Annotated in this window: 42 protein-coding genes, 1 pseudogene and 1 riboswitch; of the genes and pseudogenes, 11 read left to right on the top strand and 32 right to left on the bottom strand. The window is 40.3% G+C overall.

Going from position 1 to position 43,329, the window contains the following annotated elements; all coding sequences use genetic code 11:
* Positions 1 to 18 precede the first annotated feature (18 nt).
* Positions 19 to 720, bottom strand: a complete 702-nt coding sequence (locus tag ACTHOQ_RS01825) for a tetratricopeptide repeat protein (protein WP_440493959.1) — start codon at positions 718 to 720, stop codon at positions 19 to 21.
* 149 nt (positions 721 to 869) lie between these two features.
* Positions 870 to 1,193 carry a heme oxygenase gene (locus ACTHOQ_RS01830; RefSeq protein ID WP_440493960.1) on the bottom strand — a complete coding sequence of 108 codons (324 nt, stop codon included), beginning with the start codon at positions 1,191 to 1,193 and terminating at the stop codon, positions 870 to 872.
* Positions 1,194 to 1,313: 120 nt separating this feature from the next.
* Here ACTHOQ_RS01830 and ACTHOQ_RS01835 point away from each other — a divergent pair, with 120 nt between their 5' ends.
* Positions 1,314 to 2,756 (top strand): bifunctional metallophosphatase/5'-nucleotidase, encoded by a 1,443-nt coding sequence (locus ACTHOQ_RS01835; RefSeq protein ID WP_440493961.1) that lies wholly within the window; start codon positions 1,314 to 1,316, stop codon positions 2,754 to 2,756.
* 64 nt (positions 2,757 to 2,820) lie between these two features.
* Here the strand turns inward: ACTHOQ_RS01835 and ACTHOQ_RS01840 are convergent, their stop codons facing one another.
* Both ACTHOQ_RS01840 and ACTHOQ_RS01845 read right to left on the bottom strand, forming a co-directional pair.
* A complete protein-coding gene (locus ACTHOQ_RS01840) occupies positions 2,821 to 4,038 on the bottom strand; it encodes a hypothetical protein (RefSeq protein WP_440493962.1) in 1,218 nt (405 codons plus the stop codon).
* Positions 4,025 to 4,555, bottom strand: a complete 531-nt coding sequence (locus tag ACTHOQ_RS01845; protein WP_440493963.1) for a sigma-70 family RNA polymerase sigma factor — start codon at positions 4,553 to 4,555, stop codon at positions 4,025 to 4,027. The genes ACTHOQ_RS01840 and ACTHOQ_RS01845 overlap by 14 nt, the downstream gene beginning before the upstream one ends.
* A gap of 176 nt (positions 4,556 to 4,731) precedes the next feature.
* Between ACTHOQ_RS01845 and ACTHOQ_RS01850 the strand changes: the two genes are divergently transcribed.
* Positions 4,732 to 5,262: an NfeD family membrane protein gene (locus ACTHOQ_RS01850; RefSeq protein ID WP_440493964.1), complete on the top strand. Its 531-nt coding sequence runs from the start codon at positions 4,732 to 4,734 to the stop codon at positions 5,260 to 5,262.
* Between the two features lie 18 nt (positions 5,263 to 5,280).
* Entirely contained in the window at positions 5,281 to 6,831 is a 1,551-nt protein-coding gene (gene floT / locus ACTHOQ_RS01855; protein ID WP_440493965.1) for a flotillin lipid rafts scaffold protein FloT, read from the top strand.
* Between the two features lie 233 nt (positions 6,832 to 7,064).
* Here floT and ACTHOQ_RS01860 read toward each other — a convergent pair whose 3' ends face one another.
* From ACTHOQ_RS01860 to ACTHOQ_RS01895, 8 genes are all read right to left on the bottom strand, one after another.
* A complete protein-coding gene (locus tag ACTHOQ_RS01860; protein ID WP_440493966.1) occupies positions 7,065 to 8,135 on the bottom strand; it encodes a branched-chain amino acid aminotransferase in 1,071 nt (356 codons plus the stop codon).
* 147 nt (positions 8,136 to 8,282) lie between these two features.
* Positions 8,283 to 8,951, bottom strand: a complete 669-nt coding sequence (locus ACTHOQ_RS01865; RefSeq protein WP_440493967.1) for a hypothetical protein — start codon at positions 8,949 to 8,951, stop codon at positions 8,283 to 8,285.
* On the bottom strand, positions 8,948 to 9,442 hold the full coding sequence (locus ACTHOQ_RS01870) for an ECF transporter S component (RefSeq protein ID WP_440493968.1): 495 nt from the start codon (positions 9,440 to 9,442) through the stop codon (positions 8,948 to 8,950). Before ACTHOQ_RS01870 ends, ACTHOQ_RS01865 begins: the two co-directional genes overlap by 4 nt.
* On the bottom strand, positions 9,429 to 9,857 hold the full coding sequence (locus ACTHOQ_RS01875) for a bifunctional adenosylcobinamide kinase/adenosylcobinamide-phosphate guanylyltransferase (RefSeq protein WP_440493969.1): 429 nt from the start codon (positions 9,855 to 9,857) through the stop codon (positions 9,429 to 9,431). Before ACTHOQ_RS01875 ends, ACTHOQ_RS01870 begins: the two co-directional genes overlap by 14 nt.
* On the bottom strand, positions 9,809 to 10,405 hold the full coding sequence (locus ACTHOQ_RS01880; RefSeq protein WP_440493970.1) for a histidine phosphatase family protein: 597 nt from the start codon (positions 10,403 to 10,405) through the stop codon (positions 9,809 to 9,811). The genes ACTHOQ_RS01875 and ACTHOQ_RS01880 overlap by 49 nt, the downstream gene beginning before the upstream one ends.
* Entirely contained in the window at positions 10,378 to 11,151 is a 774-nt protein-coding gene (gene cobS, locus ACTHOQ_RS01885) for an adenosylcobinamide-GDP ribazoletransferase (RefSeq protein ID WP_440493971.1), read from the bottom strand. The genes ACTHOQ_RS01880 and cobS overlap by 28 nt, the downstream gene beginning before the upstream one ends.
* 12 nt (positions 11,152 to 11,163) lie before the next feature.
* Positions 11,164 to 11,706: a bifunctional adenosylcobinamide kinase/adenosylcobinamide-phosphate guanylyltransferase gene (locus ACTHOQ_RS01890; RefSeq protein ID WP_440493972.1), complete on the bottom strand. Its 543-nt coding sequence runs from the start codon at positions 11,704 to 11,706 to the stop codon at positions 11,164 to 11,166.
* A 58-nt stretch (positions 11,707 to 11,764) separates the two neighbouring features.
* Positions 11,765 to 12,301 (bottom strand): cobalamin adenosyltransferase family protein, encoded by a 537-nt coding sequence (locus ACTHOQ_RS01895; RefSeq protein WP_440493973.1) that lies wholly within the window; start codon positions 12,299 to 12,301, stop codon positions 11,765 to 11,767.
* 270 nt (positions 12,302 to 12,571) lie between these two features.
* Positions 12,572 to 12,752, bottom strand: a riboswitch (cobalamin riboswitch).
* Between the two features lie 289 nt (positions 12,753 to 13,041).
* Here ACTHOQ_RS01895 and ACTHOQ_RS01900 point away from each other — a divergent pair.
* Positions 13,042 to 14,751, top strand: coding sequence for an FAD-dependent oxidoreductase (locus ACTHOQ_RS01900; protein ID WP_440493974.1), 1,710 nt, complete (start codon positions 13,042 to 13,044; stop codon positions 14,749 to 14,751).
* Between the two features lie 86 nt (positions 14,752 to 14,837).
* Here ACTHOQ_RS01900 and ACTHOQ_RS01905 read toward each other — a convergent pair whose 3' ends face one another.
* The 3 genes from ACTHOQ_RS01905 to ACTHOQ_RS01915 are packed head-to-tail and all read right to left on the bottom strand — an operon-like array spanning position 14,838 to position 16,873.
* On the bottom strand, positions 14,838 to 15,248 hold the full coding sequence (locus ACTHOQ_RS01905; protein WP_440493975.1) for a Fur family transcriptional regulator: 411 nt from the start codon (positions 15,246 to 15,248) through the stop codon (positions 14,838 to 14,840).
* The gene (locus ACTHOQ_RS01910) at positions 15,245 to 16,111 is read right to left on the bottom strand and encodes a metal ABC transporter permease (protein ID WP_440493976.1); all 867 of its coding nucleotides are present in this window, start codon (positions 16,109 to 16,111) and stop codon (positions 15,245 to 15,247) included. The genes ACTHOQ_RS01905 and ACTHOQ_RS01910 overlap by 4 nt, the downstream gene beginning before the upstream one ends.
* Before the next feature lie 15 nt (positions 16,112 to 16,126).
* Complete coding sequence (locus tag ACTHOQ_RS01915) at positions 16,127 to 16,873, bottom strand: metal ABC transporter ATP-binding protein (protein ID WP_440493977.1); 747 nt, start codon at positions 16,871 to 16,873, stop codon at positions 16,127 to 16,129.
* 95 nt (positions 16,874 to 16,968) lie between these two features.
* Here ACTHOQ_RS01915 and ACTHOQ_RS01920 point away from each other — a divergent pair, with 95 nt between their 5' ends.
* On the top strand, positions 16,969 to 17,217 hold the full coding sequence (locus tag ACTHOQ_RS01920; RefSeq protein WP_440493978.1) for an isopropylmalate synthase: 249 nt from the start codon (positions 16,969 to 16,971) through the stop codon (positions 17,215 to 17,217).
* An 89-nt stretch (positions 17,218 to 17,306) separates the two neighbouring features.
* Here ACTHOQ_RS01920 and ACTHOQ_RS01925 read toward each other — a convergent pair whose 3' ends face one another.
* The 4 genes from ACTHOQ_RS01925 to ACTHOQ_RS01940 form a co-directional block, all read right to left on the bottom strand.
* Entirely contained in the window at positions 17,307 to 17,921 is a 615-nt protein-coding gene (locus ACTHOQ_RS01925) for a pyroglutamyl-peptidase I (protein WP_440493979.1), read from the bottom strand.
* Positions 17,922 to 17,934: 13 nt separating this feature from the next.
* Positions 17,935 to 19,353, bottom strand: coding sequence for a D-alanyl-D-alanine carboxypeptidase/D-alanyl-D-alanine endopeptidase (dacB, locus tag ACTHOQ_RS01930; RefSeq protein WP_440493980.1), 1,419 nt, complete (start codon positions 19,351 to 19,353; stop codon positions 17,935 to 17,937).
* A 116-nt stretch (positions 19,354 to 19,469) separates the two neighbouring features.
* Complete coding sequence (locus ACTHOQ_RS01935; protein WP_440493981.1) at positions 19,470 to 20,360, bottom strand: deoxyribonuclease IV; 891 nt, start codon at positions 20,358 to 20,360, stop codon at positions 19,470 to 19,472.
* Positions 20,361 to 20,430: 70 nt separating this feature from the next.
* Positions 20,431 to 21,741 carry a DEAD/DEAH box helicase gene (locus ACTHOQ_RS01940; RefSeq protein ID WP_440493982.1) on the bottom strand — a complete coding sequence of 437 codons (1,311 nt, stop codon included), beginning with the start codon at positions 21,739 to 21,741 and terminating at the stop codon, positions 20,431 to 20,433.
* Positions 21,742 to 21,900: 159 nt separating this feature from the next.
* On the opposite strand from ACTHOQ_RS01940, the gene vrrA reads away from it, so the two are divergent.
* Positions 21,901 to 22,344 carry a VrrA/YqfQ family protein gene (gene vrrA, locus ACTHOQ_RS01945; RefSeq protein ID WP_440493983.1) on the top strand — a complete coding sequence of 148 codons (444 nt, stop codon included), beginning with the start codon at positions 21,901 to 21,903 and terminating at the stop codon, positions 22,342 to 22,344.
* A 143-nt stretch (positions 22,345 to 22,487) separates the two neighbouring features.
* On the opposite strand, the pseudogene ACTHOQ_RS01950 reads toward vrrA, so the two are convergent.
* Both ACTHOQ_RS01950 and ACTHOQ_RS01955 read right to left on the bottom strand, forming a co-directional pair.
* Positions 22,488 to 22,583: pseudogene (locus ACTHOQ_RS01950) on the bottom strand (NAD(P)-dependent oxidoreductase); the annotation flags it as partial.
* Between the two features lie 21 nt (positions 22,584 to 22,604).
* Positions 22,605 to 22,883, bottom strand: a complete 279-nt coding sequence (locus ACTHOQ_RS01955; RefSeq protein ID WP_440493984.1) for a YuzB family protein — start codon at positions 22,881 to 22,883, stop codon at positions 22,605 to 22,607.
* A 220-nt stretch (positions 22,884 to 23,103) separates the two neighbouring features.
* On the opposite strand from ACTHOQ_RS01955, the gene ACTHOQ_RS01960 reads away from it, so the two are divergent.
* Entirely contained in the window at positions 23,104 to 24,072 is a 969-nt protein-coding gene (locus ACTHOQ_RS01960; protein WP_440493985.1) for a 4-hydroxy-3-methylbut-2-enyl diphosphate reductase, read from the top strand.
* Positions 24,073 to 24,702: 630 nt separating this feature from the next.
* Here ACTHOQ_RS01960 and ACTHOQ_RS01965 read toward each other — a convergent pair.
* The gene (locus tag ACTHOQ_RS01965) at positions 24,703 to 25,410 is read right to left on the bottom strand and encodes a response regulator (RefSeq protein ID WP_440493986.1); all 708 of its coding nucleotides are present in this window, start codon (positions 25,408 to 25,410) and stop codon (positions 24,703 to 24,705) included.
* Between the two features lie 15 nt (positions 25,411 to 25,425).
* Positions 25,426 to 27,024, bottom strand: a complete 1,599-nt coding sequence (locus ACTHOQ_RS01970) for an ATP-binding protein (protein ID WP_440493987.1) — start codon at positions 27,022 to 27,024, stop codon at positions 25,426 to 25,428.
* A gap of 101 nt (positions 27,025 to 27,125) precedes the next feature.
* Between ACTHOQ_RS01970 and ACTHOQ_RS01975 the strand changes: the two genes are divergently transcribed.
* The 3 genes from ACTHOQ_RS01975 (at position 27,126) to ACTHOQ_RS01985 (ending at position 31,720) form a co-directional block, all read left to right on the top strand.
* Positions 27,126 to 28,178, top strand: coding sequence for a DctP family TRAP transporter solute-binding subunit (locus tag ACTHOQ_RS01975; protein ID WP_440493988.1), 1,053 nt, complete (start codon positions 27,126 to 27,128; stop codon positions 28,176 to 28,178).
* 257 nt (positions 28,179 to 28,435) lie between these two features.
* A complete protein-coding gene (gene dctA / locus ACTHOQ_RS01980; RefSeq protein ID WP_440493989.1) occupies positions 28,436 to 29,689 on the top strand; it encodes a C4-dicarboxylate transporter DctA in 1,254 nt (417 codons plus the stop codon).
* 219 nt (positions 29,690 to 29,908) lie between these two features.
* On the top strand, positions 29,909 to 31,720 hold the full coding sequence (locus ACTHOQ_RS01985; RefSeq protein ID WP_440493990.1) for a beta/alpha barrel domain-containing protein: 1,812 nt from the start codon (positions 29,909 to 29,911) through the stop codon (positions 31,718 to 31,720).
* Between the two features lie 75 nt (positions 31,721 to 31,795).
* Here the strand turns inward: ACTHOQ_RS01985 and ACTHOQ_RS01990 are convergent, their stop codons facing one another.
* From ACTHOQ_RS01990 to ccpN, 9 genes are all read right to left on the bottom strand, one after another.
* Positions 31,796 to 32,917 carry a Nif3-like dinuclear metal center hexameric protein gene (locus ACTHOQ_RS01990; RefSeq protein ID WP_440493991.1) on the bottom strand — a complete coding sequence of 374 codons (1,122 nt, stop codon included), beginning with the start codon at positions 32,915 to 32,917 and terminating at the stop codon, positions 31,796 to 31,798.
* Positions 32,914 to 33,609, bottom strand: a complete 696-nt coding sequence (locus ACTHOQ_RS01995) for a tRNA (adenine(22)-N(1))-methyltransferase (protein ID WP_440493992.1) — start codon at positions 33,607 to 33,609, stop codon at positions 32,914 to 32,916. Before ACTHOQ_RS01995 ends, ACTHOQ_RS01990 begins: the two co-directional genes overlap by 4 nt.
* A gap of 205 nt (positions 33,610 to 33,814) precedes the next feature.
* Positions 33,815 to 34,153, bottom strand: a complete 339-nt coding sequence (locus ACTHOQ_RS02000) for a c-type cytochrome (RefSeq protein ID WP_440493993.1) — start codon at positions 34,151 to 34,153, stop codon at positions 33,815 to 33,817.
* Positions 34,154 to 34,300: 147 nt separating this feature from the next.
* Positions 34,301 to 35,440, bottom strand: coding sequence for an acyl-CoA dehydrogenase family protein (locus ACTHOQ_RS02005; RefSeq protein ID WP_440493994.1), 1,140 nt, complete (start codon positions 35,438 to 35,440; stop codon positions 34,301 to 34,303).
* 222 nt (positions 35,441 to 35,662) lie between these two features.
* The gene (locus tag ACTHOQ_RS02010; RefSeq protein WP_440493995.1) at positions 35,663 to 36,217 is read right to left on the bottom strand and encodes a hypothetical protein; all 555 of its coding nucleotides are present in this window, start codon (positions 36,215 to 36,217) and stop codon (positions 35,663 to 35,665) included.
* Positions 36,218 to 36,568: 351 nt separating this feature from the next.
* Positions 36,569 to 37,696, bottom strand: coding sequence for an RNA polymerase sigma factor RpoD (gene rpoD / locus ACTHOQ_RS02015; protein WP_191702496.1), 1,128 nt, complete (start codon positions 37,694 to 37,696; stop codon positions 36,569 to 36,571).
* 30 nt (positions 37,697 to 37,726) lie between these two features.
* Entirely contained in the window at positions 37,727 to 39,556 is a 1,830-nt protein-coding gene (gene dnaG / locus ACTHOQ_RS02020; RefSeq protein ID WP_440493996.1) for a DNA primase, read from the bottom strand.
* 316 nt (positions 39,557 to 39,872) lie between these two features.
* Positions 39,873 to 40,688 carry a pyruvate, water dikinase regulatory protein gene (locus ACTHOQ_RS02025; RefSeq protein ID WP_440493997.1) on the bottom strand — a complete coding sequence of 272 codons (816 nt, stop codon included), beginning with the start codon at positions 40,686 to 40,688 and terminating at the stop codon, positions 39,873 to 39,875.
* Positions 40,689 to 40,696: 8 nt separating this feature from the next.
* A complete protein-coding gene (gene ccpN, locus ACTHOQ_RS02030; protein WP_440493998.1) occupies positions 40,697 to 41,335 on the bottom strand; it encodes a transcriptional regulator CcpN in 639 nt (212 codons plus the stop codon).
* A 376-nt stretch (positions 41,336 to 41,711) separates the two neighbouring features.
* Here ccpN and ACTHOQ_RS02035 point away from each other — a divergent pair, with 376 nt between their 5' ends.
* Positions 41,712 to 43,100 (top strand): glycine--tRNA ligase, encoded by a 1,389-nt coding sequence (locus tag ACTHOQ_RS02035; protein WP_440493999.1) that lies wholly within the window; start codon positions 41,712 to 41,714, stop codon positions 43,098 to 43,100.
* Positions 43,101 to 43,329 lie beyond the last annotated feature (229 nt).

The raw sequence follows: 43,329 nt of genomic DNA on the forward strand, positions 1-43,329 counted from the left end.
CATCAATATTGCGCTTCTTTAATTGAAAAGATATTCTTTTAAATTTTCCAGTGTGGAATCGATGCCATTACGTAATGACACCTGATCTCCGCGACAAGTTTCGCTTGCTTTTTCTATGGCGATCAATGCATTTCCCAAAAATGGTTCTTCCTGCAAATCTTTGTAAAGCTGTGTCAAAACGAGCGCCTTATTCCAGTGCCATCGCGGATTTTCCGGATCCAGATCAATCGCACGTTCAATATAGGCCATCACCTCAAATGGAGACCAATTGAAGCGGTTCATAGTCTGTCCCGCTATCCCGTAAAACAGCGCTTTGTTCGAATTATGCTTCACTGCCTCCATAAAGCAATGCACGCTTTCGTCATAATGATGCGCCATGAGGAACAAATGACCTTGTATGTAAAATGACTGGGCTTTCCGCTCATCACCGGCTGATCGCACATCATGCTCAAGCTGCCTTACCTTTGCCGCGAACTGCTGCTCATCTCTAATCGCACGAAGCTGCTCGACTTCATCATTTTCCGCATAACTTTCATTGGAGCGTTCAATGCTTTGCAAAATTTCCCTAGTCGGCTGCGGGAAATTATCATACTCATATTTTTGAAACAATTTTAAAAATTTTTCGGCTTGCTCATCTTCTCCGCTGCTTGCTTGGCGTTTCGCTTCCTCATAACACTTCAAAAATTGCCCATCGTAAAAATATTGCTCCATTTTTCGCATAAAAACACCTTCCTTCATTTGCTGTCCTGCATCGAATTTTTTCATATGAACTATGAAATTTATGTATAACGCCGTTTAGTAAAATACGATTTATTAATTTCCATTCAAAAAGGCATCCTAACGAAACGATTAGGATACCTCCTACATAACTATTTTGAAATAGAGGCCGCTACTTCGGCTATGACAATTTGCGAACCTAGCATCGGTGAATCCCCTTGCTCAGCTTGCCCTTCCGATGGACGTTTATGTGATTCTTTAAATGCATCGCTTTCACGCCATACTGCGAAACTTTCTTTTGAATCCCAGTACATTACAACACTCATTTCATCGTAATCTTCAAATTGAGTCGAAATTAATACTTCAACCTTATGGAAACCTTCAAACTGTTGCAATGGGCCTGGCTGCACAAATTTCGGCGCCATTTTTTCTGCAAAACCTTTTTTCACTTTAATACGGTTCGTTACTGTAATCATTATCTCAACTCCTAAAATTTAACGTAAACTGCTTCACTATTTTATTTAATCATTTTCAGAACTGTTGCGCAATAATTCGCGCTATAATAAGGAGAATGAAAATATAAAGGAAGATAGCATATGAAGTTTTCTATTATCGCAACGAGCGATATTCATGGACATACAGAGCGCTTTTCGCAGCTCGCTCAAATGATTGCCAAAAGACGGCCGGCACTGCTGATTGATAATGGCGATTTCCTGCAAGGGAGCCATTTAAGCTATTACTACGACAATATCGTACATAAACAGCATCCTCAAATTGAACTTGCGAATATGCTCGGCTATGATGTTGCGATTTTTGGAAATCATGAATTTAATTATCCCCCCGAAAAAATTCAAGCAATGCGAAAAGCCTGCAAATTCCCATGGATTGCCGCAAATATTCCGGATTTTGCGCAAGGCTATTTTATAAAGGAGATTTGTGGATTGCGAGTGGCTGTAGTAGGTGTAGTCACGCATTTTACGAAGATATGGGATGAAGGGAATACAACAAAGCAGCTACAATTCGAACAAGCTTTTGAATGTGCAAAAAACACGGTCAAGTATGTACGCGAAGCAGAAAAAGCCCAACTTGTAATTTTAAGCTATCATGGCGGCTTTGAACGTGATCTTCATACCGGACACCAAGTTGATGTCGAACAGGGAGAAAACGAAGGCTACCGCATGCTTACCGAAATTGAAGGCATCGATATTTTTATTACTGGGCATCAGCATTTGGAAATCGCGGCAAAGGTAAACGGGGTTTCTGTCGTACAGCCCGGTGCGAATGCGCATTGCTTTGCCCAAATTGATGTCGTCATTGAACATGGTGTCTTATCGCACGAACCATCACTTGTTTTTATAGATTCAACAATCAAAACAATGGAGTTTCAGGAATTTGATGCATGGAAAAATGAAGTAATCGGAATAGCCGATGATGATTTTACATATGGAGATTTTTTTGCGCCGCGCATAAAGACTACTGCTTATACACAGCTCCTTCACAATATGCAGCTACATTTTTCGGGTGCACAGATTTCCGTCGCAGAACTGCCCTATCATGCACAAGGAGGGTTGCCGGGCGTCATTACACGCGGTCAAGTGCTCCATAATATGCCGCGTCCAAATCGCTTGCTTGTCGTGGAGCTGACCGGCGCTGAAATTCGTAGAGCAATCGAGCAAAGTGCCGCGGTATTCGCTTACAATCAAGAGCTTGAAATCGATTTTAGCATGTCCGTTCTCTATCCGGAGCCCCAACCGTATATTTACGATTTATGGGGAGGGATTGATTATGAAATCGATTTGCTTAAACCGGTAGGGCAGCGTGTAACAAAACTGCTCTATGAAGGCTGTGCTGTTGAAGACGAGGCATCGTTTGAAGTGGCGGTGAATAGTTACCGGGCAACAGGTGCGCATCAGTTCCCCATGTTCAAAAAACAGGCCATCCGTGAAACAAAAAAATTCATGCCCGAATTAATGATGGAATATATTGAACAAAACAGCCCATTGAGCATTAAGTTGAAAAACACTTTTCAAATGAAATAACAGTTGTTTAAAAATAGCGTATGTCATTTTCCTTGCAATGACATACGCTCATTTTCAGTAATTTCTACCTTACAATTCCCCCATTTTCATCAAAAAATTCCAGACCGAAGCTAGTATTTCTTTGGGGAAGGTATACCGCTTCTATCACAGCTTTCCCCTCTTCGATTTGAAACTCGATTTCACTGCCATCATAATAGCTCAGCACCCCTTTCGTAATCGGATGCCCTTCTGTAAACGCCATAACAAAAATTGCTTGTCCATCGTTTCGAATATGGTAAATACCTTGAATCACTGGTGTATGATGCAATATTTGCAAGTCCGAGAATCGATAAACATTATCCTCTCTCTGAAAACTCGCTAATACATGCGATTGCTGCTCTTCGATTAATGCAAAACGGCTATTATCAAATGTTGCAGCTGTTATGAATCGGGCGTCATCGGTAAGCATACCGGCTTCTTTTATCGCCTTTAAACTCGACAATGATAATGCTGTTTCATCATATGCATAAAGATGAGGAAGCGGTTTAAAAAAGAACACCAATGTTGCAATTACGATAAATACATTTAATAAAGTGATCCATAGATGCTGTCGCTTAAATATATTTTTTAAGATGAAAAGAGTACAAAGCGCATACATGCATATAATGATAATTTGCAGCGTGTCATTCACTAGGAAAAAGTTCCTGTTTGCTGGCATCTGTTCATCTTGTGCTGATAAATATTCGGCTTGAACAAATGCTTTCAATACTGGAACTAACTCATGTAATTGCCGGAAACCCCTTGCTTCTGAAAAAGCTTTCGCCACTTCGGGAATACTTTGCGGCTCCAGCATATATTCGCGCATATAAAACAACAATGCCGCATAGGTAGCCCCTTGTTCCTCTGTCGCTTCAGGAATCGCATATGCCGTATTGGCAGTGCCCTCGAAAGCTAATTGCAGCTTCCAATCACTCGTCCGCAAATATTCTATTCGTTCGACCGCTGTAATTTCACCGTCCTCTATAATTTTCTGAAATTGAAGTTTTCTTTCCATCATTGCGATGACTGCGTCTTGACCTTTCATGCTATTTGCGGTGCTCGCTGACATATCGAAACCGGTACCTTGCTCATTAATAATCAAAAAAACGAATAAGAAAATTGTTGCAGTCACTACTAATGTAATAGTTACAGGTAAAACTTTTTTTGGGCGATGCTGTGTTTTTTGGTGTATTTCCAACTTTTTTAAATGTGACAAACCATGTCCTTTATAAGATTCCTTCATCGCGTCTTTAATTGGATCCATGCAGTTCACCACCCTCCATTAACTCCATGCCGAGCATTTGGCGTGCTCGACGTAATCTTGTTTTAACCGTATTGACTGGCAGTTTTAAAGCTCTCCCTACTTCCTGCAATGGTAATTCAGCAAAATGGAAGAGCACAATTACATCTTTATATTTTGTCGGTAATTCCTCAATTGCCGCCACTAATTGCTGACTTTCTGTTTTTTTTAGCAATTGGCTTTCGGGCGTATCAGCGGACATTAATAGTTTTTGAAAAAAGGTTGTAATATGTATTTTTTTATATTTCCAGCTCGTTATATAATTGTGGCTAATATTCACAGCAATTCGAAATAAAAATGTTTTTATTGAAGCGTCACCGCGAAATTTTGGCAGTGCTTCAAAATAGCGCAGAAACGTTTCCTGTGCCAAATCCTCAGCTGTTTGCCAGCTCCGCACATATGTATAGCATAGCTGTACAATATAATCACCATATAAATCCATTGCTTCTTCCAATTTTCTTTCTCGTTCTAGCTGATCCATTTTGCACCTCCTTTTTATCACTATAAGTTAGACAAGTGAAATGATGAAAAGTTTCAAAATCCTTTTTATATTTTTTATAGCTTCTCATTCCAATTTAATTTTAAATTTTGTTTTTTCTGAAACTTTTTCCAGTTTCATCCGTATAACTATTACAAAGAACTTAGGGAGGTGACAACTTGTTTGGGTATTCCATTGAAACCGTTTATTTAACCGTCTTGATCGTTATTGGGTGCTGCACGATCCTCTACTTGTTTTTTGCGGATGTTGCGGATGTCTCCATCGATGGCCTTCCATTTTTGGATCCAGCTGTTATCCTTTCTTTCATTACCTTCACTTCCGCAGCAGGATATGTTTTGGAACGATTTCTAAACTTGGCCAGCAGCATTATTTTTATTATTGCCCTCGTTTTATCCAGTATATTGACGCTGCTGCTTTATTATTTTTTGCTCGTTCCTCTCCGTTCAGCAGAAGTATCTCTTGCATATACAGATGAATCGCTTGAAGGACAGTCGGGAAAAGTTATTGTCCCGGTTCCCATTGACGGCTTCGGTGAAATCATTATTGAAACTGCTAATGGCATCATCTCAAAACGAGCAGCTAGTTTTCATCATGTTGAAATCCCATATGATACACAAATATTGATTATTGAGATGCGGAATGGTACAGCAATGGTGGCAATTTATGAAAAGGAAGAACTACAACTTTAAAATAAGGAGGAAATTTTTATGTCGGGTTTAGCAGGTATTTCAGGTGTTTTAATAGCAGTCGGGGTTGTCGTATTTTTAATCTTAGCACTTATAGCGGTTTATGTGATGAAATACCGCACAGCAGGTCCTGATGAGGCGCTCATTGTTACAGGCAGTTATTTAGGGAGTAAAAATGTACATACAGACGACTCGGGAAATCGTATTAAAATTATCCGTGGCGGCGGTGCATTCGTATTCCCTGTGTTTCAGCAAGCGAAACCGCTCAGTCTGCTTTCCAGTAAATTAGAAGTAACAACACCTGAAGTGTATACAGAGCAAGGGGTTCCAGTCATGGCAGATGGAACGGCCATCATTAAAATCGGTGGTTCGATTTCAGAAATCGCCACAGCTGCCGAGCAATTTTTAGGAAAAGAAAAGCATGATCGTGAAGGTGAAGCCCGCGAAGTATTAGAAGGTCATTTGCGTTCTATTTTAGGTTCGATGACCGTAGAGGAAATTTACAAAAACCGCGATAAATTCTCTCAGGAAGTACAGCGTGTCGCATCACAGGATTTAGCGAAAATGGGCTTAGTCATTGTATCGTTTACAATTAAAGATGTCCGTGATAAAAACGGCTATTTGGATTCCCTTGGTAAACCCCGAATCGCACAAGTAAAGCGTGATGCGGATATCGCAACAGCCGAGGCAGATAAAGAGACGCGCATTAAACGGGCTCAAGCAGCTCAAGAAGCTCAAAAGGCAGAATTAGAGCGTGCCACTGAAATTGCAGAAGCAGAAAAAGACAACCAGTTAAAAGTGGCGGAATTCCGTCGTGAGCAGGATATCGCAAAAGCTCGCGCCGACCAAGCGTATGAATTAGAATCTGCACGTGCAAAACAGGAAGTAACAGAACAAGAAATGCAAGTTAAAATCATTGAACGTCAAAAGCAAATCGAATTAGAAGAAAAAGAAATTCTGCGTAGAGAAAAGCAATATGATTCGGAAGTTAAGAAAAAGGCAGATGCCGATCGTTACGCAATTGAACAAAATGCAGAAGCTCAAAAACGAAAAGAACTTGCCCAGGCAGATGCGGAGAAATACCGTATCGAGGCACAGGCGCAAGCCGAGGCAGAACGTATCCGCTTGGATGGTCTTGCCAAAGCAGATGCGGAGCGTGCACAAGGTACAGCTGAAGCGGAAATTATCCGCCTGCGCGGTCTTGCGGAAGCCGAAGCGAAGGAAAAAATTGCGGAAGCGTTCGAACAATACGGGCAAGCGGCTGTGCTTGATATGATTGTTAAAATGCTGCCTGAGTATGCTAAGCAAGTGGCAAGCCCCCTTTCAAATATTGATAAAATCACAGTTGTTGATACAGGCGGTGGTCCAAACGGCGGCGCAGGCAAAGTTACTGGCTACGCGACAGACTTAATGGCCGGTTTACAGGAAACGTTAAAAGCGTCGTCCGGTATTGATGTAAAAAATTTAATAGAAACATATGTAGGTAAGAACACTTTCGAAAAACCCGCACCAGTTCCACACGAAAGCTTCTCTCAAGTTGAGGAATTAGTTGAGGAACTTCTGGAAAAATAATATTGGCATAAAAAATCGTCGAACATTGATGTAAAAGAATTTGCATGTAAACAATTTAAGTGTCTCTTCATTTACGAAGCAACGTATATGGGGAGATTTATTTTTAGGTTTTAACGACAAAACGTCGTCAAACAACAGAGCTTTTTATTAAAGTGTACCGACAATTAAAACGCCTAAAAAGCGAAAGTGCGGCATCTTCCCTATAAGGAAAATGCCGCACTTCTTTGCCTATTTTATAATTTAATCGTCCATCCAAATGGATCTTCAATTTTTCCGTATTGGATACCCGTTAATGTATCATAAAGCATTTGTGTGATTTCTCCGATTTGGCCATTGTTGACAGAAATAATTTCATCCATCCATTTCAGTTCGCCTACAGGGGAAATTACCGCAGCCGTGCCTGTCCCGAATGCTTCTTCCAATGTACCGTTTTTAGCGGCTGCCACAACCTCCGCAAACTCAACCGCACGTTCTTCAAACGGAATATTTTTTGATTTCAGCACTTCGATCATCGAATCGCGTGTGATCCCCGCTAAAATACTGCCGTTTAGCGCAGGGGTAATGACTTTTCCGGCAATTTTGAAGAAGATATTCATGCTTCCCACTTCTTCTACATACTTATTTTCCTTGCCGTCAAGCCATAATGTTTGGGAGTATCCTTGTTTTGCGGCAATTTCGGAGCCTTTCAAGCTTGAAGCATAGTTCCCTGCTGTTTTTGCTTCGCCTGTACCTCCGACAACTGCACGCACATAATGCTGCTCCACCAAAATTTTAACTGGATTGATGCCCTCTTTGTAATACGAGCCTACTGGTGACATAATAATCATGAATTTATAGCTTTTCGCAGGATTTACACCTAAGTAGCTTTCCGTCGCGATAATAAATGGGCGAATATAAAGAGACGTTCCTGGCGCTGTAGGTACCCATTCGCGGTCCACACGAATCAATTCCTTTAAAGCTTCCAGCGCAAATTCCTCATCAATCGGTGGTATGCAAAGACGTGCATTCGAAGCATTTAATCGTTTAAAGTTGCGGTCCGCGCGGAATAATTGCACTTCGCCCTGTTCCGTCATATATGCTTTTAAGCCTTCAAAAACCGCCTGGCCATAATGAAATACCATCGCAGCAGGGCTGAGCGTGATCGGTGCAAAAGGCGCGATTGTCGCATTATGCCAACCTTTTCCTTCTTCATAATCCATTACAAACATGTGGTCCGTAAAAATTTGACCAAAACCAAGCTGTTCTGCAGGTGTTTTTTCTTTTTTGTTCGTTGATAACTCAGTTGTAATTTCGTATGTTGTCATAATCCATGCTCCTTAACTAATTTAAATTGATACACTCTATCATACCATTTTATTTTTAGAAAATTTACAATTTTTCATTTTCATACAAAAAAATTTTTTTCCTAGCAGTTCATTTAGTTTTCGAGCAAATCCCCGCTTCATCCTTCCTCATATTTTGAAGATTTTTTTGATGGGTGCTGATATATTACTTAAAAATAACGCTTCCTGGTGTTCTTTCACTGCAACTAATACAGCACAAGATGGGCCTGCCGAAACATTTAAATTGATATTTGCTGTATATTCTTCACCGACAAAGCGTTTTATTTCAGTTCCGATTCCTCTTGAACCTGTTGGCCATATTGCTTGAATGGTATCTTTGTTCAGTCCTTCATACAACTCATTTAAATTAGCGATTTTATCCGGGTTCTCTATTACTTCATCACCGACTAGCGGCTCCCCCACAACATAAAACAGGCAATTATCTGTGTCGTTTTCGAATTGCTTTTTTCCTAGCATTGTGAGAGATACGGCAGATTGCAATGCATCAAAGTTCGATTCGCTTGAGCCGATTAATGGTGGCATTTCTATATTCATTTCCGTGAAGGCTCTTTCAAACCCTTGTTCATATTCTTTCCATACGCCATCTCCCGAAAAATTTGCCATCAGCAATTGAACCGGTATCGCCCCGGCACAAAGCTGTTCCAAAATAGCGGTGCGGGCGGTGAAATAAGCCGTGATTTCATTTGGCGCTTGTACAATATCATGCTCTTTCGTCCCAATACATGCCGAATTATCGATTGTCACGATTAACCCGTTTACTTCGATTGCATTCCTCATGCACTCACCCCTGCACGCTCTGCAACGGATTTTAAAACAGGCATGACGATGATGGCGATAACACAATTCACAACTGTTGCAATCGTCAATGAGGCGATTGAGCCGATGTAAAATGCCGGCGAAATTAAAAAGTAGAACGGTAACGGTGCAATAACTCCATTTGCAATGACAACAAACACCCATTTTAAAATATACATATTTTTACGGTGCAAAACCGCAAAAATCGCGACAATGGCGAACATTTCAACTGCGATTAAAACATGAAAAACACCTAAAGGAAAACCGGATGTAAGCCCTGTTGCAATATGCCCAAGCGCACCTGCTGCCCCTGCAAAAACAGGTGGTAGAAAGAGGACGCTAATAACTGCTGGGGCGGAATCCAATGCAGCTGTCGCAATCACGCCAACCGGCACTTTAATAAAGCTTCCAATAACGCAAATTGCTGCTATTAATGCCGTTAAAATTATGTAACGCAATTTAGTTTTTTCCATCATGCTCTCCTTTTAAAAATTGCGGAATGCCATACCATACACGAATAACCGTCTCTGCTTCATTGCAAAGCTTCTGGTATAGCCGACCGCAAGTATCTCTTAACTGACGCGCTCCCCTTTCAAGCGGTACAACACCACGGCTCGTATCTGCACAAATGCAAAAAACTTCCGCTTGCCCGGAAATTTCAGCGATATGTTCAAAAATCCGCTGTGCTGCCTGCTCTTCCGGCTCATCTAAATACGGTAAAATGATTTGTTCAAAATCACTAATAATAAAACGTTTATTTTCGGTAACCTTCTCTATGCGGGGCAATATCCCTTCACAAACAACGAGTTCCTTTTCAGGTAATTTCGCGACTAAAGCTTTCACATATGCTCGTTTACCGTTATATGCGCCTCCGAGTATAACGTACATCGTAAACCTCCTATTAGTTCATCAACCGAACCCCAGCAAAGGGTATATATAGTTCGATGGTTTGCGGTCGTTTGCTGAAATGACTGCTCCTCCACGCTATATTTCGCAAGCAATAATCGAATGACCCCGCCGTGTACGACAAATGTATAATCGCCATCTTGTTTTACAATTTGGCGAAAACCTTCCAATACGCGCTGTTGAAACTGCAAAAAGCTTTCACCGTTCGGTATTGGCGTAGTGAGCGGATCGTCAATCCATGCACGGTATATTTCATTATACTGTAATTGCTCATATGTACACATTTCAAAATCGCCGAAGTTTAGCTCTCTAAGTTTTTCCTCAGCGAAAAATGGAGTTTGCGGAAAATAGCAGGCAGCCGTTTGTAGGCAGCGTTGCAAATCACTGCCAAATACTTCATGTGGCTGGATCGGCAGCTGCGCTTGAACTTTCTTAATAATCGGTTCATCTGTCCAGCCGATATATTTCCGCTCTCTGTTCGCTTCTGTTTTTTCATGCCGGATTAAATGCACAGTAATGCCGTTAGCCATAGCACAACCTCCAAACCCTCGCCTAATGCGCCAAGCAAATCGCCCGTCACCCCTCCAAAATGCTTCCGTGACCAGTTTCGGTAAAGTGCAACAATGACAAGCATTGTGAAAAATAAAACATATAAGCTATATGCCCCTATATAGAACCAAATCGCAAATAAAGCCCCACAAAGCAAACCGAGTAAAACAGCGAGCTTTTTTGAATTGACCATACTTTTAAAATACGCCGCGAGTCCTGTTTGCTTTGCTGTTTGCATCGTTAAAAAGTAAATCAGCATCCCTGTGCGCGCGATTAACGGAATAAAAATAAGACATGGGATGATTGCGGAATGTCCCTTTAAAAGAAATTCATAAATGAAGCCTATCTTTAAAAGCAGTAAACAAAAAACACTAATAACACCAAAGGCACCTGTGCGCGGATCATCCAAGATTCCCAATCGTTTTTCTTTTTCTCCGTAAGAAAAAAAGGCATCACTCATATCAATCCAGCCATCTAAATGAAGACCGCCTGTGAGCAGAATGAAACCGACAACAATCAATATGGCGAGGAGCAAGCTGGAAATATCGCTAAAGCCGGCAAGCGCAAAAACTGCACTTCCAATTATTGCGCCAATGAATAAACCAATAATCGGCAAAAAGGCATACATCCATGTAACCGATTTGGCATTCATATCAAGCTGCTTTTTTATCGGTACAGCCGAAAAAAACTGCCATGCCAATAGAAAACCCGTTATGCTGTTTTTCAATTTGCGCCCTCCTTATTTCCATTGTTGCACAAGCTGAAATTGTACTTCATATGCTTCTTCACTCCGATTAACGAACCACTGATGAAGCTGGCCCAAATTTTTGCGGTATAAATTCACTTCATCAAATTTTGATGATTGCTCGTCCAACACTTCATTTGACACGATTATTATTTGAGCACCTTGCGCATGCCAGTTGTCGAATTCGCTTTTTAACATTTCAATCGAATTGTGGATATATTCGCTGCGCTGCTCGGCTGATTCGCTTTCATACAATACATTCGAAAGCCATGTCGTCACACATTCAAAAAGCACGACATCATTTTCCGATAAACGTCCGAGCTCCTCAGGAATATTCACATGTATTTCAATCGTTCGCCACTCGGTACTTTGGCGTTGACGATCAAGCTGATGTCTTTTTATCCGTGCTTTCATCTCATCGTCAAATGCCGCACCTGCTGCAATATAATAATAATTTTTACCAGGACCATTTTGACTCGCCAGTTTTTCTGCAAAGGCGCTTTTCCCGCTGCGCACGCCACCTGTAATAAAAATCATTGCCAGCACCCCCATATGGAAGATTAAAAGAACATGCTCAATATTGAGCTATGTTCTTCTATTTTGCCTTTTTTGTCGGATAGGATTTCGAGATGAACGGAATTTCTTCGAATGAATGCTCTTTGTTCATATAAACTGCCATGACGAAAAATACATTCGCTAAAAGCCCTAAAAAGTCGAATAAAATTTCGGGCACTTCTCGCTCTTCACTTACCTTATGCAATGCACGGTACGATTTTTTCGCTTCGCTTCGGCAAATATGCAGCCTTGCTGAGCTTTCCACCCCTTGTGGCAGCAAAAACTGTTGAATTGTCTCTTTTACATTGCTCACATAAAAATCATAGCGGTCACTTAGCCAGCTTAAATCCTCTTCTGTAATCGCCAATTTTCCGCGCACAGAACCGTTGGCATGGTATGCAAGCGGATGGATAATACGCAAGTCCTCCAATACAATCTGCCCTTTTTCATCGTCCAATAATGTCGGGATGACCGCTCCGATACGTGTCGTCAATGAATCTGTACGAATTTCATAATCGACGCATGAGCTTTTTTCGCGCATAAATGGATAACATGAATAACGAATATCTTTTTTCATCTAAAGTTCCTCACATTTCAAATTTTATATTTTATTCCGCATACACGATGGACACACTAAGCTCCCAAAAACTTATGCCAGCTTTAAAACTGCAGGATTTCCGATAATGCGGCAGTTTTCTCTAATTAAGCTCCAACAACCGATTCTGCATTCTTTATCAATAAGAAAAGCCACCCAAGAAAATGGATGGCTCAAAATATCAAGATCGATTCCTATGAAATGACGAAAAGATTTTTAATGCCGTACATTCTCTCAAATTCCGAAGAGGTGTGTCACGATCAGAAAAAGATTGGTCTCCTGGCTCCGCGCAGCTCTCTACTCATGAATGCCTTCCCGTCAAAAACAGTGGCAATCTCGTTCACTTTCATTTGCGCTTACAGTTACGGACATAGCTTCGGATTTCCGCCGAATTCCCATTTATGCAATTTGCATCTTTTCCCTGCAGATTTATTTGATTTGTAAAACTTACTTTAACACACTACAGGCATTATGCAAATAACTTTCCATTGAAATGGAATTCCATCAGTTGGACGTTTTCTTCCTCTTTCCTTGATTATTTGATGGAAGAATCGAAATTCCGCCAAAAGCTTTTCAACACAACTCAATATAAATTTTACGCTTAAAGCAGAAAAAATTAATTCAAAGTAGATATAATACGTTTAATTTCTATTCCCCAACTCTGCTTGCTATAATATATTTACAAATACAGGTAATAAAAAATCTGCCAAGGGGGTTATGTAATGAAATGGGATTTTGAATATGATGTAGTTGTCGTCGGGTCTGGCGCATCAGGATTTGCTGCGGCCACTACAGCGAAAAATGAAGGCTTAAAAACGCTTTTAATCGAAAAGGAAAAGCATTTCGGCGGGGCTTCCGCTTTATCCGGCGGAGGTGTTTGGATACCAAACAACCGCTATTTGGTGGAAGCCAATGCTGCAGATTCCTATGAAGAGGCAAAAACTTATTTGGATGCGACTGTCGGCGATATTGTAAATGATGAAATAAAAGAGACTTACTTAAAAAAGGGCATTGAAATGCTTGATTATATGCATAATGCAAGCAAGCATATGCGTTTTTCCTATGCTAAAAACTATTCGGATTATTACCCTGCATTACCAGGCGGAAAAGGCGCGGGACGTTCGATTGAGCCTCTGTTAATAGATATAAATGAATTGGGAGATTGGAAGGATAAGCTCCTGCCTCCAACGATTGATACGAAGGGCTTTGTTATGACCGGGCAAGACTTTGTCAAAGTGAATATGATCACAAGAACGACTGCCGGAAAAGCAAGATCGCTGACATTAGGCTGGCGATTAATAAAGCATCTTCTGCTAAAGAAAAATTATGCGGCTTTAGGGCAGGCGCTTATGGCTCGCATGGGGTTGACCTACAAAGGATTAAATGGCGAAATGTGGCTGCAAACACCTTTTACAGATTTTATATATGAACAGGACCGTGTCATCGGTATAAAAGCTATAAAAGAAGGGCAGGAAATTGCGATTAAAGCTGAAAAAGGCGTTATTTTCGGGTCAGGCGGCTTTTCGAAAGACCAGGAAAAACGAGAACGCTTTTTGCCGACTCCCCAAAATGCGGCATGGACGAGCTCGCCTCATGGGCAAACAGGCGACATTATTTCTCCATTTGAAAAGCTTTATGCAAAATTCGGCTTAATGGATCGTGTGTGGGGAGCGCCTTCTATTATCGATCATAAAGGAAGACCGTTTTTCCTAGTGGCAGACCGCGGCATTCCGAATATGATTATTGTCGATCAAGAAGGGCATCGCTATATTAACGAACCGACACCTTATCATGAGTTTGTCGATAAAATGTACGAGCACAATGAAAAAACAGGCGGAAAGGCTATTACTTCATGGATTATTTTAGATAGCCGCTCCAAAAAGCGCTACCTGTTTGCAGGTCTCTTCCCGATGCAAGGTTTCCCAAAAGAATATTTCAAAAATAATATAGTCTTTACAGGACAAACAGTGAACGAGCTCGAACAAAAGCTTAATATCCCGACAGGAAATTTAGTGAAGACGATCGAACGCTTTAATGGCTTTGCGCAAAATGGCAAAGATTTGGATTTCCATCGAGGCGAAACAGCACATGACAAATATTATGGGGACCCGACATTGAAAAATCCGAATTTACTTGAATTAAACAGCCCGCCTTATTATGCATTAAAAGTATATCCTGGCGATATCGGAACAAAAGGCGGTGTTGTAATAGATAAAAATGCACGGGTATTGCGTGAGGACGGTACCGCAATTGAAGGCGTCTATGCATGCGGCAACTGCTCTTCCTCTATTATGGGGCAATCCTACCCGGGTCCTGGGGCGACATTGGGACCTGGAATGACTTTTGGCTATTTAGCGGCAATGCATTGTAAAGATAATGATATTCAACATTCATCTGGACCAAACAATGACACAAAGCTGATTAACGCATAAAAGTAAAAAGGAGGGGCTGTCGGAAAAGACCGATTTAATCGATTCTTTTCCGACAGCCCCTTACTCTTTTTATAATATTTTAACTGTCAGAGGCAATCCGGACATTTGCCGTATATTTCAAATTTATGTGCCTCAACGACATAGCCCGGCAGCTTTTCACCGAGCATATCCATTGGACAAACCGATAATTCCTTCACATTGCCACAATCGCGGCATATAAAATGATGATGATGATGATCTGACTCGCAATGCATACGGAAATTGCGCTCGCCATTTAATTCTGTTTCTTCTAAAATATCCAATTCAACAAATGTTGCCAAGTTACGATAAATCGTATCAAAGCTCATGCCCGGGAAGTCTTTTTTCAATACTGTCAGCAAATCACGAGCTGTCAAATATTTATCCGTAGCCGCAAACATATCCAATATCAACTCTCGTTTATCCGTTTTTTTATAGCCATTATCCTTCAATATTTCCCATGCGCGTGTTGCATTCACAGTATCTCTTCCCCTTCCGATTTAATAGAAATTTTCAATAGTAATTTTTTAATAAATATGACAAATAGTAAAATAATAATTGATGTCACAACAATTGTCCCACCAGGAGCCAAATTCAAGTAAAATGCGGAGACTAATCCGACAATAACCGCCAGCTCCCCAAATACAATCGCCAAAATTATCGCTTCTTTAAAGCCGCGCGCCAAACGCATCGCAGCCGCAACAGGCAACGTCATTAAGCTTGATACGAGTAAAATCCCGACGATGCGCATACTCGCAGCAATGACTAATGCGACAACAATCATGAATAATAAATGAATCCATTTCGCAGGCAAGCCGCTTGCCTTTGCATACTCTTCATCGAATGATAAAACAAAAAGCTCCTTAAAAAACAGCACTAAAAATAAGATGACTACAGCGGCAATTGCCAGTACGACATATAAATCCTGTCTTGACACGGCGGAAACAGAACCGAATAAATAGCTCATTAAGTCCGTATTAAAGCCGCTTGCCAATGAAATTAAAATGGCGCTGATCCCGATGCCTCCAGACATAATAATCGGAATTGCCAGCTCTTCATAATGCTTATATAGGCGACGCAAACGCTCAATTAAAATCGAGCCGCTCACCGAAGCGACAATCCCTAAATAGATTGGGTTCAATAACGCAAGCGCCGCAAATGATTGACTTAAATATAGACTTCCTGCAATCCCCGCCAGTGTAACATGTGATAAAGCATCCGCGATCAATGAAAGACGTCTTACTACGATAAATACACCAAGCAGGGGCGCGATTACCCCGATAACAAGCCCTGAGAAAAAGGCATTTTGTAAAAATTCATAATTTAATATTGCTTCGATCATTTTTGCCTACTCCTCTTAATGAATCTTCCGGACAGAATGACCATGCCAGCTTTGGCGCTGCTCTTCCGAAATTGTATCAAAGTCATTTTTATAGCCGTGGAAATGAATTGTCTGATTTAAGCAAGCAACATGGCTCACACGGTCTGAAACAGTGTCAACATCATGCGTCACTAAAATTAGCGTCATATTATGATGCGCATTTAAGTGTGCGAGCATATCATAAAATGCCTGCACATTTTCACGGTCTATTCCAACAGTCGGCTCATCCAATATAAGCAGCTTTGGCTCAGACACAAGTGCACGCGCAATAAAAACGCGCTGCTGCTGTCCGCCTGATAACTGGCCGATATTGCGCTTTGCAAATTGTTCCATCCCCACATCTTTCAATGCACATTTCACGAGGAAATCGGCATCTTTTGGCAATCTTTTAAATAAGCCTGCTTTTTGTGTTAAGCCGCTTTTCACGACTTCCTCAACCGTTGCTGGAAAACCTGAGTTAAAAGCATTCGATTTTTGCGATACGTAGCCAATCCATTCCCGATGCTTAAACTGGCTTGCCGGTACACCGAAAAGCTTGATTTCCCCTGATGCCGGTTTCAGCAAGCCCAAAATTAATTTAAGAAGTGTTGATTTACCCGAGCCGTTTTGTCCGAGTAAAGCGAGAAAGTCCCCTTCATCAACACGCAAGGAAATATTTTTCAGAACATGTGTGTATTCATATTGAAAGGATAAATCTTTCAATTCTATTAATGTTTTTTTCATTTCATTCGCTTCTTTCTAATTCAAAATCATTACGATTTGCATTTTGTTAGTATAATGGACTTTTTGGTTTGTGTAAAGTAAATCAATTTGAGAGGATGAAAACAATTCAAATATTGCAATGGCTGGAAAATTTCAAAGGAATGAATGATAAACAGCTGCAAAAATTCGCGAAGCAGCAACAACTTGATTTTTCATTAGAGGAAATTAAGGAACTGCGGAAAATTTTAAGTAATGCCTCCATCAGTTGGGGCATTTATGGAATCCCCAAAAAGGTGCAAGAGGAAGTCGAACAGCTTATCGGTACAAAAAGATATAAAAAACTGCTAAAAACAATTGGTCTTTAAATATTTCCATAACAAAAGCTTGGTGTATAACAATTTTCCATTTGAAATATTGCTATACTACCAAGCTTATACTACTTTTTCATAGAAAATTACTGAATGCTCTGTACACATTCGCCCAAAGCAAGCTCAATCGCTTTTTGCAAATCACGTGCGGACCAGCCCGGAATTCGGCCATGTTGGATTGCCAGCTCAAATGATGCGGGTATATGAATAAACCCTGCAGCCTTGATTCTTTCATTGTTTGCCGCGTAATATAAGCCTTCATACATAATATTATTGCATAAATATGTCCCTGCAGAATTGGAGATCGCTGCAGGAAATCCGGCCGTATTCAAACGGTTGACAATTTTTCGGATCGGCAATGTCGAAAAATAAGCAACATCCCCATTTTCCCGAATAGGCGCGTCTTCAAAGGCATTGCCGGCATTATCTTTTTCCCCGTCTTTCACATTGATGGCGACACGTTCGGGCGAAATTTTCGTTATGCCTGCAGCCAAGCCTAACGACACAATGATCGTAGGCTTCACTTCTTCGATAAGCTTTAAAAATTGTTCCGGCGCTTTTTGAAAATCTACAGACAGTACATGGCCGACAATTTCATATTGATCGATCCTTTTTCCGTTTAATGCGCGCACAATATCCATCGTCGGATTAATCGGGTTTGTTAAAAAGGGCTCAAACCCCGTCAATAATAATTTTACCATTCGCTCTACACCTCTATAAATTTTTTACAAGCGATGCCATTGTACGGTCAATATATAAATTTCCGTTCGCTTTGTTTTCCAGTAAAATGGAGAAAATATACTGTTTACCGCTTTGCCCCTTTATATAGCCTGACAGCGTATAAACATTTGGGATATATCCTGTTTTCGCGAAAATGCGGTTTTGCAAATCGGCATTCGTTAAACGTTTCCGCAATGTTCCACCGACAAAACGCTCTTTATTGCCTGCGACTGGCAATGAATTGAAAAACGTATCATAATATGGCTCTTGCCGGACTTCATATAAAAGTTGCGAGAGACCATTAGCCGTGATGCGATTTAAATTGGACAGACCAGAGCCGTCCACGAAACGCCAGTTATCCATCGGTATATTCAGTGACTCACCATATGTTTTTAATACTGATACACCTTTTACTGTGCTTCCTTCACCTAACTGCTGTTTTCCCATAGCCTTTACCATAATATCGGCTATGCTGTTGTTGCTCAACTTCATAAATGCCGGGAATATTGCCGATAAGGAACGGGATTCATTTGTATATAGCAGCTTTGCCTGCTGCGGCACTTTTCCTATTTTGATGTTTGACTGCTTCGAAAACTGAATGCCTGAACTTTGCAATGTCAGCTTAATCGCCTGCATCGTGTTTTTCGAAGGGTCCTGCAATGTCACCCATTCCTTCACACTGCTCCCTTGTGGAAGGTTTCCGGAAATGATTATCCGGTTTGTATTGTATGCCCGCTTAATCGTCAGCGTATTTTTATTGCCTTTATTAACGGTTTTCGCCTGATTGGAAATGACCATCCCGCTTAAATTCGGTTCAATCGTATAGCTTGGTTTGGCTCCTACTTTCCCAGGCTTTGCTGTAATAATAATCGTACTTGCATCAAAATCATCGTTCTGTGACATTGTAATCGCGGAAGTGCGGGCCCCGAAATAATACGACTCGTCTGTTTTATCAACACCGGGTGGCAATGTACTGCCGGAAAATACGGTATCATCCCCGATTAAATGGCCATTGACTGTTCGAATTCCATTGCGCTTCAGTATTTTTGCGAATTCCAAAAAATCGTCTTTCTTTAATGTCGGATCACCGCTGCCTTTTATGTAAATATTGCCATTTAGCATATTGCCGTCCATTGTGCCGTCCATATATAAATCCGTTGTAAAGCGGTAATCTTCCCCTAAAATCGACAGTGCCGCCGCTCCGGAGATTAACTTCATATTTGAGGCTGGACGCATAAGCTTATCCCCATTATGAGAATAGACGATTTTACCGCTCTCTACATCGCGAATCGTCACCGCCACATTGCTTTTCCCTAAATTTGTAGTAACAGCTCCGTTAATCGACGCGAAACTTTGAATAGGCAATGACAAGAATAACACAAATAACAAGACAAGCTGTATAAGCTTTTTCATAACTGTTCCTCCGCTTTTTTTTAATTTACTGTAAATTCATTATATCAAATTATGCCATTAAAAATGTAAAAAAACATGCTTTGCATCAAATTTGTGCAAAGCATGGTTTTTAATTCTTATTGAACACGCATTTCATCGATTAATGCTGGGCGGAATTCGCTATCGCGAAGCATCGCAATTTCATGTAAATACGGCGCTTTTTTATTTTTTGCATCTGCACCGACAAATGGTGTTTCCAAAATTTTCGGCAAGTGCATCAACTGTGGATGATGAACGATATATTTCATCGCTTCAAAGCCGATTTCGCCGAAGCCGATATTTTCATGACGGTCTTTCGCTGCGCCACGTACATTTTTTGAGTCATTAATGTGCAGCACCTTTAAACGATCTAAACCGATCACTTTATCAAATTCATTTAAAACACCATCAAAATCATTTACGACATCGTAGCCAGCGTCGTGAATATGACATGTGTCCATACAAATCGATAATCGTTTATTGTTTGCTACACCATCTATAATGCGGGCCAACTCTTCAAATGTACGGCCGATTTCGGAGCCTTTACCAGCCATCGTTTCCAATGCGATCTGTACAGGATAATCCTGTGTCAGCACTTCATTTAAGCCTTCTACAATGCGCGCAATTCCCGCTTCGACACCTGCACCAACATGAGCACCTGGATGCAGGACGATTTGCGTTGCTTCCAATGCGGCTGTGCGTTTAATTTCCTCCTGGAGGAAATTCACGCCCAGCTCGAAAGTTTCAGGCTTTGTCGTATTGCCTAAGTTAATGATGTATGGCGCATGTACAACGATATTAGAAAGGCCATTTTCTTTCATATGCAATAGACCATTCATAATGTTCAGCTCTTCGATTGGCTTACGACGCGTATTTTGGGGTGCGCCTGTATAGATCATAAATGTATTCGCACCGTAACTAAGCGCTTCTTCACTTGCACCTAAAAGCATTTTCTTGCCACTCATTGAAACATGTGAACCTAATAACATTCTGCTTTCCCTCCATTTAACGAACAAACAGGCTGCGCAGAAATATCATTCTAAGCAGCCCCTTGTATCATTATTTATTGTTGCGGCGCGCTTTAATACGGCGTTCACGTTTTTTAACTTTTTCCATTTCCCATTTCATATTACGTTTATAGCCTGGCTTCACCTTCTTCGGCTTACGTACTAGGGCCTTGGCTTTTGCATCAATTTCATCTTCTTTACGCTCACCTTTACGGTTGGCACGCTGGTGACGGTCTTTCAAATCAGACCATTCGCCATTTTTAATATCTTTTTGTACAAATGGAATGCCCATTTTTTCGATGCGTACAACTGCATCCTCATCTTCCGGCTGGTATAACGTAATCGCTGTTCCTTTTGAGCCGGCACGTGCTGTACGACCAACACGGTGAATGAAGAACTCCAAATCTTCCGGGATTTCGTAGTTGATGACATGTGAAATTCCTTGAATATCAATACCGCGTGCAGCCAAGTCTGTTGCTACGATATACTGGAATTCCAAGTCGCGGATTTGCTTCATCATTTTTTTGCGGTCGCGCGGGGATAAATCGCCATGAATTTGCCCTGCCCGAATGCCCTGCTCCGCTAAAAAGCCTGCTACATGTTCAGCAGTTTTACGCGTATTGCAGAAGATTACAGCTAAAAATGGGTTAATCCCTTTAATAACATCCATTAAGCGACTGTTGCGTGACTTTGAACGCACCGGTACTAATACAAAATCAATACCTTCCGCTACAGGGCGTTTATCATTCATATGAATATGAACAGGTGCATCCATATATTTCTTCAAGAACGGTTTTAATTTTTCCGGGATTGTCGCAGAGAATACAAACATTTCAAGCTTCTCGGGCATATGTGACGCAAAGCCATCAATATCTTCAATGAAGCCCATATCGAATGCTAAATCGGCTTCGTCCACTACAAGAATTGGTGCAGTGTGTACGAGCAGCGCATTTTCCTTCACTAAATCTTTAATGCGCCCTGGTGTACCTACTACGATTTGCGGCTGTGTTTTTAAACGATCGATTGTACGTTGTTTATCTGTCCCGCCGATAAATAATTTTGTTGAAATTTCCGTTCCTTCAACAAGTTGATTTAACGCATCGAAAATTTGCTGTGCCAATTCTCGTGTCGGTGACGTGATAACTGCTTGTACTTCTTGTTTTTCCTCTGCAATGCGCTGCACAATCGGCAATAAAAAACTATGTGTTTTCCCTGTACCTGTATGTGCTTGTCCGATTGCACTCTTGCCTTTTAATACGAGCGGAATCATTTCTTTTTGAATCGGTGTCGGCTCTGTAAATCCAAGCTTAGCAATGGCGTCCTGCAAAAATGGCTTGAATTGATAATCCGTATATTTTGACATTTTTCGTACCTCCTTACATCTGTCCTATTGTACCATGTTTCGTACATTTAAGTGACCATCTGCATATCATAACGATAAATAGTTTCAACGTCAAACAGTTGAGATGAATTTATGAAAGAATTGTGCAATTTCATGACGATTTTAAGAAAGGAGTTCGTTATGCGCCCACCATATTACTTTCCACCTCAAGCTTTGATGAATAGAGCGCCAGTTGCACCGCGTTTTCCGATGTATGCACCTTATGTAATGCGATCACCTTATATGAACCAAATACCTGTACCACCTCAAATACCGCCGCAAGCTGTCGGAGGTGCACCGAAACTCGAATCATTTTTGGCAGGTGCAAACTCATTATTTAATAATGCGCAAAAATTTACCCCATATATACAGCAGGCTGCCCCGATGTTTAAAAATTTGCCGGCTTTGTGGCGGCTATACAAAGGCTTCAAAGACACGCCTGATGATCCATTGGAATCCTCCACTGTTGCCATGCCAAAAGAAAGACCTTTTAGGGCAAGACCTTCTAGGCAAACAGAGGAGCCCGTCCGTTCTGCAACACCAAAACCTTCCGTGCCGATGATTTTTCAGCCGCCTTTTGAGTAAAACAAAAAAAGCTACCCATTTTATGCAAAATAAGAGCAGAGTCATATTTTTTTGTTGCGGCATACGACTCTACTCTTTTTTGTTATGGAGTAGCTTTTTATTCTGCTTTACAATTCCCCTTAATCAAAGATTGCTTGACACTCTTCTTTTTCAATGATCCGTTTCGTTTGCATCCGATTTTCTTTTTCCAAATAATTTATTGCTAAATTTGCGCCTTCTTTAGCAAACGCTATGGCTACAAAAGCTGTATTGATGCTGCATTAAAATAAGACCGAGTTTTCTTCCAGCTCTTTTTCAACTTTTTGCAATAGCTCATCTGCATCTTCCGCTTTTATTAAGTCGCCATTTACAATCGCAAATATATGGCACTCACAAATTTCACAGTTTGATGTACACCCTGATTCCGTTATATCCACATCATCGCGCTCAATTAGCACATCATACGCATCTGCAGCACCAAGCGATAAATTCGTCATGCAAAACTCCACTTGATTTTTTAATGTTTGATTTTTATTCCGTTTAAAAAATGAAAACGCCATTTCCTTCCCCCGCTTTATCTAACTTTTATTTCTTACATTATACCGAATTTTTAATACAAATCATTGCCGGTATTTCCGCAAAATAACATGAGACAACTTTTTTTGGCTGTTGAATTCCCTTAATATCATAGTTTAGCATAGAAATCGGTAAGCGAACTTTGAATAAAGCATAGACGTCCTATATAATAAAGTTACAGGGCTTTGAAAGGAGTTTCGTACAATGAAAGTTATTAAAATTAACCCTCGTGGTTACTGTTATGGAGTAGTTGATGCTATGGTAATCGCACGCAACGCTGCACTTGATCCAACATTACCAAGACCAATCTATATTTTAGGTATGATTGTGCATAATAAACATGTTACAGACGCATTTGAACAAGATGGCATCATTACATTGGATGGGGATAATCGCAAAGAAATTATTGAACAGGTGGAACAAGGTACTGTTATTTTCACAGCTCACGGCGTATCACCGGAAATCCGCGAAATCGCTAAGCGGAAAGGTCTTGTATCAATTGACGCCACTTGCCCGGATGTTACAGTGACACATGATTTGATCCGCGAAAAAACAGCGGAAGGCTATGACATTATTTACATCGGTAAAAAAGGGCATCCTGAACCAGAAGGCGCAATTGGTGTAGCGCCCGACCATGTTCATTTAGTGCAGTCGATGAAAGATATTGATAATTTATCATTTGAAAATGAAAAAATTCTCGTTACAAACCAGACGACGATGAGTCAATGGGACGTCGCTTTCCTGATGGATAGTTTAAAAGAAAAATTCCCGCATGTCGAAGTGCATAAGGAAATTTGCTTAGCGACACAAGTACGTCAAGAGGCGGTTGCAGAACAAGCGGGTGAGGCTGATTTGTTAATTGTAGTTGGTGATCCGAAGTCAAACAACTCCAACCGTTTAACACAAGTTTCAGTGGAGATTGCAGGCACACCTTCCTACCGTATTTCCGATATTTCAGAACTGAAAATCGAATGGCTTGAAAATGTTGAAACAGTTGCAGTGACAGCAGGTGCATCCACACCGACGCCAATCGTAAAAGAAGTAATTTCGTTCTTGGATAAGTTTGATAAAAATGATCCTTCGACACATGAAATCGTACGCTCGGTTACACTGGACAAAATTTTGCCAAAAATTAAAGCGCCAAAACCTGTCGAAAAAATAATGCCATATTAATTGATATGAAGGGGCGACTCCCAGGGAAACTGCAAAAGGACGCTGATAATCTGTTTTTTTCAGGACTTCAGCTTCAATTAGCAGGTTTTTCATAAAACTAGCAATCGGGCGCATTTCTTCAGGAAATGCGCCTGTATTCATTTTGAGGACTATTTTATTATCTAGGTGAAAAGAAATTAGTTTTACCTAATCAGTTAAAAAAGCTGGTTCTTGCATTGGGTATGAAGGGTGCCCGCTCTTATCGGTTTGGAAATCAGGTTAAGCTCCTCATCAGATGAATAGACGGAAAATTTCCGCTTATTTAGAAAATTGTGCGAAAAACAGCCTAAATAGAGGTAGAATTTCCGCCTATTGATTTGAAAAACGTAAAAATAGAGGATTTCGCTTCCTTTAACCGGAAATTCTACGCTTATTTTACTTGCCCTAAATTGTGATGCATCTTAATTAGGGAAAGGCCATCCATCCCTAATGCTTTAAACTGAAAACCTTCAGTTGATTTCTAGATTTTTAAAATCCTTAGCTTTCCCTATCCCTAAAAAGCGTCCCGCAACGGAAACCAATTTCACCGTCTGCAAAAATATTACTTTCCCCATAGAGAAAAACCGTATTTTTGTTTTGTCTCAGCATGTTTTATAGCGGGAGGATAAAATACTGATTAATCGGTCTCCCTACACTTCCATATTGAATATCAACCCTGATTAAATGATTTTTCTCCATATAGTCCAAATAGCGACGTGCTGTGACACGGGCTACACCGATGCCTGATGCAACATCATCCGCCGAGGCACCGTTTACAGTTTGTTTTAAAAAAAGCAATACTTTATCCATCGTTGCGCGATTAAAGCCTTTAGGAAGCTCCTGGGCAATGGAGGCTATTTGTACGACCTCTTCTTTTTGCTGCCATGCTTGGCCGATTATTTCGTCCAGTTCTGCTTGTGTAACATCCTCTGCTGTATGCATCTTCTCTTTGAATTGACGGTACTGGATTAACGTTTGCTCCATCCGTTCAAATGTAAATGGCTTCATAATATAATCAAATACACCTAAATGCAAAATTTGCTGGATCGTTTGTACATCATTAGCTGCTGTTACGGAAATACAATCAATATTTATATTTTGCTGACGAATTTGACGCAATGTTTCAATGCCATCTTGCTCTGGCATAAATATGTCCATCACCACTAGATCCGGCAATAGATCTTTAATTTTTTCGACCCCTTTAATTCCGTTTGATGCCATATCGATTACTTTAAATCCTTCCACACGCTCAATAAATTGACGATTTACTTCACGCACCATCGGATCATCTTCTACTAATAATACTTGAATGGTCTTCACGAAAAAGCCCCTCTCTTAAAACTCGAATGTCAGGATAAATGTCGTGCCTTTGTTCACTTCACTCGATATCTCTATTGTACCATTACCTTTTTTCACAATTTCATTAATCAAAAATAAACCAATGCCCCTATTTTCGTTTTGTTTCGTCGAAAATCCGCTTTCAAAGATTTGCTGCAGATTTTCTTCGGAAATCCCGATACCGTTGTCCGTCACCATAATCGCCAGCATACCATCGTTATCATCAATGGATATCACTACTTCCTTTTGATTCCGCTCCACCCCTACAAGTGCATCAAAGGCATTTTCGATCAAGTTGCCGAACAATAAAACAAAATCATGGTGATCCAACAGCTCAGGAAATCTTGTCAGCTGACTTTCTTCATCGATTGTTACCTCAATACCAAGTTCATTGCCGCGACTTATTTTACTTAGTAATAAGCCTGATATATTTTCATTATAAATGCGTTCATTCAGAAATTTTGTCACTTGATCATGCTGAATTTTCACTTGCGATAAATAATCGAGTGCCTGCTTATTATGACCAAGCTGTAAAAGGCCTGCAATCGTATGCAGCTTATTTTTGTATTCATGTGTCTGAATGCGCAATGCCTGGACAAATGCCTTAACACCTGTCAATTCTTCGGCAAGTTGTTTAAATTCAGTCAAGTCTTTAAAAACAGCTACCGCACCGACCGTTTTGCCATTTACATAAATCGGGATGCGATTGCTTAGAATACTGTGATTGTTCACATAAATTTCTTGGTTATACACCGCAAGCCCGTTTTCAACAATTTCAGGAAGGCGCGTATCTGGCAGCACATCATAAATATTTTTGCCAATATACATTTTAGGATTGCCGCCTACCCCCAAAATGCGGCTTGCCTTTTTATTGAAAATCGTAATCACCATATTTTTATCCACCGCGATAATTCCTTCATGCATCGCATTGAAGGTTTCGGTACGCTCGACATACATCTTGGCTATTTCCTGAGGCTCCAATCCGAACATTTGGCGTTTTATATGACGGCCTAATATATGCGCCCCCCAAATGCTAAAAAGAATGGAAAGCAATACAGTCACAATGATACCGGTCATATTTTCGGCAAGTATATCCCAAAATGTCGGCAATGCAAAGCCAACGACGACAACGCCAACTTGTCTTTTTTGCTCGTTTAAAATTGGTACAAAAGCCCGGATTGTCTTGCCTTGTTCTCCAATTGCTTTTGAAATATAATAATTCTCGCTAAATGCAGCATGCATATCCGTTGAATTGCTCTTTTGTCCAAGTTGGTTCGGGGATGGATGTGATAATTTTATGCGATTCATATTCATAACGACAATGTATTCTGCTTTATTGATAATTTCAATGTCATGAACAATATGTGTAATATTTGTTTGCGCCACTTGTAAATTCTGCTCTTCAAGCTGCTTTTGAATGTCCGGCAAATCGGAAACTGTCCTTGCCACCAGCATGGCACGCTGACCTAGCGTTTCTTCATGTTCCCGTGTTAAATTGCTTAACATTAAGATTCCCGCCACTAAAAAGGAAAAGGCAATAATGAAAAATGTAAGCAGCACAATTTTTCCGTTCATCGTTAATTGTTTAATTTTCATTTTGTGCCTCCTTTTTTGCTATATAATATAACAAACATATGGAATGTTCGGAGATTTTCTACAGCATTCATAAAAGTTTCAAGATAAATGAGGTGATCCAATTGCGTTTTTACATTATAACCGCCATGGTTACGGTTGTTCTATTAATCATTTCCATATCCTATCGTTTCGATGTTTGGAATTCAAAAGACTTGCCTTATGACGATGAGCAGGTCGGGCTAGATGACCAAATTGTAATTAATTTTAGTCATGTCGTTGCCGAAAATACACCAAAAGGACTTGCGGTAATTAAATTTGCCGAACTTGTAAAAGAAAAATCGGATGGCAAAATCATTGTGCAAATTTATCCGAACGGCATTTTATACAATGACGTAAATGAATTGGCTGCACTAAAACAAGGCGATATCCAAATGATTGCACCTACGATTTCAAAAATGACGAAAGCACTTCCCTCCTGGCAAGTTCTTGACCTGCCATTTATTTTTGAAAACGACGAGCAAATATATGAAGTGCTTCATGGCGAGCTGAGTGAAACTTTGCTGCGTGAATTGGACAACATCAATGTGCATGGATTAACATTTTGGCATAACGGCTTTAAGCAAATGGCCTCAAATTTAACACCGCTCCTTGAAGTAGAACACTTTAAAGGAGTTACAGTCCGCATAATGCCAAGCGATATTTTAAAAGAGCAGTTTACATTATTGAAAGCTAAGCCCATTGTGACGACATTTAATGATTTATATGCCGCCATTCAGAATAACGAAATTTTCGCCCAGGAAAATACACTATCGAATTTATATTCAAAGGGCTATTATTCAATGCAGCCGAGCATTACATTATCGAATCACGGCATACTCGCATATGGCGTGATGATGAATAGCGATTTTTGGAAATCCCTTACTGACGAACAGCAGCAAATCATTCAAGATTCACTTGATGAAATGCAGCGCTGGCAACATGATCAAGCAGTCGCTATAAATGCGGAAAATTTCCAGCAGCTGAAAACGAATGAGGACATCCAGTTTTACACTTTTTCAGAAATACAACGCCGGCAATGGATGGAAGCATTGCAGCCGATTTATAATTCATACGAAAAATTAGGTAATAAGGATTTTTTAACACAGCTTCGCAAAGAAATTCAAGATGCTAAATAACATAACAAAATGAACAATATTAGACTACTTATGAAAATGAGTAGTTTTTTTATTTTGTTATAGTACAAAATTTTATATCTCAGCAACAGTATTATAACAACTAAAACCCTTGATACATAAGCACTTAACGGATTCTATTTAAAAATCGAACAAAATGAACGATAAGTTTTTTATTATCAAAATAAATATTCTGAATAATCATGCGCTATTATTGCAAATGTAAACGTTGTCATAAATAAATTCAAGGGGGAACGAAAGTGAAATTACTAAAAAATCTAACAGTCCAAGTAATTATCGCTATCATTTTAGGTGTTGTCGTTGGTGCAATTTGGCCAGAGTTCGGCGCAAGCCTGAAAATTTTGGCAGACTTATTTATTAAATTAATAAAAATGTTAATTGCTCCAATTATCTTTTTAACAGTTGTTATCGGTATTGGCGGAATGGGTGATATGAAAAAGGTTGGTAAAATCGGTGGTAAAGCATTACTTTACTTCGAAATCGTATCAACAATCGCTCTTGCTATTGGTATTTTGGTAGCTGTTGTCATCAATGCAGGTGCTGGAATTGATACATCAAAAGCCGGTGATACGGATATTTCGAAATATACAACTGCTGCAGAAGAAAATAGTGAGGCTGGCTTAGGCGGTTTCATTTATGAAATTATCCCGGAAAACTTTGTTGGTTCATTAGCTGAAGGTGCTTTACTGCCAACTTTATTTGCTGCTGTACTATTCGGTATTGCCGCGGCATCATTAGGAGAAAAATCCCGTCCAGTTATTACATTTTTTGAACAAGTATCTGAAATTTTCTTTAAAATTGTCGGCATTGTTATGAAATTCTCGCCGATTGGTGCATTTGGTGCGATGTCATACACAATCGGCAATTTTGGTTTAAGTTCATTAAAATCACTCGGTCTGCTAATGGCCGCAGTATATATTACAATGTTCCTGTTCGTTATAGTCGTTCTTGGCATTATCGCGAAATACTTTAACTTCAACATTTTCCGCTTCATTGCCTATATTAAAGAGGAAATTTTTATCGTAATCGGTACATCTTCTTCAGAATCGGCTTTACCGGCGATGATGCGTAAATTAGAAAACTTTGGCTGCGGCAAGCAAGTAGTAGGCTTGGTTGTCCCTACTGGTTATTCATTTAACTTGGATGGTACTTCGATATACTTGTCGATGGCGGCATTATTCATCGCACAAGCATACGGCGTCGATCTGTCATGGCTGGAAATCATCACACTTCTCGGAATATTAATGATTACTTCAAAAGGGGCTGCCGGTGTAACAGGTTCCGGATTTATTACCTTAGCTGCAACTTTGGCAGCATTCCCAATGGTGCCGCTTGAAGGTATAGCGCTATTGATCGGGGTTGATCGTTTCATGTCTGAAGCTCGTGCCGTAACAAACTTAATCGGTAATGGAGTGGCATGTGTTGTTGTTTCAAAATCGGAAAATGACTTCGATGAGGAAATGGCTGCAAAAGCGATTTCTGCAAGAAACTAAAATAATGAAGGCTATGTTAAATGTCAAAACGACTTTTAACATAGCCTTTTCCCTTCCCAGGAGTGCCATGCCGTTACTCACCCAATAAGCCTGCCTTTTCCTATGGATTTTCATATTCTCTCTTTCACTACGTCAGGCTATTATTGCTGTTAAATTAGAGGATTCCTATTTGAGCTATGGTAAACTAAAAGTAAATTAGAGCTAGCGAGGTGACTTTTTATGCCGGATTGGTCTTATCATCCTTTAAAAAAGATTGTTTTAAATAAATTGGAAGCTAAAAAAAGCCGTCTATTCATTCATCGTTCCATGCGAACAGTCGCTTCCCTCCCAGGCGGAAAACATTTAATTGAATTTTTAGGTCACAATCAGACAAGTTCGCTTTTACATATAACTATAAACAATACCAATTTTAAATCACCCATCGGGCTAAGCGGCTCACTTGATCCTGAGCTGACAGGTATGGCTGCCTTTCAAGAGCTTGGATTCGGCTTTTTGGAAATAGGCCCGGTCGTTTTCCGGGAGCCTTCTATCCAAATACCGCCACGATGGCAGCAAAATCGTATCTCCTTTTCCCATTCAGGCGAAAAGGTATCATTGAAAAAGGCTTTGCAATTAGTCACAACGGAAAATTTCCATGTCCCGCTTTTTGCAAGACTGGATGAAAACTTATGTGCGGTAGGCTTGCATCGATGTATTGAACAGCTCTCCCCATTTGTCGATGGCTTCTTTTTATATGCAGAACAGCTTGAGCAGCTTCATGAGGAAACAGGGGTATCTATATACCAAATTATCCCCTCTTCCAAATTTAAAAACAATATTCGGCTTGCGAAAAACGTTCACGGTGTCGTGATTGAAGTTCCTTATTTAACGACAGAAGACTACAGCATCGAACAGATTGACGGCTTGCATACATTGAAAGAAGCCGTGCAAATTATTAAGAAGAACTACAGTGATCTTCCTATTATTACTAATGGGGGAATCAATTGTCCATCAGACGCCGTTATTCTGCAGGAGGCGGGTGCGGATTTAATGATGCTGACAGAAGGCTATGTGACAGCGGGACCTGGTTTGCCGAAGCGGATCCATGAACGATTTTTATATAATATTGTCCAAAAAGTCCCTTCCCGGCAGTGGCATTGGTCGTTTTTATTTGGCCTTGCCATTTTTATCGGGGGGCTGATTGCTCTTTATTTTGCGCTTACAACGGTTATTTTGCAGTATGACGAAAAATTCATCGGTTTGACCCGCGAGCAATTGGAATTAGTCAATCCGAAAATTTTAGCCTTTATGGCACATGATCGTATGTCGCTTGCAGGAACAATGATTTCAGCCGGTATTTTGTATATGGCACTTGCCTTTTTCGGCATACGCCGCCAGCTTCATTGGGCAAAAATCGCTTTTCATAGTGCCGCGGTTACCGGTTTTTTAGGCATTTTACTTTTTATCGGCTATGGTTATTTCGACTGGCTGCATGGACTATTCTGGGTCATCCTGCTCCCTATTTACACTCTAAGCTGGCGCGAATGCAAAAAACTTACAGGCAGTCCGCATTCATGGCATGAAACAAATAATCAGGTATGGATGCGAGGGGTATACGGCCAGCTTTTATTTGTCATTATGGGGTTTTCGCTATTGATCGGAGGCTTTGTCATTTCATTCATCGGGATAACTAAAGTGTTTGTTACGACGGATATAAGCTTTTTATGCATGCCTGCTGAAATGCTTCAATCCATAAGCGATATGCTCATTCCGGTCATTGCACATGATCGCGCCGGATTTGGCAGTGCGCTGATTAGCGTAGGCATTCTTGTTTTATGCCTTGCTCTTTGGGGATTCCGTGCAGGCGAGCGCTGGCTTTGGCTTATATATGCTTTCGGTGCGCTCCCATCTTTTTTGGCAGGCATTGGGACACATTTTGCGATTGGCTATACAAACTTCATCCATCTGCTCCCGCTCTATTTTTTAGTAGTGCTCTATTTGTTGGGCTTAGTCTTGTCATATCCGTATTTAATGCAGCAAAAAAATCAATGATCGATGCAAAAAGGGCTGTTCCGGAAATTTTCCGAACAGCCCTTTTGCAATTTTTTCGCATTCAATTACAGTGCATCAAATAAATTTAAAAGGCTCTGTATGAATGTTCGATTGGATAAACTTAACCGGCAATTTTTTTTCATTGCATAATGCGGCCATCTTTTCCGCAACCCCTTTAATCATTACTTTTTCAACATGATGTCCAGGATCGACAATATTCAGGCCATTTACTTCCGCATCTTGTGCCATATGGAAGCCAATATCCCCTGTCACAAATACATCTGCCCCAGCAAATTTTGCGGTTTTAATATATTTATTGCCGTCGCCCCCAATAACTGCGACCTTTCGAACAATATGATTCAACTCGCCGACAACACGCAAACACGGAACGTCCAATTGCGCCTTGACAAACTCAGCGAATTCTTTGAGGGTCATCGGTTCTTTTAGCTTCCCGATACGGCCTAGACCTTGCTCGTTTGTCGCAACATCCATCGTAAATAAATCATACGCTGGCTCTTCATATGGGTGGTTGTTTAGCATCGCCTTCAATACTTTATTTTTCATCGATTGCGGGAAAACAACCTCAATCTTTTCTTCATGTTCCACATGCAATTCGCCGATTTCGCCTACTGCTGGGTCGGCACCTTCAAGTGCGCGGAAACGGCCTTTGCCAGCCAATGTATAGCTGCATGCCTCATAATTTCCCAGTCGTCCTGCTCCAGCTTTCGCCAATATATCACGCAGCGCATCCGCATCGTCTATAGGCACAAATACAGCAAGCTTCATCATTTTTTCCTCATAGGACATTTCCAAAATTCGGCGATTTTCCAATTTCAAAGCATCCGCCAATAAATCATTTACGCCACCTGGTGCCACGTCCAAATTCGTATGTGCCGCATATACCGCAATATCATTTTTCAAGCATTTCTCATAAAGTGCACCTTGCGGATTGTCGGTGCGCAAATTTGACAGCTTCATAAAGATCGGAGGATGATGGGCAATTATAAGCTCACAGCCGTTTTCGATTGCTTCGTCCACAACTTCATTTGTAACATCCAATGTTACAAGCACTTTTGCGACAGGCTTATTTAAAGTCCCGATGGCCAAACCTATCGGGTCATTTGGCATACATGCAAATTTTTTGGGTGACCATGATTCGAATAGTTGAATAATTTCGTTGCCGTTTACCGCTCTCACGCAATCGCCTCCTGTACAATGTTAATTAAATGGTCAAGTTGTTGATGCTTCTCTTGGTTTTCCGGTGTTTGCTCCGCTTCGGAGATCGCTCGTTGAACACGTTGCCAATTAGCGATTTCACGTGACCATTTATTAATGAAAATGGGTGATTTTGCAGTCATTAAATTTGGTCCCAGCAAAATCTGAGCTTCCGTTAATTGCATTTCACCTCGTTGTAATACGAGAATTTCGTATACTTTGCCGTCTTCCTCCAATATGATTTCATCCTGGATTGCCCAGCCTTGTCCAATGGCCCATTCCCGTATTACTTTTGCATGAATATTCGGCTGTAAAATTAAACGTGTCACGGATTTTAACGCCTGTGGATGCTTTTCTAAAATTGATACGATCAACGGACCACCCATACCTGCGATCGTTACGGCTGTAATCCCGTCTTCTTCCTCTACAGCTGCTAACCCATCAGCCATACGCACCGTAATTTTATCGGTCAATCCTTCTGTGCGCACTTGTTTCACTGCCGATTCATAAGGCCCTTTAACAACTTCCCCCGCCACTGCACGGGAAGCAATTCCTTTATGGACTAAATAGCATGGCAAGTAGGCGTGGTCGCTTCCAATATCCGCCACAACCGCACCTGTAGGCACAAATGACGCCACCATTTCTAATCGTTTCGAAAGTTTTTGTGCGTTCATATTCTACATCCTCATTTCTATTTCACAAATTACTTTCATTATATAGAACTTTTGCAAAAACGTCTCATTATAAAGCAAAACTTAGACAAGCGGAAATATACTGATTGGTAGACTTCTCCAATCATAGTTATACTTAACAGTGATATTTCCGGCAATAAAAAAAGTGCAGAACAAGGATTACTCCTTTTCTACACTTTAATATGGATTAAAGACCAGAAATATACTCTGCTACCGCGTCTGCTTCAGCTTCGTTATTAAGAATTGCCGGCATCATGCCGTTTTCCGAACCATTTAATGCGAAGTCTTTAATATGTTCGGCATCTAAACCAACGATTGAAGGACCTCCACCGCCAGTTAAATCACCACCGTGACATGAAATACAGTTCTTTTGAGCGATTTCTTCACCGTTTAATTCAGCTGTTTCACCTGAACTTTCACCGTCCGCACTGTTTTTATCAGCTGCACCCTCAAATGACATGAAGAAAATTAGTCCGATACCGAATGCCATGATAAGTACGTAAGGAATAAGTGGATTGTTTTTCATTGCGTTCCCCTCCCTCATTAAATATTCTATTTCTTGCTAGACATAGGCCTAGTAAACAATATTAATTGTACTTGATTCAATAGAAAACGAAAAGACCTATTGAACAACTTTTACTAGCTTTGTAACAATTTTTCCAATTTGTCATTTCTATTTCAATATATGTCTTGCAATTACCATTTTCTGCACTTCAGATGTGCCTTCACCGATTTCCAGCAACTTCGCATCCCGTAAATAGCGCTCTACTTCATATTCTTTCATATAGCCGTAGCCGCCATGAATTTGAATTGCTTCATCGCAAACTTCCATCGCCATTTCCGAAGCATAATATTTTGCGATTGCAGCCTCTTTACCGAATGGGCGTCCTTGATCTTTAAGCCATGCCGCTTTGTACACAAAAGTTCTTGCTAATTGTATCTTTACCTCCATATCAGCGAGCTTAAACTGTGTCGCTTGGAACTGTGCCAATGTTTTACCAAATTGCTTGCGTTCTTTCGCATATTGAATTGCTTTATTCAGTGCGCCTTGTGCAATCCCTACCGCCATTGCGGCTATTCCGATTCGGCCCCCATCAAGCGTCGTTAAAAATTGCTTGAATCCATTTCCGCGCACGCCTAATAAATTTTCTTCCGGGACATGCACATTATCTAAAATAAGCTCTGTCGTATTGGAAGCATTGAGTCCCATCTTTTCGTATTCCGACTTTATCGTAAACCCTTGCGCATCGGTCGGGACGATAATAGCGCTTATTTCTTTATCGCTGCCATCGCGACCCGTAATGGCTGTTAATGCTAAATGTTTTGCATAGCTTGCATTTGTAATAAACACTTTTGAACCGTTAATCACGAATTCATCATTTTCTGTATAAGCTGTCGTTTCCGTACCACCTGCATCAGATCCGGCGTTCGGCTCTGTTAATCCAAATGCGCCGAATGATTCCCCGGTACAAATTGGTGTCAAATATTTTTCCTTTTGCTCTTCTGTACCAAATAAATTCAATGGGGCTCCGCCTAATGAAATATGCGCCGAGTACGTTATGCCAGTCGATGCACATGTACGGCTTAGTTCTTCGGTTACGATGGCAAAACTAATCGTGTCCGCACCTGCTCCGCCATATTTTTCAGGGAATGGTAAACCCATTATGCCCATTTCCGAAAGCTCCTTAAAAATTTCGGCAGGGAACGCTTTAGTTTTATCTCGCTCTATAGCCCCGGGTGCCACGACTTCATCTGAAAATTCACGTATCATCTTTTGGAGCATCGCTTGCTCTGTCGTTAAATCAAAATGCATACCATTCATCCTCTCAGCCTATATTCACTTCACATCTATTGTAATCTAAAAATATCGTTTTTCACAGAAAATATATGCATTTTATAGAGAATATTGTAGAAAGGCAAAACAAAAAGCTATATAGAATAGTTTTCCGCTTTCTATATAGCTTTATTTTGTGAACTTCGCCATTTTATTCAATTTGAAATTTTATGCATTGGCCGAAAATACAAATTATGTATTTTATAGGAAATATATCCAGGCACCGATTATTGCAAGTAAACCAAGCACTCCCGAAATTGTAAAGTAAACAATTTTCATCATAATCCCGCTTAATAGCCAAAATATGCAATTGACGATGAGAAAAATATACAGCATTTCATTATTCCCGGCAAAATACGTCGTACATACTTTTACTGTAACTCCCAAAGTCGATAAAGCTGTAGCTAATTGCAACATTATCGCCAATAGATGATTTCTTTTGGCAAAATATATCGCCCCGGTAAGACAGCATGCTGCAAAGACTGCTGCCACTGCAATGACTACCCATTCGAATTGGATTGTAAACAGCAATAATAAAATGACAATTGCCACAACCGGGAAAAACATTGCCATATTCCAATTTCTGCGCTTTTCTACATTGCGGACAGCATTTTTTGATTTCCCAGCTATTTCCTCATTTTGATTGCCTTCCGAATAAAGCGTCATTAAAAAATCGCAATATTGTTCCGGCAGCAGCTTGTTTTGTTTCCAAAATGTGATTTCGTTCATAATAATTTGCTTTTTCTGATTTGACATGACTTCGCTCCAAATCTATAAAATATACTTAGATTATATGTAATATTGTAAGTAATTTCCTAAAGGTCGACATCAGTAAAAAGTAATAACATAAATCGGTGATCATATTACTTTTAGACTAAATTTCTTTATTTATATGAAAATTTATGCATTGTTTCTCATGGAAAAAGGAACTATCCATTGAGGAATCTCCCGAAAATCCGAAGCAATTGAAACTATTATCTTTATGATTTATCCTTCTGAAACCTCGTCCCTCAACAAAATAGACTACTATAAAAACAAGGCTGCCACGAAAAGAATCAATAATATCGATCTTTTCGGACAGCCCTGTTTTTTTCTTCTGTATTGAATCTATTCTAAGAAATCTTTTAAACGTTTTGAGCGTGATGGATGGCGCAATTTGCGTAAAGCTTTTGCTTCGATTTGACGAATACGCTCACGTGTTACACCAAACACTTTTCCAACTTCCTCTAGAGTGCGAGTGCGCCCATCATCTAAGCCGAAACGTAGACGTAATACATTTTCTTCACGATCTGTCAATGTGTCGAGCACATCTTCCAATTGTTCTTTTAATAGCTCATATGCTGCATGATCAGAAGGAGATTGTGCCTCTGAATCTTCAATGAAGTCACCTAAATGTGAATCATCTTCTTCCCCAATCGGCGTTTCCAATGATACGGGCTCTTGTGCGATTTTTAAAATTTCACGCACTTTTTCAGGTGTCAGGTCCATTTCTTCCCCAATTTCCTCTGGAGAAGGCTCACGGCCCAAATCTTGAAGGAGCTGACGTTGTACACGGATTAATTTGTTGATCGTCTCCACCATGTGTACAGGAATACGTATTGTACGCGCCTGATCCGCAATCGCACGTGTAATCGCTTGACGAATCCACCATGTCGCATATGTCGAGAACTTGAATCCTTTACGGTGATCAAACTTTTCAACCGCTTTGATAAGCCCCATATTTCCTTCTTGAATCAGGTCAAGGAATAGCATGCCGCGACCTACATAGCGTTTCGCAATCGATACGACAAGACGTAGATTTGCTTCAGCTAAACGTTTGCGGGCTTCTTCATCGCCTTGCTCAATTCGCTCTGCCAAACGGATTTCTTCCTCTGCAGAAAGTAGATCCACACGTCCAATTTCTTTTAAATACATGCGTACCGGGTCATTAATTTTAACGCCAGGAGGAACACTTAAATCATTTAAATCAAAAGCTTCTTCACTGGATTCTTGCTTAGAGAGCGCTTCTTCTTCAAATTCTTCTTTACCTTCAACAGTTATATCATTTTTTTCGATTTCATCGGCAAAATTGAAAATCTCCTCATTTTCCAGTTCGAAAAACGCCAATGTATCAGAAATTTCCTTCATTGACATTTCGCCAACTTGTTTTGCTTTAGCTAAAAGCTGCTTTTTTACCTGCTCTAATGAAACCCCGTTTACCACCGTATCTTTTGAATGTTTTGACTTGTCCGCCATAAACCTTCCTCCTTCTAAAAACAAATCGCGTTAAACGCCCATTTTTATCTTTCTGCTTAATTCGATAATCTGCTGGGCAATCTCAAGTGCTCGTCTATGCTCATGCATCTTTTCCGCTTCTTTTTGATTATGCTTTAATTGTTCTATTTCTAGTTCTAATCGACGTTTTTCGATTTGTTTTAAACAATCGGTAATTTCCGCTTCTCCATTTTCAGGGTCGCGTTCAAGCAACGCGGCATCCATCACAATTTTGCGTAATTCATTATCATTTAAAACTTCGACGAAACGATGAAAATCAGCCGTTTCATATTCTTCGTAAAACCCAATTAAACGAACGAATACCGATAAATATTCCTCGTGGATAAAAGGCTCATTATTTCCCTCTCTGAGCACTTTATTCACAACATTTACATCATGCAACATATGAGCTAAAAGTATACTTTCCGCACGATCAGTCGCATCTTTTTTCCTCTCCCTTTGGACAAAGGGATCTGGTGCTTTTAACTTATTTGGATCACGTTTCTGCTCCTTCACGTTATCCGCGACAACTTTCCGCAGCTGCGTACTAATCGCCTCCTGGGAAATATTCGTCTCGTTTGCAAGTTGACGAATGTATAAATCCCGTTCAGTAGGTGAAGTATTATTTTTTAATGTTTCAAGAACTTCTTGAATGTATTGAAGTGTGTCATTCTCAAATTGAAAATTTTTGCCGCGTTTCGCATGCATCATCATAAATGCAATATACGCGTGCGGCTTTTCGATTATTTGGTTTTTAAATGCTTCTTGACCATGTGTGCGTATATATTCATCCGGGTCAAGTTTATCAGGTAAAACGGCGACTTCCACTTTAATCTGTTCTTCATGAAGCATTTGTGCAGCACGTTTTGCCGCCTCAAAGCCAGCATTATCACCATCATAGCAAACTGTAATTTGCTGAACTAAGCGTTTGAGCTTTGTAATATGCTGGGGGGTAAGTGACGTGCCCATCGTTGCTACTGCATTAAAAATGCCTGCCCGATTTGCTGCTAAAACATCAATAAAGCCTTCCATTAAAACAACTTGTCTTAATTTTCGAATCGATGCCCGTGCCTTGTCCAAATTATAAAGCACTTGACTTTTATGGAAGATAGGCGTTTCAGGACTATTTAAATACTTAGCATCTTCGCCATCTTTATTTAAAATCCTGCCCGAAAATGCAATTGTCTTTCCATTTTCATCTCGAATCGGGAACATAATCCTTCCACGAAAGCGGTCAAAATAACTGTTGTCGCTCTCTTTTTGAATAATAAGGCCACTTTCAGCCATTTCCGGCAAATCATACCCTTTGCGCTCCAACAATATAGTGAGCGTGTCCCAATTCGGTAAAGCCCATCCTATCTGATGTGTTTCGATTTGCTCGCGCGTAAATCCTCTTTCAAGCAAATAATTTAATGCAGGTTCGCCGTCTTCTGTATTCATTAAAATATGAAGATAAAATTCCGCTGCAAAAGCATGCGCCTCTCGCATTTGCTGCTCTTTCTTTGAAACGACCGTATTCGACATTTTTTGCTCGGACGAAAGCTCCATTTCAAGCGGTATACCCGCACGTTCACTTAATTTAATGAGCGCGTCCGGAAACGACAAATGTTCGATATCCATTACAAAAGTGATTGCGTTCCCTCCCGCACCACAGCCGAAGCAATGAAAAATCTGCTTATCTGTGGACACGGAAAAAGAGGGTGTTTGCTCCCCATGGAATGGACATAATCCAAAATAGTTGCGCCCTCTTTTCGTTAATTGCATATAATCGCTAATAACATCGACTATATCAGACTGCGAGCGAATTTGTTCAATCACATGTTCAGGTATTTTTCCAGCCACATTATCACCATCTACACTATTCGAGATGAATTACAAAAATCCTCTAAATTACGACAAAATTTATTGAACAAATTTGTAACTACTCTTATAATAAATATTTTTACCACAATTTTATTATTATAAAACAAAAAGCCTATTGTTGCTATATATTTTCGAAAAAATAATCATATTACAGTTAAAAATAACGAATTTTAGCAATTTATACGATTTCCTATGAAACGAAAGTATATAAAAAACAATTTTTCCAATCTAAGAAAATTATGCTGTTCGCACCAAAAAAACCTCCTCCATTTACTGCGAGAGGTGGTTTTGGCTGTTATTTACATTCAAGCTCCAGCATATCCAATATTTTATGGGCTGTTTCTTCCACAGCTCGATTTGTCACATCGATAGCCCGACATCCTATTTTATCAACAATCCTATAAAAATAGCTAATTTCCTGCTCAATTCTTGTATGTTGTGCATAGAAGGCATCTTCCATTAAACCTAAAGTAATGAGGCGCTCTTTTCGGATATTATTGAGCTTTTCGGGTGTGATGACTAATCCGAAACACTTTTTCGGATCAATTTGCATCAATTCAACGGGAGGATCTACTTCCGGGACGAGTGGCACATTCGCTACTTTATATCTTTTATGAGCCAAATATTGCGATAAAGGGGTTTTGGAAGTTCTCGAAACACCGATTAATACAATATCAGCCAGTAAAATTCCTCTTGGATCTTGTCCATCATCATATTTTACGGCAAATTCAATCGCTTCGATCTTTTTGAAATAATCGTCATCCAATTGATGCACCAGCCCTGGCTTTTGCAATGGTTTTTCATTAATGGAAGTTTCGATTAAATCGAGCATTGATCCTAGCAAGTCAATGATAGGCACATTGTTTTCAGCAGCGATTTTTTGAAGAGCTTGCCGCATTTGCTTTTCAACAAGCGTATATACAATCGTCGCCTCATTTGCGATTGCAATTCGAACAATTTTTTCAAGCAGTCCAACATTATTTATATGTGGAAACTTGCGAATTCTCACTTTTTCAAAATTAGGCCGAAATTGGCTAACTGCCGCTTTTACAGCTGTTTCCCCTGTCTCCCCAACCGAGTCGGATACGACAAAAATCGTCAATTTTTTCATAAAATCTCCTATAAATCATGAGTTTCAGCTAACGAAATAAACGCTCGCGTAATATTCGTTTTTGTTAATCGGCCGATGATCACCATTCCATTCTCTGTTTCTTCTACAACAGGCATGGAATCAATCTCTCGTTCAATTAATTTTTTAGCAGCAAATACTAATGAATCAGAGTTGGAACAATAGGCGATATTAGGCATTCTCGTCATAATAATATGCACCGGCATTTTATTTAAATCCTGGGTTCCAATGCTGGATCGCAATAAGTCTTTTCGGGATAATACACCTTGCAGCATTTCATCTTTATCCACGACAAAAAGTGTTCCGACATCTTCGGAAAACATATGAATAATCGCGTCATATATCGTCATTTCTTCAGAAACAACTACAGGTGCGGACTGAAAATCCTTCACTTTTAAATTCAGCATCGATTCCGCAAAGGCAACCGTTGATTTTTTCCCCGCATAAAAATAGCCGACACGTGGTCGCGCATCTAAAAATCCTGCCATCGTTAATATGGCTAAATCCGGTCTTAAAGTGGCGCGCGTTAATCCAAGGCGCTCAGCAATATGTTCGCCCGTAATAGGGCCATTCTCTTTTACAATGTGCAAGATCGCATCTTGACGTTTATTGAGTTCGATTGGACTCACCCGCTTCAAATAATGTTATACTTTTTCCTTAATTATTATATACTATTTTCTTCTATATTGCGAAGAAAACAATCCCATGCTACAATATGAGCGAACAATATACTTGTTCTGTTTCTATCTTCATATGCAGGCGATGAAGGGACTAATAAGTATCAATTCTAACATGAGCGAGTAGGGAGAGTGCAAGCCTACACTGAATTGAGAAACGGCACCCCTGAGCTCATTTTATAAAAGAGGTTTTTATTTATTTAAAAACAAGCGGGGTGGAACCGCGGGTATATCGTATTGATGCACTCGTCCCCGGGCATAAGTTATTGTGCCCGGAGACGGGTGCTTTTTATCTTTATTGATCATTAATTAATAGGAGGGATTTTTCATGGCAGAAAAATCAATGGAAACAATTGTATCATTGGCAAAACATCGCGGATTCGTATTTCCTGGATCTGAAATTTACGGTGGTTTAGCAAACACTTGGGATTACGGCCCACTTGGAGTAGAACTTAAGAACAACGTAAAAAAAGCTTGGTGGCAAAAATTCGTACAAGAATCTGAACATAATGTAGGCCTGGATGCAGCTATTTTGATGAACCCAAAAGCATGGGTTGCATCTGGTCACGTAGGAAACTTCAATGACCCGATGATCGACTGTAAATCATGTAAAGCGCGTCATCGTGCAGATAAGCTGATCGAGGATGCTTCTTTAACGAAAACAGGCAAAGAAATTATCGTTGACGGGATGACATTTGATCAAATGAAGGCAAAGATGGAAGAGCTGGAAGTAGCTTGTCCTGATTGCGGAAAAATTGATTTCACAGACATTCGTCAATTCAACTTAATGTTTAAAACTCACCAAGGTGTAACAGAATCTTCATCAAACGAAATTTATCTGCGTCCGGAAACAGCGCAAGGCATTTTCGTAAACTTTAAAAATGTACAGCGTTCTATGCGTAAAAAGACACCATTCGGCATTGCCCAAATCGGTAAATCTTTCCGTAACGAAATTACGCCAGGCAACTTCACGTTCCGTACCCGCGAATTCGAGCAAATGGAATTGGAATTCTTCTGTAAGCCAGGCGAAGACCTTGAGTGGCACGCTTATTGGAAAGAATTCTGCAAAAACTGGCTTCTTGCTTTAGGTATGAAGGAAGACTCGATGCGTCTGCGTGACCATGAAGATGATGAGCTGTCACATTACTCAAATGCTACTACAGATATCGAATTCCGTTTCCCATTCGGCTGGGGTGAGCTATGGGGCATTGCAGACCGTACAGATTACGACTTAAAACAGCATATGGAACATTCAGGCGATGATTTCACTTATATTGATCCTGTTTCAAATGAGCGCTATGTTCCATATTGTATTGAGCCATCTCTAGGTGCTGACCGTGTAACATTGGCATTCTTATGCGACGCTTATGAAGAGGAGCAATTAGAGGGCGATGATACACGTACAGTATTACGCTTCCACCCTGCTTTAGCTCCATTTAAAGCAGCTGTATTACCACTTTCTAAAAAGTTATCGGATGAGGCGAACGATGTATGGGCTGAACTGCGCAAATCATTCCCTGTTGATTTCGACGAATCACAGTCAATCGGTAAACGCTACCGCCGCCAAGATGAAATTGGTACACCATTCTGTATCACATTTGATTTTGATTCAAAAGAAGACGGTCAAGTAACAGTACGCCACCGCGATTCAATGGAGCAAATCCGCATGCCGATTGCAGAAGTAAAAGCTTATATCGAAAAGCATTTAGTATTTTAATTTCAGTTTTGTTGTTAAGATTACACAGGCATGCGGATTTGCGACGAGGATTGACGCTTTGCGGCAACCGCAGGAGCACACGCTTTCCGCATGCCGATTGCAGAAGTAAAAGCATATATCGAAAAGCATTTAGTATTTTAATTTCAGCTTTAGTTGTTAAGATTACACAGGCATGCGGATTTGCGACGAGGATTGACGCTTTGCGGCAACCGCAGGAGCACACGCTTTC

It is taken from the genome of Solibacillus silvestris (assembly GCF_051967575.1).
GTDB classification, from domain to species: Bacteria; Bacillota; Bacilli; order Bacillales_A; family Planococcaceae; genus Solibacillus; species Solibacillus silvestris_B.

Excerpts from the sequence above, each read along its gene's own strand:
- ACTHOQ_RS01825 (WP_440493959.1), bottom strand. The coding sequence starts at position 720 with ATGCGAAAAATGGAGCAATATTTTTACGATGGGCAATTTTTGAAGTGT.
- ACTHOQ_RS01830 (WP_440493960.1), bottom strand. The coding sequence starts at position 1,193 with ATGATTACAGTAACGAACCGTATTAAAGTGAAAAAAGGTTTTGCAGAA.
- ACTHOQ_RS01835 (WP_440493961.1), top strand. The coding sequence starts at position 1,314 with ATGAAGTTTTCTATTATCGCAACGAGCGATATTCATGGACATACAGAG.
- ACTHOQ_RS01840 (WP_440493962.1), bottom strand. The coding sequence starts at position 4,038 with ATGGATCCAATTAAAGACGCGATGAAGGAATCTTATAAAGGACATGGT.
- ACTHOQ_RS01845 (WP_440493963.1), bottom strand. The coding sequence starts at position 4,555 with ATGGATCAGCTAGAACGAGAAAGAAAATTGGAAGAAGCAATGGATTTA.
- floT (WP_440493965.1), top strand. The coding sequence starts at position 5,281 with ATGTCGGGTTTAGCAGGTATTTCAGGTGTTTTAATAGCAGTCGGGGTT.
- ACTHOQ_RS01860 (WP_440493966.1), bottom strand. The coding sequence starts at position 8,135 with ATGACAACATACGAAATTACAACTGAGTTATCAACGAACAAAAAAGAA.
- ACTHOQ_RS01865 (WP_440493967.1), bottom strand. The coding sequence starts at position 8,951 with ATGAGGAATGCAATCGAAGTAAACGGGTTAATCGTGACAATCGATAAT.
- ACTHOQ_RS01870 (WP_440493968.1), bottom strand. The coding sequence starts at position 9,442 with ATGGAAAAAACTAAATTGCGTTACATAATTTTAACGGCATTAATAGCA.
- ACTHOQ_RS01875 (WP_440493969.1), bottom strand. The coding sequence starts at position 9,857 with ATGTACGTTATACTCGGAGGCGCATATAACGGTAAACGAGCATATGTG.
- ACTHOQ_RS01880 (WP_440493970.1), bottom strand. The coding sequence starts at position 10,405 with ATGGCTAACGGCATTACTGTGCATTTAATCCGGCATGAAAAAACAGAA.
- ACTHOQ_RS01890 (WP_440493972.1), bottom strand. The coding sequence starts at position 11,706 with ATGATTTTTATTACAGGTGGCGTGCGCAGCGGGAAAAGCGCCTTTGCA.
- ACTHOQ_RS01895 (WP_440493973.1), bottom strand. The coding sequence starts at position 12,301 with ATGAAAAAAGATATTCGTTATTCATGTTATCCATTTATGCGCGAAAAA.
- ACTHOQ_RS01900 (WP_440493974.1), top strand. The coding sequence starts at position 13,042 with ATGAAATGGGATTTTGAATATGATGTAGTTGTCGTCGGGTCTGGCGCA.
- ACTHOQ_RS01910 (WP_440493976.1), bottom strand. The coding sequence starts at position 16,111 with ATGATCGAAGCAATATTAAATTATGAATTTTTACAAAATGCCTTTTTC.
- ACTHOQ_RS01915 (WP_440493977.1), bottom strand. The coding sequence starts at position 16,873 with ATGAAAAAAACATTAATAGAATTGAAAGATTTATCCTTTCAATATGAA.
- ACTHOQ_RS01920 (WP_440493978.1), top strand. The coding sequence starts at position 16,969 with ATGAAAACAATTCAAATATTGCAATGGCTGGAAAATTTCAAAGGAATG.
- ACTHOQ_RS01925 (WP_440493979.1), bottom strand. The coding sequence starts at position 17,921 with ATGGTAAAATTATTATTGACGGGGTTTGAGCCCTTTTTAACAAACCCG.
- dacB (WP_440493980.1), bottom strand. The coding sequence starts at position 19,353 with ATGAAAAAGCTTATACAGCTTGTCTTGTTATTTGTGTTATTCTTGTCA.
- ACTHOQ_RS01935 (WP_440493981.1), bottom strand. The coding sequence starts at position 20,360 with ATGTTATTAGGTTCACATGTTTCAATGAGTGGCAAGAAAATGCTTTTA.
- ACTHOQ_RS01940 (WP_440493982.1), bottom strand. The coding sequence starts at position 21,741 with ATGTCAAAATATACGGATTATCAATTCAAGCCATTTTTGCAGGACGCC.
- vrrA (WP_440493983.1), top strand. The coding sequence starts at position 21,901 with ATGCGCCCACCATATTACTTTCCACCTCAAGCTTTGATGAATAGAGCG.
- ACTHOQ_RS01955 (WP_440493984.1), bottom strand. The coding sequence starts at position 22,883 with ATGGCGTTTTCATTTTTTAAACGGAATAAAAATCAAACATTAAAAAAT.
- ACTHOQ_RS01960 (WP_440493985.1), top strand. The coding sequence starts at position 23,104 with ATGAAAGTTATTAAAATTAACCCTCGTGGTTACTGTTATGGAGTAGTT.
- ACTHOQ_RS01970 (WP_440493987.1), bottom strand. The coding sequence starts at position 27,024 with ATGAAAATTAAACAATTAACGATGAACGGAAAAATTGTGCTGCTTACA.
- ACTHOQ_RS01985 (WP_440493990.1), top strand. The coding sequence starts at position 29,909 with ATGCCGGATTGGTCTTATCATCCTTTAAAAAAGATTGTTTTAAATAAA.
- ACTHOQ_RS01995 (WP_440493992.1), bottom strand. The coding sequence starts at position 33,609 with ATGAACGCACAAAAACTTTCGAAACGATTAGAAATGGTGGCGTCATTT.
- ACTHOQ_RS02000 (WP_440493993.1), bottom strand. The coding sequence starts at position 34,153 with ATGAAAAACAATCCACTTATTCCTTACGTACTTATCATGGCATTCGGT.
- ACTHOQ_RS02005 (WP_440493994.1), bottom strand. The coding sequence starts at position 35,440 with ATGCATTTTGATTTAACGACAGAGCAAGCGATGCTCCAAAAGATGATA.
- ACTHOQ_RS02010 (WP_440493995.1), bottom strand. The coding sequence starts at position 36,217 with ATGTCAAATCAGAAAAAGCAAATTATTATGAACGAAATCACATTTTGG.
- rpoD (WP_191702496.1), bottom strand. The coding sequence starts at position 37,696 with ATGGCGGACAAGTCAAAACATTCAAAAGATACGGTGGTAAACGGGGTT.
- ACTHOQ_RS02025 (WP_440493997.1), bottom strand. The coding sequence starts at position 40,688 with ATGAAAAAATTGACGATTTTTGTCGTATCCGACTCGGTTGGGGAGACA.
- ACTHOQ_RS02035 (WP_440493999.1), top strand. The coding sequence starts at position 41,712 with ATGGCAGAAAAATCAATGGAAACAATTGTATCATTGGCAAAACATCGC.